Here is a 55,472-nt window from a genome sequence, read left to right on the forward strand (position 1 = left end):
CCCGTTCACCAACTGGTTCCGGTTCGACAGTTTCATAGTGTTTCGGTGGTCATAGCGTGAGGGAAACGCCCGGTTACATTCCGAACCCGGAAGCTAAGCCTCACAGCGCCGATGGTACTGCAGGGGGGACCCTGTGGGAGAGTAGGACGCCGCCGAACAATTCTTCAGAAGAAGCCCCCCGCCTTTACGGCGGGGGGCTTTTTCGCGTTCCCGGGAGAATCCGGAGACGTGGAGCTCCGACCTGCGGGGATGAAACGGGCCGGGCCGAGCGGTTGGGCCTGGGGTCGGGTGGTCTACGGAGGGGTGTGCTGCCATGTCCGGGTTGCGTCTTGGGGTGTCGCTTCAGCCGCGGTGGCCGGCGGGGGACGGTCGTGGAGCGGTTCGGGCGGCGGGGGTCGCGGAGCGGCTCGGGTTCGATCATGTGGCGGTCGGGAACCGGGTGTTGGAGAGCGGGTTCGGGCTGGATGCCGATCCGTTGGTGCTGTTGGCGGCGGTGGCGGGGGCCACGTCGCGAGTGCGGTTGCTGACGTCGGTGCTGGTGGTGCCGTACTACCGGGCGGTGGTGATGGCGAATCAGGTGGCGACGCTGGATGTGGTGTCGGGCGGCCGGCTGATTCTGGGGGTCGGGACGGGGTGGAATCCGGCGGAGTTCGCCGCTGTGGGGGTGCCGGCGGGGGAGCGGGGCGCACGGACGGACGACCACCTGGAGGCGGCTCGGGCGTTGTGGTCCTCGCGGCCGGCGGAGTTCGAGGGGCGGTTCACGCAGTTGCAGGGGGTGCGGTTGGGGGTGGCGCCGGTGTCGGCGGGTGGGCCGCCGGTGTGGGTGGGCGGGCACAGCGCGGCGGCGTTGCGGCGGGTGGTGCGACACGGGGACGGCTGGTACGGGACGGGCGTGGATGCGGCGGAGGTGGTGGGCGTTCGACGTCGGCTGGGGGAGTTGGCGGAGGACGCGGAGCGGTTCGCGGTGGCTGCGGCGGTGTTCCTGACCCCGCCGGGTGTCGAGGCAGTGGTGGAGGCACCGGGGCGGCCGTTGGGTGGGGAGAGGGTTTCGGCGGGGAGTGCGGTGCAGGAGTTGGGGGAGCTCGCGGAGGCGGGGCTGACGGACTGCACGCTGTGGTTCCCGGTCGCGGGGGAGCAGGTGGAGCGGGCGATGGAGTGGGTGGCGGCGGAGGTGCTGCCGCAGCTCGGGTGAGTGTCCTGGCGTGCCGGGGCGGTGCTGTCGGACCTGGGCCGTAGGCTCGCGTTCGGAAGAACCAGATTGCTGTGAACGGGAGTTGACATGTTTCTTGGCCTGCGAACGGTGATCTACCCCGCGCCGGATCTCGCTGCGGCGAAGGCCTGGTGGACCTCGGTGTTGGGCATCGAGCCGTACTTCGACGAGCCGTTCTACGTCGGCTTCAACGTCGGTGGCTACGAGCTGTCGCTGGATCCGAGCGGTGACCCGGCGGTGGGGCCGGTGACGTACTGGGGCGTCCGGGACGTGGAGGTGGCGTTGAAGCAGGTGGTGGCGGCCGGGGCGACGGTGCGGCAGGCGGTGGAGGAGGTCGGCGGCGGGATCCGGGTGGCGGCGGTGGTCGAGCCGGCCGGGTCGGTGCTGGGGCTGATCGAGAACCCGCACTTCGTGCTGCCCGAGACGCTGCCGGGCGAGGGCGAGGGCCCGGGTCGCTGAGTGGGAGGGTGAAGGGGCCCCGGCCGGTGACGGTCGGGGCCCCTTGGCAGCTCGGGAGGCGAGGGGCGGGCGTGGGGTTTCACGGGTACTGGGTGCTCGGGGCGGTGCCGGACGAGGTGGCGGCGGGCGTCGCCGACTGGGCGCGGCGGCCGGCGAGGGCGGTCGGGGAGTCGGCGTGGTGGCGGGATCGGCTCGCGGCGCGGACGGAGTGGCTGCGGCGGCTGCCCGGCGGCGGTGCTTGGCGCTGAGCGGACGCGGTCGTGCTGGCGGCGATGTTCGAGGGCTGGCGGGGCGACGGCGACCGGGCGGAGCAGGTGCGGTGGGAGCTGCTCGGGCGGTTGGAGGAGTGCGCAGAGGCGGAGCGTTGCACGATTGGCCCTTCGCGGGCGTACCCGTTCGATGCGTTGGCGTTCGCACTGGGGCCGGAGGCGGTGGAGCGGTTGCAGGGGTGGGGCGGGAACGCGGCGGGGGTGCGGGAGTACCGGCCGGTGGTGGAGGCGCTGTTGGGCCGGCCGGGGACGGAACGGGCGGGCGCGTGGCTGTCGTCGATGGGCGATGAGGACGGGGCGGGGACGGTCGCGGAGCTGTTCGCGGGGCCGCTGCGGGTGCTGCGGGCGGCGGAGCGGGCGGGTGCGGGGGCGGTCGGAGCGGCGCTGGAGTTCTGAGCGGCGGGGTCAGGCAGCGCTGAGGCCGCGCCCGTGAGCCACCGGCCGCGGACGGTGGCGTGCCGTCAGGGAGTGTCCGCGTGGTGGTCGTTGCGGACGAGGAGGTGGGCCAGGTGGGCGGCGGTCGTGGTGACGGGGTGCCAGGTGGCGGCCCGGAGGTGGTCGGTGGGGGTGGGGTCGGGCGGGAGGGCGGCCAGGTGGAGGCGGAGGGCGGTGCCGAGGTCGGCGGTGAGGGCGGCTTCCTCGGGGGTGCGCAGGGTGTGGCCGAGCCAGGGGACGGGGGCGGTGGCGTCGCACGCGTCGGTGAGGAGGGTGGCGAGGTGCGGGGCCGGGTCGAAGTGGGCGTCCTGGAGGCCGGGGGCGGCCAGGGTGAGGACCGCGGTCACCAGTTGGTGCCGGAGCTCGGGGAGGGTGAGGCCGCGGTCGGTCACCGGGGGAGCGTACCGGCTGGAGCGGAGGGTCAGGCGTAGGGCGCGAGTTGGGGGTCGACGGGAGCGTCGGTGAGGCGGTTGGCGAAGGTGGAGAGGGTGTAGGCGCCGATGCCGAGGACGATCTCCAGGGCGTTGCGGGGCGTGAAGCCGTGCGCGAGGAAAGCGGCGAGGTCGGGCTCGGGGACGGCGCCGGTGTGGTCGAGGACGGAGTGGACGAAGCGGCGGACGGCCTCCAACCGGGCGTCCGGGAGGGGCTGTTGGGCGCGGAGGGCGGCGATCAGGTCGGGGTCGGCGGCGAGCCGGGTGAGCTGAGCGGTGTGCATGGCGACGCAGACGTGGCAGCCGTTGCGGGTGGCGATGGTCAGGACGACGGTCTCGCGGACCACCGGGTCGAGTTCGGTGGCGTCGAAGAGCGCCGTCAATTTGAGGAAGCCGTCGAGGAGTTGGGGCGACTGGGCGAGTCGGGCGGCGGCGCTCGGGAGGTAGCCGAGGTGGTGGGCGACGCCCTCCAGGGAGCGGCGGGACGCGGCGGGGGCGGTCTCGGGGGTGAGGTCGGGGAAGTGCTGGGCGGCGATGCCGGACATGGCGGTCTCTTTCGGGTGGTGAGAGGTGTGCCGGGGCGTGCCGCGGCTGTGCGTCCTAGAATGGACAACGTGGTTGACCAAAACGTAAACCAGGTTGTCGATCCGCGCAACGGCTTCGAGCTCCCACTGCTGCTGTTCGCCGGATTCCGCACGATCATCGACGAGTTGCACGCCGAACTCGCCCGGCAGGGCCACCCCGAGGCGCGGCCCGCGCACGGCTTCGCGCTGCAGGCGATCGGGCCGGACGGAGCGACGGCGAGCGAGCTCGGCCGGCGGCTGGGGGTGTCCAAGCAGGCCGCGGGGAAGACCGTGGACCGGCTGGAGGCGCTCGGCTATGCGGAGCGGGCGGACGACCCGGGCGACGCGCGGCGCAAGGTGGTGCGGCTGACCCCGCACGGGCTGGACGTGCTGGCCCGGTCGGCGGTGGTGTTCGAGCAGATCCGCGGACGCTGGGCGGCGGCCCTGGGGGAGCAGCGGCTGCGCGAACTCGAGGACGGCCTGGCGCAGTTGACCGGACCGTCCGGCTTCCGGCTGGACGCGGCGGGCTGGTTCGGCGGCTGAGCGGCGCCGAAGCGCTGTCGGCCCCGGGGACACTTCACGCGTTCCGGCGGAGCGGCCGGCATGGCGTCGCTCGACGGCCCAACAACCGGACGTGCAGCGGCGGGCGTTGCGGCGGAGGGAGCGGGCGGTGGCGGAAGTCGCGGGAGCCGGCGTTCCTGCGGGACCGCGTGCTGGTGAACGGGGGCGGGCGCAGGTCTACGGCACCCGGATCGCGGGGGTGCGCGACGGCGCGGCGGTGCCGTGCGAGGGCCCGGCGCGAATGGACCAGGGCCGGTCTTCAAGCCGCCGTCGCAGCCCTGCGGCGTCCGGTGCGTGCTCTCGGTGTGCCGGGTGGAAGGCCTCGTGCTGGGTGTACTCGGCTTTTCGCCCGGTGCGGCGGGAGGGCAGGCCCGGGGGTACCTCCCGGCCTAAGGTCGGGGGTACCTCCCGGCCTAAGGTCGGGGGTGCGTCGTGGGGCAGCCAGCGGCGTGAAGACAGGCCCTGGCGGCGCGCCCGTCGCCCCCGCCGGGTGGCGAGGGCGACGGGCGGCGGGCTCAGCGGGCGGCGCGGCGTTCGGCCTTGGCGGCGGCTTCCGCCTCGTCCTCGGCCTCGGCCTGCTCCAGGGTGGGGGCGGTGCCGCCGAGGTGGGCGGGGACCCACCAGGAGTCGTCGGGGCCGGCCGGCTTGGCGGGGTAGTCGCGCTGGGCGCGGTCGAGCATCTCCGACATGGCGGCGCGCAGGCGGCGGGTGACCATGACGGGCCTGTCGGCCTCGGTCAGGTGGATCGGCTCGCCGATCATGATGGTGACGGGGACGTGGCGCTTGGTCAGGGTCTTCGGGCGGCCCTTGGTCCACAGCTGCTGGGTGCCCCAGAGGATGACGGGCAGCAGCGGGGTGCCGGAGTCGGCGGCCATCCGGGCGGCACCGGTCTTGAACTTCTTCAGCATGAACGAGCGGCTGATGGTGGCCTCGGGGAAGACGCCGACCACCTCGCCCTCGCGGAGCGCCTTGACGGCGGCCTCGTACGCGGGCTGGCCGTCGGCGCGGTCGACCGGGATGTGCTTCATGCCGCGCATCAGCGGGCCGGAGATCCGGTGCCGGAACACGTCGTCCTTGGCCATGAAGCGGGTCTTGCGGCGGGCCACCCGGTAGGCGCCGAAGCCGGCGAAGATGAAGTCCAGGTAGCTGATGTGGTTGCTGACCAGGACGGCGCCGCCGGTGGCGGGGACATGCTCGGCGCCGACGATGGAGATCCGCAGGTCCAGCGCCTTGAACGCGGTGAGCGCGGTGCGGATCACCGGCGGGTACACGAACTCTGCCACGGTCAGTCCTACTTCCCACGGGCCTGGTGCCCGGTGCGGTGGATCCCGGGGCGTGGTGGCAGGGCCGACGGGTCGCGGCACGCCGCGGCGGCCACGGGTGTTTCCCCCCGATGATCCCCCGAACGGGCACGGTCTGTCACGCCCGCGCACCGCACGGGCCGGACCGGCGGGTGCGGCCGGAGCCGGAATGCCGGGCCGGGGCCGGGCGTTCGGCGCGGTCACCGGCGGGCGGCGATCCGTGCCCCGCAGGCAAATCCGGGCGAACCGGGGCGGCTGTGCGGCTCCGGCCCGGCGCCCCGGGCGGCGCGGGACGGGGCGGGGGCGCCGAACGTCGGGTCGCACGGAGAGTGGTCGTGACGGCCCCACCGGCGGACTGTTCGAGCCGGGGGGCGGCGTTTGTCACACTGGACCGGTGATCGGACCGGCCGGTCCCGACGGTGGAACGGCGAGGCGGGAGGCGGCGGATGCGCGGCGAGGGCGGGGCGGTGCGGCTGACCGGGGCGGAACTCGGCGCCGAACTGGGGGAGCGGGCGACGCTGGTGCAGTTCTCCACCTCCTTCTGTCAGCCGTGCCGGGCGACCCGGCGCACGCTCGCCGAGGTGGCCGGAATGGTCGAGGGGGTGGCGCACGTGGAGGTGGACGCCGAGTCGCAGCTGGAGCTGGTGCGCCGGCTGGAGATCCGACGCACCCCGACCGTGCTGGTGCTGGACGCCGCGGGCCGGGTGGTGCGCCGGGCGGCAGGTCAGCCGCGCCGGATGGACGTGATCGCGGCACTCGGCGAGGCCGTCTAGCGTTCAATCTCACAGGCGATCTGGTGCCGGGTCAGGTGGCAGTCGGCCCGCCCTGCGGCAGGATGGGCCAAGGCGGTGGCGCAGGTGCCCGCCCGGACCTGCGGCAGCGTAAGCTACTGGCGAGTAGTGACGGCTGAGCTACTCATGAGTATGCTGCCGGGGAGTTCCGGCGGGGCACCGGCGCGCGCCGCCCGGACCGCGGGCCCCGCGCGTGTGCCGAGACCGCTCGACACGCACGGACGCAGCCGCAGCCGCCGGATCGGACCAGTAACAGGAGAGCAGGCCGTGAGCTTGAGGATCGTTGTCTGTGTGAAGTACGTGCCCGACGCGACCGGTGACCGTCGCTTCGCGGACGATGCCACCACCGACCGGGAGGGCGTGGACGGCCTCCTGTCGGAGCTGGACGAGTACGGCGTCGAGCAGGCGCTGCGCATCGCCGAGGCCAACGACGGCGCCGAGGTGACCGTCCTGACGGTCGGCCCCGACGACGCGAAGGACGCCCTGCGCAAGGCCCTGTCGATGGGCGCCGACAAGGCCGTCCACGTCAACGACGACGACATCCACGGCACCGACGTGATGGGCACCTCCGCGATCCTGGCGGCGGCGCTGGAGAAGACCGGCTACGACCTCGTCGTGTGCGGCATGGCCTCCACCGACGGCACGATGGGCGTCCTGCCCGCGCTGCTGGCCGAACGCCTGGGCGTCGCGCAGGCCACCCTCCTGTCCGAGGTCACCGTCGAGGCCGGCACCGTCAAGGGCCGCCGCGACGGCGACGCCGCGACCGAACTCGTCGAGGCGGCGCTGCCCGCCGTCGTCTCGGTCACCGACCAGTCCGGCGAGGCCCGCTACCCCTCCTTCAAGGGCATCATGGCCGCGAAGAAGAAGCCCGTGCAGTCGTTCGACCTCGACGACCTGGGCATCGACGCCGACACCGTCGGCCTCACCGGCGCCTGGACGAAGGTCGCGGAGATCACCGCGCGCCCCGCCCGCACCCAGGGCGTCGTCGTGACCGACGAGGGCGACGGCGGCAAGCGGCTCGCCGCGTACCTCGCCGAGCAGAAGTTCATCTGACGGGCCGCCGGGAACCTTCGAAGGATACGGAGTTTAGACACATGAGCGAGATCCTGGTCCTGGTCGACCACGCCGACGGCGCGGTGCGCAAGCCCGCCCTCGAACTGCTCACCCTCGCCCGCCGCCTCGGCACCCCCGCCGCCGTCGTCCTCGGCGCCGGCGACCACGCCGCGGCGATCGCCGCGAAGGCCGCCGAGTACGGCGCCGCCAAGGTCTACACCGCCGACGCCGACGAGTTCACCACCCGCCTCGTCGTCCCCAAGGTCGACGCCCTCGCCCAGATCGCCAGGACCGCGGGCGCCGCCGCCGTCCTGGTCACCTCCGGCGGCGAGGGCAAGGAGATCGCCGCCCGCACCGCCCTGCGCCTGGGCTCGGGCCTGATCACCGACGCGGTGGACCTGGAGCAGGGCACGGACGGCCCCGTCGCCACCCAGTCGGTGTTCGCCGCGTCGTTCCAGGTGAAGTCCACCGTCACCACCGGCACGCCGGTGGTCACCGTCAAGCCGAACAGCGCCGCCCCCGAGGCCGCGCCGGCCGCCGGCGCCGTCGAGAGCGTCACCGTGGAGTTCACCGGCAACGCCGCCACCGTCACCTCCCGCACCCCGCGCGTCTCCACCGGCCGCCCCGAGCTCACCGAGGCCGCCATCGTCGTCTCCGGCGGCCGCGGCGTCGGCGCGGCGGAGGGCTTCGGCGTCGTCGAGGACCTCGCGGACGCCCTCGGCGCGGCCGTCGGCGCCTCCCGCGCCGCCGTCGACGCCGGCTGGTACCCGCACAGCAACCAGGTCGGCCAGACCGGCAAGCAGGTCTCCCCGCAGCTGTACGTCGCGGCGGGCATCTCCGGCGCGATCCAGCACCGCGCCGGCATGCAGACCTCGAAGACCATCGTCGCGGTCAACAAGGACCCCGAGGCCCCGATCTTCGAACTCGTCGACTACGGCGTCGTCGGCGACCTCTTCACCGTCCTCCCCCAGCTCACCACCGAGGTCAAGGCCCGCAAGGGCTGACCTGTCGAGGCTGAACTGCGGCGCGGCCCCCGGGAGTTGTCCCGGGGGCCGCGCCGTTTTTCGGGTCCGGTCAGCGGCCGGCGAGGGAGCGCACGAAGCGGTTGGCGTCGACGGTGCCGAGGCCGGACGCCAGGTCGTAGCCCTTGACGGCCTTGTAGCCGGTCACGGCGCCCCAGGAGTTGTCGCCCTCGGTGACGTCGGTGATGCCGCTCCACTGCGGGGGCAGCTGCGCCAGTGCGTACATCCGCGGGTTGAGCTGGCCGAGGCGGTGCCCGGCGAGCTGGTCGGCGAGCGCCACGATGCCCGAGAAGATCGGGGTGGCCTCGCTGGTGCCGCCGGTCAGGTGCCAGCCGACCCGGGTCGGGTCGTAGGACTCGTACGTCCAGGCGGCGCCGTCCACGGCCGCGCTCATCGAGATGTCCGGGGTGCCGCGGTGGTCGCCGGTCACGTTCGCCACGCCCGCCTGGTACCAGGGGCGCCCGAAGACGCCGGAGACGCCGCCGCCGGCCGCGCCGTAGTCGTCGTGCCAGACCTTGTCCGGGGCGGTGCGCTTCCCGCTGTTGTCCAGGGTCAGCTCGGTGCCGCCGACCGAGGTGACCAGCGGGTCCGCGGACGGCCAGGAGTTCACCCGGTACGGGTACAGGTCGGTGCCGTTCTCCATCGCGTCGGTGGCGCCGTTGTCGCCGGAGGCGGCGAGCACCGTGACGTCCTTGGCGGCGGCGAACCTGAAGGCGTACCGCAGGCTCTCGATCGACTTGAAGTCGCCCTTGTCGAAGCCCGGGAAGGTGTTCTCGGTGGCGCCGAAGCTCTGCGAGATCACGTCCACGTCGCGGTGCTGCATGAGCGCCTTCTCGGCGTCCATCATCTCCGGCAGGCCGGTGACGCCCTCGGTCTCCGCGACGCCGGTCTCCACCAGCACGATGTGCGCGTCGGGGGCGACGGCGTGCGCGTACTCGACGTCCAGGGTGGTCTCACCGGCCCAGCCGGTGTGGTCCGGGTTGGTCGGGTCGAACACCGGGACGTCGCCCCACTTGACCACCTCGACCTGGGTGTCCGGGATGCCCCACTGCTTGTCGAACACCTCCAGGTCGTGCTGGATGGTCGGCGAGCCGAACGAGTCCACGATCACGATGGTGCGGCCCTTGCCCGTGACGCCCTGCTGGTACAGCGGGTTCAGGTTGTAGGCCTGGCGGTACTGCAGCGGCGAGTAGCAGTGGATGCCGATCTGCGACACGCAGTCCGAGGTCGATATCGGCGCGACCCGGCCGACCGCGTCGATGTGCCCGGCCGAGGCGGGACGCAGGTGGAAGGCGGCCGGCAGGTGCAGGTCGGCCGCCGTCCGGGCGGTCGCGGTGGCGCCGGTCAGGGCGGTGGCCCCGACGGCGAGCAGCGCGGCGGCCCGCAGCGCGGTGGAGCGACGGGGACCCGCGGTGGCGGGGTGCATGCTCAAAGGGGACTCCTGGAGGAGACGGTTCCCGGCACGACCGGCCGGGGCGATCCCTATCCCACCGGTGCCGGCGAGGTCCGGCCATAGTCCGAGACGGGCGGTGGGGATGGTTCCGGTCGGCCACCGGATTCGGTAAAGGAACTGGAGCGATTCCGTAACGCCCCAGCTCAGCACGGACGGTGACGATCCGCCCGGCGGACGGGTCGCTGGTGTACTCCGGTCGCCCCGGCTCGTAGAGTCGGGCGGCATGGGACTGCTGACGGCACTGGACGGCGTGTACGGGGACCGCGCGGACGCGGTGGTGGTGAACAGCCTTGCGCTGTCCTGGGAGGAGTTGTTGCGCGCCGCCGGGGCGATCGCCGAACGGGCCGCCGGGGCGCCGGCGCTGGCCGTTCTGGCCCGGCCCGAGCCGGAGACCGTGGCGGCCGTGGTCGGCGGCCTGCTGGCCGGCGTCCCCGTGGTGCCGCTGCCGCCCGACTCCGGGCCGGTGGAGCGCGCCCACATCCTGCGCGACAGCGGCGCCACCCTGCTGGCGGGCACCCGTCCGCCCGAGGACGCCGAAGGGCTGACGGTCCTTCCGGTCCGGCTCACCGACCGGGCGAGCGGCCAGTGGCGGCCCGTCGCCGAGGACCCCGACCGGACGGCGTTCGTGCTGTACACCTCCGGCACCACCGGCGCCCCCAAGGGCGCGCTGATCCCGCACCGCGCCGTCGCCGCCGGCCTCGACGGCCTCGCCGACGCCTGGCAGTGGAACGCCGACGACACCCTCGTCCACGGCCTGCCGCTGTTCCACGTCCACGGCCTGGTGCTCGGCGTGCTCGGCGCGCTGCGCACCGGCAGCCGCCTGGTGCACACCGGCCGCCCCACCCCCGCCGGGTACGCCGCCGCCCGCGGCAGCCTGTACTTCGGCGTGCCCACCGTGTGGTCCCGGATCGCCGCCGACGCGGACGCCGCCCGCGAGTTGGCCGCCGCCCGACTGCTGGTGTCCGGCAGCGCCCCGCTGCCCGTCCCGGTCTTCGAACAGCTGCGCCGGCTCACCGGGCAGGCCCCCGCCGAGCGGTACGGCATGACCGAGACGCTGATCACCGTCGCCACCCGCGCCGACGGCGAACGGCGGCCCGGCGCGGTCGGCGTACCGCTGCCCGGCGTGCGGACCCGGCTGATCGGCGAGGACGGGCAGCAGCTGCCGCACGACGGCGAGAGCGTCGGCGACCTCCAGCTCCAGGGCCCCACCCTGTTCGACGGCTACCTCGGACGGCCCGACGCCACCGCCGACTCCTTCACCGCCGACGGCTGGTTCCGCACCGGCGACGTCGCCGTCGTCGAACCCGACGGCTTCCACCGGATCGTCGGCCGCGCCTCCGTCGACCTGATCAAGAGCGGCGGCTACCGGATCGGCGCCGGCGAGGTCGAGGCCGCACTGCGCGACCACCCCGGCGTTCTCGATGCGGCGGTGGTCGGCGCCCCCGACCACGACCTCGGGCAGGTGGTGGTCGCCTACGTGGTCGCCCAGGGCGAAGATTTGACCGAACGTCAGCTGGTCGACTTCGTGGCGCAGCGGCTGTCCGTGCACAAGCGCCCCCGCCGGGTCGTCCTGGTCGACGACCTGCCGCGCAACGCCATGGGCAAGGTGCTGAAGAAGCAGCTGCTGGAGCCCGGGAGGTAGGGGGTCCGTCCGGGGCGGGCAAAGCGGTCCTTTCAGGAGCCCGGGGAGTGGGTACCACTGGGGGTGGCGTGGGGGCCCGGGCCCCGCGGCTGCCCGGCGGACCGGCCGGGCCGGCACAGAGGGGCAGGGACGCTGTGATCGTCTGGGTCAATGGGGCATTCGGGGCGGGCAAGACGAGCGCCTGCCGAGAGCTGGCCGGGCTGTTGCCCGGCAGCGTGCTGTTCGAGCCGGACGCCGTCGAGGCGCTGCTCCGCACCACCTTGCCGCCCGGCCGCCGGGCCGAGGTGACGGACCTGCGAGAGCTGCCCGCGTGGCGGCGACTGGTCACCGAGACGGCCGCCGCGCTCGCCGACGAGACCGCCGGGCCCGTCCTGGTCCCGATCACGCTGCTGCGCCAGGAGCACCGCGACGAGATCTTCGGCTCGCTGGCCGGCCGCGGCCTCGCCGTCCACCACGTCGTCCTGGACCCCGTCGAAACGATCCTGCGCGCCAGGATCGCCACCCGCGAGGGCGCCCTCGACACGGCGCTGCGGCAGCGCGACCGGGAGGCGCTGCCCGCCTACCTCGCCGCCCGCGGCTGGCTGGCCGGCGACGCGCGCATGATCGACAACGGTGTGCTGACGCCGCGCCAGACCGCCGAGAGGATCCTCGACCTGGTGCGCAGCGGTGCGGCCCGCTGTCCGATCGTGCGCACCGAGGGCGGGAACGGCGACACCGTCGCAGCCGCCGTCCTGCTCTTCGACGACCGGGACCGGGTCCTGCTGGTCGACCCCGCGTACAAGCCGCACTGGGAGTTCCCCGGCGGCGTCGTCGAACGCGGCGAATCGCCGACCGCGGCCGCCGTCCGCGAAGCCGCCGAAGAACTCGGCCTCCGGCTGCGCCCCGAGGAGCTGCGCCTGCTCGCCGTCGACTGGGAGCCGGGCAAGGGCCGCGCCCGCGGCGGCCTGCGACTCGTCTACGACGGCGGCCGACTCGGGCCCTCCGAGGTCCTGCGGCTGCGGCTGCCCACCGGGGAGCTCCGGGACTGGCACTTCGCGACGCTGCGGGAGGCCGCGGAGATGCTGCCGGCGGCGCGACTGCGACGGCTGGTGGCTGCGCTGGAGGCGCGGGCGGAAGGGGAGTTGAGGTACTTGGAGGGCGGGCGACGGGCCGCGACAGGCGCTGCGCAGGCCCGGTAGTCGGGTGAGGGGACAGGAAGAGCACAACCGGGGGCGCGGGGAGAGCTGCGCGAGCGGATGGGCGCGAGAACAGGGGCGCGGGGGAACTGCGTGACAAGCGCACGCCCGGCCGTAAGGTCGCGAGCACGTGCAGGTCATTGTCCTGCGTCGCGATCTTGCGGACGGGGCGCCTTCCGCTGCGCGCAGTTCCGCCCCCTCGGCTTTGCCTGGGGGTACCCCCAGCGCCCCCGGTTGCGCGTCCGGGTTCCAGCCCGGCGCAGCCCTATTCGCCGGGCTGCGGGAGGTACCCGTGGTCGGAGAGGTGGGCGCCGATCATGCGGTACACGTCGGGGTCGTCGGGGGTGATGGCGGCGAGGCCGTCGACGTAGCGGTTGTACATGCAGAACGCGGACGCGATCAGCACGGTGTCGTGGATGATCGTGTCGTCGGCGCCGACGGCCCTCGCGGCGGCGATGTCCTCCTCGGTGACGGACAGTCCGCTCTCGGCGACCTTGCCGGCGAGCTGGAGCAGGGCCCGCATCAGGTCGGAGACGGGGGCGGTCGCCAGGTCGGCCTGGACGGCGTCGACCAGGGCGAAGTCGCCCTCCAGGCGGTGCGCGGCGGTGGCGCCGTGCGCGGCCGCGCAGTAGCGGGTGCAGTTGAGCGAGGAGACGTAGGCGGCGATCAGCTCGCGTTCGCCGACGGACAACGGGGACTCGCCGCGCAGGAGTTGTTCGGCGAGTTCGCTCAGGCGCAGGCCGGATGCGGGGTTGAAGGCGAGCAGGCCCCGGATTCCGGGGTGGGGGGCAGGGAGCGCGATGTGCGGCATGGCCCTTACTGAACCGGTTCGAAGGGCCCTTGGCAAGGCCTTGACCTGCGGTTGTGTCGTCACAGCGGGTGTGCGGCGGGCCGGTTGGGCGCGCGCCGTCCGGCCGCGGTCCGGGAAGGGCGGGTCCTGGCCGGAGAGCGGGGCGGGCAGATTAGGATGGGCGACCGTGACTGACACCGGTAGCACCCAGGACCTGGATCCCGTCGAGCCGGTCGCGGCCCTTGCCGACGACGCCGGTGACGAGGCGTTGGACGTTGCGTCGGACGAGCCGTCGGCGGAACACGTGAGCACAGACGCGGAGGCGGACGCCGAGCGGGCCGCGCTGCTCGACGGGGTGTGGGACGTGGTGGTGGTCGGCGCCGGGCCGGCCGGCTCGTCGGCGGCGTACGCGGCCGCGACGCGGGGGCGGCGGGTGCTGCTGCTCGACAAGGCCGAGCACCCCCGGTACAAGACCTGCGGCGGCGGCATCATCGGCCCGTCCCGGGACTCGCTGCCGGCCGACTTCAAGCTCCCGCTGCAGGACCGGATCTCGGCCGTCACGTTCGCGCTGAACGGCAAGTGGACGCGCACCCGGCGCTCGAAGCGGATGCTGTTCGGCGTGGTCAACCGCGACGAGTTCGACCTCCGGCTGGTGCAGGCCGCCGAGCAGGCCGGCGCGGTGCTGGTCACCGGCGTCACCGCGACCGGCGTCGAGCAGCAGGGCGGCGACAGCCGGACCGTCTTCGTGACGCTGGCCGGCGGCGGGCGGGTGGAGGCGCGGGCCGTGATCGGCGCGGACGGCTCCGCGAGCCGGATCGGCCGTCACGTCGGCGTCAGCTTCGACCAGATCGACCTCGGCCTGGAGGCGGAGATCCCCGTCCCCGAGTCGGTCTCCCGCGAGTGGGCCGGACGCATCCACCTGGACTGGGGTCCGCTGCCCGGTTCGTACGGGTGGGTGTTCCCGAAGACCGACTCCGGGACGCTGACCGTCGGCGTGATCTCGGCGCGCGGGCAGGGCGAGCAGACCAAGCGGTACCTGGCCGACTACATCCGGCGGCTCGGCCTGTCCGGGTTCACGCCGCTGGTGGAGTCCGGGCACCTGACGCGCTGCCGGGCCGAGGACTCGCCGCTGTCCCGCGGCCGGGTGCTGGTGGCGGGCGACGCGGCCGGTCTGCTGGAGCCGTGGACCCGCGAGGGCATCTCGTACGCGCTGCGCTCGGGTCGGCTGGCCGGCGAGTGGGCGGTGCAGGTCGCCGAGGCGAACGGGGCGGCGGACGTGCGGCGCCAGGCGCTGAACTACTCGTTCGCGATCAAGGCGGGCCTGGGCGTGGAGATGCGGGCCGGCAAGATCATGCTGGCCTCGTTCGAGAAGCGCCCGCACATGTTCCACGCGGCCGTCTCGCTGATCACCCCGGCGTGGCGGGCGTTCGCCCGGACCACCCAGGGGCACACGACGTTCGCGCAGCTCATGCGGGACCACCGGGCGGCGCGGAAGCTGGCGTCGATCGCCGGTCGCTAGGCTCGGCCGGAGCCGTGGATCCGCCCGGGGAGGGGAGTTCCCTCCCCGGGCGGATCCGTTGGTGCGGCGGGGCGCGGGGGTTGGGGTTCGGGGGGCTTCCCCGCGCCCCTGACAGGGGGTTACTTCAGGCCGGTGTCCAGGCTGTTCATCAGGGTGCCGGAGGGGGTGTCGCCGGACATCTCCCAGACCATGGCGCCCAGCAGGTTCTTGGACTTGAGCCAGGCGGTCCTCTGGGCGATGGACCAGGGGTCGTCGAAGGTCCACCACTGGCCGCCGTTGCCGGTGTAGCCGTAGGTGGAGACGGACACCGGGTCGTGGTAGACGGTGAGGTTGGGCACCGAGGTGATCAGGTTGTTGTAGCCGCGGGTGCCGGCCTCCTCGGCGAACTGGCCGGGTGCGGCGCCGTTGGCGGCCTGCCAGGCGCCGTGGGCTCCGCCGTCGGTGACGTTCTGCCAGCCGCGGCCGTAGAACGGGAAGCCGATGGTGAGTTTGCGCGGGTTGACGCCGGCGTCGAGGTAGGTGTTGACGGCGTTCTCGACCGAGAAGTGGAACGGGTAGGGGTCGGTCGGGTCGGTGTGCAGGTTGGCCTGCTGGCCGGTGCGGTTGGGCTCCCAGGAGTTGTCGGAGCCGGAGCCGTGGAAGTCGTAGCCCTGGACGTTGGCGATGTCGAGGTACCGGAAGATCTGTGAGAGGTCCCAGCCCTGGGCGATCTTGGCGGGGTCGGCGGGGGTGAAGGCGGTGAGCAGCTTGTGCGGGCCGCCGAGGGCGTCGAGCTGCCGGCGGAACTCGGCGAGCAGCAGGGTCAGGTTGGCCTTGTCGGCGGTGTTCCAGTGGTTGCCGGGGTGGCCGTCCGCAGAGCCGGGCCACTCCCAGTCGAGGTCGATGCCGTCGAAGATGCCCGCGCCGGTGCCGGGGCCGCCCGCGCCGTTGTAGGCGGGCAGGTTGCCCTTGATCCAGATGTCGATGCAGGAGGAGACGAGCTTCTTGCGGGAGGCGTCGGTGGCGGCCGCGTCGGAGAAGAACTTGGAGTACGTCCAGCCGCCGAGCGAGACCACGACCTTCAGGTTCGGGTACTTCGCCTTGAGCTTCTTCAGCTGGTTGAGGTTGCCGCGCAGCGGCGACCAGCCGTCGTCGGCGACGCCGTCCACGGACTGGGCGGCGCTCATCGGCCGGGCGTAGTCGGCGTCGGCGTCACCGGCGCCGGTGCCCTGGTCGGGGTCCTCGGGGTCGGAGGTGGTGCCCTTGGTGACGCCGGCCAGGCAGGTCAGGTTGACCGGGTCGATGTTCTCGAAGGCGTAGTTGACGACGTCGAGCTTGGCGGCGCTGCCGGAGGTGTCGAGGTTCTTGACGAAGTACTGGCGGCCGTAGATGCCCCACTGGACGAAGTAGCCGACCCGGGTGTACTTCCCGGGTCCGGCGAGGTCGCCGGTGGTGACGGCGAGGGCGTTGGAGGCGGGGGAGTTGTTGTCGGCGGCGTCCCGGGCCTTGACCGTGAAGGTGTACGGGGTGGCGGGGGAGAGCTGCCCGACGGTGGCCGTGGTGGTGCCGACGGTCTGCACGAGGGCGTCGCCCTGGTAGACGTCGTACGCGGCGACCCGCTTGTTGTCGGTGGCGGCGTCCCAGGCGAGGGCGACGCTCGTGGAGGTGACGCCGGTGGAGCGCAGGTTGCCCGGGGCGGTCGGCGGCACGGTGTCGGTGGCCGGGTCGACGGTGGAGAAGAACACCGGGGTGCTGAGCGGGCCGGTGTTGCCGCGGGTGTCCTTGGCGCGGACGTTCAGGGTGTAGGTGGTCGCCGGGGTGAGGCCGGTGAGGGTGGTGGACAGGCCGGTCGCGGAGCCGAGGACCGTCGAGCCGTTGAGGATGTCGTACGAGGCGACCGGGAAGTCGCCCTTGCTCGCGGCGGTCCAGCTCAGCGAGAGGCTGTGCGCGGTGGCGTCGACCAGCGTCGGGGCGCCGGGCGCGGTCGGCGGGACGTCCGGGGTGCCGTCGCACTTGTCGCCGTTGACGCGGCAGTTGAGCGGCGCGGTGATCGGGCCGTTGCCGATGAACCAGAAGCTGTACGGCTCGGTGGAGCCGTTCGGCTGCACGGTCGCGTTGTAGTACGCGTTGGTGGCGACCACGTGGCTGCCGGTGGTGGTGGCCGTGCCGTTGTAGGTGCCGGTCATGGTGACGCCGGACGGCAGGTCGAACTCCAGCGTCCACCCGGTGACGGCGGTGGCATTGGGGTTCTTGACGACGAACGTGCCCTTCCACCAGGAACCGTAGTTGTCGCTGGTGAAGGTGGCGGTGAGCTTGGCCGCGGCGTGCGCGGGGGTGGCGGCGAGCAGGGCGATCGGCAGGGCGAGCGTGGCCAGCAGGGCCAGCAGTCTGGCCCGGAGGCGCTTCCTGGAGCGGACGTGCATCGGTACTCCCTGTCTGGTGTGGGGGATTCCGTACAGGGGTGCCGGGGAGCCAGCAACAGGAGGGTAAGTGGACTGGACCAACTCGTCAACAGGTCTATACCGGACGGAGGTTGACGGGCCGGCGGGGACATGATCCACCAGGTGTCGGCGGTGGCTGGCAGGATCTCCGGCATGGGACTCGACGTGATGGTGGGCGCGCTGATCGGCGCCGAGGAGGACGTGGCGGACTGGTTCCGCGAGGAGTGCGCGACGATCGGCGCGGTACTGGAGCGCGAGGGCCTGCCCGGCTGGCAGGAGCCGGTCGACGGACCCCGGTTCAGCGACCGGGTGTGGGGGTACTCGGGGCTGCACACGCTGCGCCGCGTCGCCGCGCACCTGGCCGCGAACGGGCGGCTGCCCGAGCCGCTGGCCGAGGGCGACCGGGCCTCCGAGGACCCGGAGTTGCGGGAGGCCTACTACGACATACCGGACGACCCGGCCGGCCCGTTCGACCACCTGATCCACCACTCGGACTGCGAGGGCTACTACGTCCCCGTGGACTTCGGGCCGGTGCTGATCGACGAGGAGCTGTCCGGCGGGATGCTCGGGTCCTCGGTGCGGCTGCTGGCCGAGCTGAGGACCGTGGCCGAGGCGCTCGGCCTGCCCGCGGACCTCGACCCGTACGCGGACGAGGTGACCGCCGTGCTCGACGGCGAGGTCGCGGACCCCGAGGGCTGGCAGCGCTACGGCGCCGAGTCGTTCATCTGCCTCCAGCTGATGCGGGCGGCCGAGCTGTCGGTGCGGACCGGCGCGGCGATCGCGTTCTGCTGACGCCCCGTCAAGGGCCGATCAGCTGCTCGGCGAGCGGGCTGCGCGCGTACAGCACCAGGCGGCCGTGCCGGGCCCGGGTGACCAGCCGGGTGGCGTGCAGGACGGCGAGGTGCTGGCTGACCGCGCCCGGGGTGACGCCCAGGCGGCGGGCCAACTCGGTGGTGGCGGTGGGCTCCTGGAGCAGCGCCAGGACGCGGGCCTTGGGGGCGCCGATCAGCTGCTCCAGGGCCTGCGGCGCGGGCGGCGGGTCGGCCGGGCCGGTCAGGTTGCCCTGGCCGCGCGCCACGTAGCTGATCGACGGGGTGAGGTCGGGGCCGATCGCGGTGATCGCGCCGCGCGCGAAGCAGGTCGGCAGCAGGGCCAGGCCGCGCCGGTCCACCACGATGTCCAGGTCGCCGCAGCCCCAGTTCCGCTCGATGGTCAGCAGCCCGTCCGTCCAGCGCAGCCGGTGGTCGAGGTCGGCGAACAGGCCGGCCGCGCCGCGCTCGGCCAGCACCCGGGCGCGGTGCACGATGTCGGCGTGCAGCACCGAGCGGGCGCGCGGCCACCAGGCGGGCTCCAGCACCCGCGTCCAGTACTCCTCCAGGGCGTCGGCGATCCGCCCGATCAGCTCCGCCGGACGGTCGTCGAAGGCGGCCAGCAGCGGCGGCACCTCGCGGTCGTGCGGCCGGAAGGTGATGTCCAACTCGCGTCGCAGCCGGGCCGGTTCGAAGGCGCGGACGGCCGCCAGCTCGGCCGCGAAGTCCGGGAACGGGACGCTGGGGCGGGGTGTCATGAAGTCCGGCACGTACTTGTTGCTCGCCACCAGGGCGCGCAGCAGCGGTGCGCCCGGCAGCGCCTCGAAGGCCGGGCGCATCGCCTCGAACGCCGCCCCGTGCGGGTACTGGCCCGGGTGCGTCCACATCCGCAGGCTGAGCACCGTCTCCTGCAGCGGCGAGCAGGCGAAGTAGGTGGCGGCCAGATCGGCCAGGCCCAGCCGGAAGCGCAGCACCACGGTGTTCCCCCTGTCCGGGCCCGAGGATTCAGGTCCGGGCTAAATCAATACCACGGGCGCTCCGTACCCGGTCTGATCGGATCATGACCGCCACTGAACTCGCGGCCGACGAGGCCGCGTTGCCCAGCCGTGCCCGGAGCCGGTTCGCCCGGCTGCTGCCCCAGGACCCGGCGCTGCGCCGGCTGTCCGTGATCACCCTGATCAACACGGCGGGCAACGGCCTGTCGATGACCCTGTCGGTGCTGTTCTTCACCCGCATCCTGGGTTTCGGGGTCGCGCAGGTCGGCGTGGTGCTGACCGTCGCCGGGGCGTTCGGGCTGGCGGCGGGCATGCCGGCGGGCTGGCTGTCCGACCGGTTCGGGCCCAAGCCGGTGCTGGTGGTGCTGCTGGTGGCCCAGGGGGTGTGCTCGGTCGGGTACGTGCTGGTGCACGACCTGGCGGTGTTCGCGGTGCTGGCCTGCCTGGTGGCCGTCACCGACCGGGGCGGCATGGCGGTGCGCGGCGCGCTGTTCGCCGAGGTGCTGCCCCAGGACGGCCGGGTGGCGGGCCGGGCGTACCTGCGCTCGGTCACCAACATCGGCATCGGGCTGGGCACCGTCGCCGCCGCGGCGGTGCTCCAACTCGACAGCCGGGGCGCGTACTTGGCGGCGCTGCTGTTCGACGGTGCGACGTACGGCGTGATCGCGGTGATGTACCTGCTGATGGTGCACGTTCCGCCGCGGACCGCCGAGCACGCCGCGGAGGCGAAGGCCGGGGGCGGGATGCGCGCGGTGCTGCGGGACGGGCGCTACCTGGCGGCGACGGGCCTGAACGCGGTGATCACCCTGCAGTTCGTGATGATCGAGGTCGGCGTGCCGCTGTGGGTGGTGCGGGAGACCGACGCGCCGCGCTGGATGGCGGCCGGCGCGCTGCTGGTGAACACCGGGCTGGTGATCGCCCTCCAGGTGCGGGCCACCCGGGGCACCGAGGAGATCGGCGCGGCCGCCCGGGTCTTCCGGCGCGGCGCGCTGCTGGTGGCCGGCTCCTGCGCGGTGCTGGCGCTGGCCGCGGGCCTGCCCGGCTGGGTCGCGGCGCTGGTGATCGCCGTCGGCGTCGGACTCCAGGCGCTCGGCGAGGTGTACAGCCAGGCCGGCGCGTGGGCGCTGGGCTACGACCTGGCGAAGGAGCACGCGCAGGGCGCCTACCAGGGCGTCTTCAACACCGGCATGTCGGGCGCGATGATGTTCGGCCCGGTGCTGATCACCTCGGTGGTGATCGCCAACGGCACGGCCGGCTGGCTGCTGCTGGCGGCGATGTTCGCCGCCGCGGGCGTCGGCATGACGATGCTGGTGCGCCGCTGACCCGGCAGCGCGCGGCGGGCGCGGGTGACGGTCCGTCACCCGCGCCCGCCGCCGTGCCGGCTAGCAGCTCAGGTTCGAGCCGGTCGGGACGCCGAGGATGGCGGAGAAGGAGGTGTAGGCGTTGATCCGGCTCTGGACCTGGGCGGGGTTGCCGCCGTTGCACTCCAGGGAGCCGTTGATGGAGCGGATGGTCTCGCCGAAGCCCTTGCCGTTGACCATGGCGTTGTGCGCGGTCATGGTGCCCGGGCCGTTCTGGGTCATCCAGTACCAGATGCCGGTCTTCCAGGCGACGGCCGCGTCGGTCTGCACCAGGTTCGGGTTGTTCAGCAGGTCGATGCCGAGCGCGTCGCCGGCCGCCTTGTAGTTGAAGTTCCAGCTCAGCTGGATCGGGCCGCGCCCGTAGTAGGCGGCCTGGCCGGCCGGGCAGCCGTAGGGCTGGGTGGCGTCGCAGTAGTGCGGGTAGTTGGCGGTGTTCTGCTCGACGACGTACACCAGCCCGCCGGTCTCGTGGTTGATGTTGGCGAGGAAGGCCGCCGCCTCCTGCTTCTTCACGGTGTCGGAGCCGGTGCCCGCGAACGCCGGGTAGGCGCTCAGCGCCGCGACCAGCCCGTTGTACGTGTAGAACGGGTTCCGGCTCGGGAACATCTGGTTGAACTGGGCCTCGGAGACCACGAATCCGCCCGGGTTGGGGCTGGTCGAGGTGCTGGTGGTGGGGCTCGGCGAGGGCTGGTCGTCGGCGCAGTTCGACGGGCTCCAGTACCAGGTGGAGATCGTCGGGTCGTAGCCCGGGTTGTCGTGGGTGGCGACGTAGAACTTGCCGTTGGGCACGTACTTGACCACCGTGCCGGTGGTGTACTGGGTGCCCGCCACCCAGACCTGGAAGGCGCAGACCGTCCCGGACGGCTTCGGGCTGGGCGAGGTGCCGGTGGAGGTCGGGCTCGGGCTCGGCGAGGTGCCGCCGCCGGTGCCGCAGGCGCCCTGGTCGGCCCAGACGCCCGAGCCGCCGGTGCTCGGCGTCTCGCCCTGGGTCCACCACTTGGCGTTCCAGTTGTGGCCGTTGTACGAGGCGGTCATGCCGCCGGTGTACACCTGCGAGGCCGCGTACGGGCTCGCGCAGGCGGTGGCGGCGGTGGAGGAGGTCGGCACCATGACGGCCAGTCCGGTGACGGCCAGTGCGCCGGTCAGCAGGGCGGCGATCCGGCCGCGGCGGGAGTGCGAACGGTGTGCGGCGAGTGTGCGGGTGGGGGACATCGGCCACTCCTTGTGGGGGGAACGAGCGGTGTGTCGAGCACTCAACCCAGGGTGACCGTTAACAGTCAATAGGTCTAGACCTTAAGAGAATTGAGGGTGTGTACGCACGGGGTACTGGTCAGTCGGGGCGCTGTCGTGCCAGGGTGCAGGCGGACACCGTCCGACCCACCCTCAGCCGGAAGGCAGACCAGCCCAGATGACCAGCGAAGCTCCCCTCCTGCGCCGCAGCACCGCCGACGCCGTCACCACCCTCGAACTCGACTCCCCGCACAACCGCAACGCGCTCTCCACCCGGCTGATGGCCGAACTCACCCGCGGCCTGGCCGACGCCGCCGCCGACCCCGAGGTCCGGGCGGTCGTCCTCGGCCACACCGGCCGGGTGTTCTGCGCCGGCGCCGACCTCTCCGAGGCGACCGGCGACGACCCCACCGTCGGACCGCGCGGCCTGGTCGCCCTGCAGCGCGCCATCGTCGACTGCCCCAAGCCGGTGATCGCCCGCCTCGACGGCCACGTCCGGGCCGGTGGGCTCGGCCTGGTCGGCGCCTGCGACCTCGCCGTCGCCGGGCCCGACTGCACCTTCGCCTTCACCGAGGCCCGCCTCGGCCTCGCCCCCGCCGTCATCTCGCTGCCGCTGCGCCCCAAGCTGGAGCCGCGCGCCGCCGCCCGCTACTACCTCACCGGCGAGACCTTCGACTCCGCCGAGGCGGCCCGGATCGGCCTGGTCACCGAGGCCGCCGACGACACCGGCGCCGCGCTGAAGACCGTGCTGGACGCGCTGCGGCTGTGCTCGCCGCAGGGCCTCGCCGAGTCCAAGCGGCTGGCCAACGCCGCCGTCCGGGAGTCCTTCGACCGGCACACCGAGGAGCTGGTCGCCCAGTCCGCGCGGCTGTTCGGCTCCGAGGAGGCGCAGGAGGGGATGCGCGCGTTCCTGGAGAAGCGGCCCGCGCGCTGGGTGCGCTGACCCGGCCGGGTGCGCTGACCTGGGCGTACGCCGGAAGTTACCGGCCGGTGTGAGTTTGGTCCCGTTGCCTGCCGCGGGCCGCTGCCGGCCGATACGGTGAGCGCATGTCGATCGTCCGCGCGCTGCTGGGATCCGTCCGTGAGAGGTCGCGCCGGGCGGCCGGGCGCGCGGTGCACCGCGGCTGGCGCTGGGTGCAGGACGCCGGCGCCGTCAGCAACCGGAGCCCCGGGCCGTACCGGTTCGGGGAGCTCGGCGACGGCACCAAGCTGGCCTTCCCGCTCGGCACCGTGTTCAACGAGCAGTGGATCACCATCGGGCCGTTCTCCATCATCGGCGAACGCGTCACCATCTCCGCCGGCTTCCTGCCCGGGCTCGACCTCGGCCCCGAGCCGATCGTCCGGATCGGCGGCGGCTGCGTGATCGGCCGCGGCAGCCACATCGTCGGCCACCAGCAGATCGTGCTCGGCGACGACGTGTGGACCGGCCCGAACGTGTACATCACCGACCAGGCCCACGAGTACCGCGACACCGAACTGCCCATCGGCAAGCAGTGGCCGCGCAACGAGCCGGTCTCGATCGGCGCCGGCTCCTGGATCGGCACCGGCGCGGTGATCCTGCCCGGCGCCCGGCTCGGCCGCAACGTGGTGGTCGCCGCCAACTCCGTGGTCTCGGGCGAGGTCCCCGACTTCGCGGTGGTGGCCGGCGCCCCCGCCCGCCAGGTCCGCACCTGGAACCCCGAGGGCGGGTGGCAGCCGCCGATCCGCCACGAGGCCCCGCGCCCCGTCCCCGACGGCGTCACCGCCGAGCAGCTCCGCGCCCTGGTCGGCTGGGACCTGCGCCTGCCCGGCGAGAACACCGCCCCCGAGGCGTAGCGCCGGACGGCACGCCGACGGCCGTGGCACGGGGTGCAACGACCGTCACAGGTGGGCAACACCCGAGACCGGGAGGGCCCGATCGGCGTGGTGGGGGCTGTCGAGTGGGGCAGGATGCTGCCTCGTGGATCTTGGAAGTGCCGGGGTCGGGCCGCGGGGGCGCCGACAGGTCGCGTCCCGGGTCCGTGTCAACAGCTACGACGACACCTGGAACCGACCGTGCGCCTCAGCCGTATCGCCGCCGCCGCCCTGAGGGCGGGCGCCGCCAAGGGCGCCACGTTCGGCTGCGGGCCCGACGTGCCCGGCGACGGCTGCTCCGAGGCGGTCGGCGAGCCCGAGGTCCACGACGTCGGCAACGACACCGGGACCCTGCTGCCGGACGAGAACCCGAAGGCCGAGGAGGGCGACGTGCTCGTCTTCGTGAAGACCCGGGAGGCCCGCCTGCCGCACAAGCAGCCGGCCGCGCCGTACCGCTGCCACGGCAGCCAGCACGCGGTGAAGCCCGACGCCAAGGGCGCGCTGCTGAGCGTCGCGCAGCCGTACCGGCCCTGACGGGGCCGCAATGACCGAACGGCGGCCTGGGCGCGTGGGGGCGTCCGGGCCGCCGTTCACCTGTGCGGGCGTCACGCCGCCCGGTGGCGGCGGACGGTGAGGGACAGCAGGCCCGCGAGGGCCGAGGTGGCGGCGACGGTGAGCAGCGCGGCGGGCAGGGAGAGCGCGTCGGCGAGGAAGCCGATCGCCGGCGGGCCGATCAGCATGCCCGCGTAGCCGAGGGTGGAGGCGGTGGCCACGCCCTGCGGGCCGGCCGCCGCGCCGGCCCGGGCGATGGCGAGCGGGAAGACGTTGGCCAGGCCGAGGCCGACCAGGACGAAGCCCGCGAGTGCGACGGCGACGGACGGGGCGAGGGCGGCGGTGGCCATGCCCGCGCAGGCGGCCAGGCCGCCGAACAGGACGACCCGGGTCTGGCCGAGGCGCTCGGAGAGCCAGGTGCCGGAGAGCCGGCCCGCCGTCATCGCGAACGCGAAGGTCGCGTAGCCCGCGGCGGCCGTGGCGGCGCTCGCGTGGACGTCGTCGGTGAGGTGCAGGGTGGCCCAGTCGGCGAGCGCGCCCTCGCCGTACGCGGTGCACAGGGCGGTCAGGCCGAGCAGCACCACGAGCAGCCGGGTGTGCCGGGAGAGCCGCGATGCGGCGGGCGCCGCAGGGCTGTCGACGGGCCGCGGGCGAACCGCGGGGGCGCGCAGCAGGGCGGTTCCGGCGGCGGCGGTGACGGCCAGTCCGAGGGCGGCGGCCGACGCCAGCGCCCAGGACGCGGAGAGCCGCCCGGCGAGCAGGCCGCCGACGGCCGCGCCGAGCAGGCCGCCGAGGCTGTAGCCCGCGTGGAAGCTGGGCATGACGGGCCGTCGGAGTTCGGCGACCAGGTCGACGGCGGCGCTGTTCATCGCCACGTTGGCCGCGCCGTAGCCGGCGCCGAACAGCAGCAGCACCGCGCCGAGGGCGAGCACCGAGTGGGTGTGCGCGGGCAGCGCGACGGCGAGCGAGAACACGCCGAGGGCGGCGACCGTGACGGGGCGGGATCCGAAGCGCAGGCAGAGCCGGCCGACCAGCGCCATGGTGGCGACCGCGCCGGCCGAGATGCACAGCAGGGCCAGGCCCAGCGCGCTGTGCGAGGCCGCGACCTGCGCGCGGACGTCGGGGATGCGGACCACCCAGGCGGCGAACAGGAAGCCGTCGACCGCGAAGAAGGCGGTGAGGGCGAGGCGTGCCGCCGACCAGGAGGAGCGTCGGCCGGACGGGGAGGTGGAGGACGAGGGGCGGGCTACTGTTTTGTTCATTAGCGGCACAAAGTCAGAATAGGGGTGTGCCGCACACACCTTCAAGCCCGAACCGGAGCCCAGCCGTGAGCACCCCGCGCCGCACCGCCCCCGACCGCGGCCGCACCCTGCTCGGACCGGCGCTGCGCCTGATCCACACCGGACAGGCCCCGACCCGCTCCGCGCTCACCGGCGCCCTCGACGTCACCCGCGCCACCGCCGGCGCGGTCACCGGCGAACTGGAGGCGCTCGGCCTGATCAGCGTCGACTCCCGCCCGGCCGGCGGCGGCCGCGGCCGCCCCTCGCACCGCCTCGCGGTCGCCGACCCGGGCCCCGCCGTGCTCGCCGCCCAGCTGCACGCCGACGGCGTCTCCGCCGCGCTGGCCGGCCTCGGCGGCCGGCTGCTGGAGACCGTCCACCTGCCGCTGCCCGCCGACACCGCGCCCGAGCGCCTGCTCGGCGCCGTCGCCGCGGCCGGCGCGGAGCTCGCCCGGGGCAGCCGCCGCCGGGTGCTCGGCTTCGCCCTCGCGCTGCCCAACCCCGTCACCGAGCCCGACGGCACCGCGCTCGCCGCGCTGCACTTCGACTGGCCGTCCGGCACCCCCGTCGCCGACCTGTTCGCCGCACAGGTGGCCGGCGCGGACCTCGGACCGCGCGCCCGTACCGCGCTCCCGACCGCCGTCGCCAACGACGCCAACCTGGCCGCGCTCGCCGAGCACCGGCACGGCGCCGGCCGCGACGCCCGGCACCTGCTGCTGGTCACCTCCGGGCACCGCGGCGTCGGCGGCGCGCTGGTCGTCGACGGCCGCCTGCACACCGGCAGTTCGGGCCTCGCGCTGGAGGTCGGCCACCTCACCGTCGACCCGCTCGGCCGGCCCTGCCCGTGCGGCAACCGCGGCTGCCTGAACGCCGAGACCGACACCGACGCGCTGTTCGCCGCCGCGAAGCGCCGCCCCGACCCCGGCCGGCCGCTGCTGGCGCAGGCCCGCGAACTGGCCCGGGACCCGGAGGCCGCCGACGCCGTCGAGCACGTGGTGGACCGCCTCGGCCTGGGCCTGGCCGGGCTGGTCAACATCCTCAACCCCGACCGGATCGTGCTCAGCGGCCTGCACCTGGACCTGCTGGCGGCCGCCCCCGACCGGCTGGCCGCCGTGGTCGCCGAACGCTGCCTGTGGGGCCGCAGCGGACGCGTCCCGATCGTCCCCGCGCAGGTCGCGCACGCCGGGCTGGTCGGGGCCGCCGAACTCGCCTGGGAGCCCTACCTGGACGACCCGCAGGCCGTGCTGGCCTCCTGAAGCGGCCCCTGAAACGGCCCCTGAAGCGGCCCCTGAAACGGCCCCTGAAACGGTGTCGGAAAACGCGAACGGCGCGGGTCGACGGACCGTCGACCCGCGCCGTTCGGCGCACTACTGGGGCGTCACTTGCCGAAGCGGAGCTTCCAGGGAGCGACAGCCGACTCCAGCTGCACGCCCAGGCTCATCTTCGACATGCCCTCGACCCGCTCCTCGAAGCGGATCGGCACCTCGGCGATGCGCATGCCGCGCTTGACCACGCGGTAGTTCATCTCCACCTGGAACGAGTAGCCGTTGGAGCGCACCGACTGCAGGTCGACCCGGCGCAGCGCCTGCGCCTCCCAGGCCTTGAAGCCGGCGGTGGCGTCCTTCACCTTCAGCCGCAGGATCGCGTTGACGTAGAAGTTCGCCCAGGCCGACAGCGCCTTGCGGTGCCACGGCCACTCCGACGCGGTCGAGCCGCCCGGCACGTAGCGCGAGCCCAGCACGACCGAGGCGTCGGTGGTGGTGAGCTTCTCCACCATGGCGGGGATCGCGGTGTGCGGGTGCGACAGGTCGGCGTCCATCTGGATCACGATGTCGGCGCCGTTCTCCAGCGCCTGCGTCATGCCCGCGATGTAGGCCCGGCCCAGGCCGTCCTTGTCGGTGCGGTGCAGCACGGTGAGGGTGCCGCCCGACTCGGCGGCCAGCTTCTCCGCCACGTCGCCCGTGCCGTCGGGGGAGTTGTCGTCCACTACCAGCACGTGCAGGTTCGGCATGCCGAGCTCGCCCAACCGACCTACCAGGACCGGGAGGTTCTCCCGCTCGTTGTACGTCGGAACAACTACAACAACCTTCGGGTGGGCCTCAGCCATGTTTCTTCTGTCCTCGATACGGTTATGAGAGCCGGATGCGGCAGTCTAGCGTTGATCCCCGCACGTACGTTCCGGGGGTCCGCCCGGGGAATCGGCGCGCCCGGCCGTCCGTTGCCCGGACATGACCGACAACACCCCGGCCGATCCCGCCGCACCGCTGCAGTACGCCGCCTTCACCGCCGACCCCGCCGGCGGCAACCCGGCCGGCGTGGTGCTGGACGCCACCGCGCTCGACGACGCGCAGCAACTGGCCCTCGCCGCCCGGCTCGGCCACTCCGAGACGGCGTTCCTCACCCCCGTGCCCGACCAGCCGCGCACCCGCACCGTCCGCTACTTCAGCCCGCTGACGGAGGTGCCGTTCTGCGGGCACGCCACCATCGCCGCCGCCGTGGCGCTGGGCGAGCGGATCGGCCCCGGCGAGCTGCTGTTCGAGACCAAGGCCGGCCCGGTGCCGGTCGCGGTGGAGCGCACCCCGACCGGAGAGTTCACGGCGACGTTGACGAGTGTTCCGCCGAGCGTCGAGGACGTCGACCCGGCGGACCTCGCGGAGGCGCTCGACGCACTCGGCTGGCAGGCCGCCGAGCTGGACGCGAAGCTGCCGCCGATGATCGCGTACGCCGGCGCCCGGCACCTGGTGATCGGCGCCGCCACCAGGGCCCGGCTGGCCGACCTCGACTACGACTTCGACGCGCTCGCCGCACTGATGCGCCGGCTGGACCTGGTGACCCTCCAACTGGTCTGGGAGCAGGACGCCACCACCTTCCACGTCCGCGACCCGTTCCCGGTCGGCGGCATCGTCGAGGACCCGGCCACCGGCGCGGCCGCCGCCGCGTTCGGCGCCTACCTGCGCCACCTGCGGCACCTGGACACCGCCCGGCTGACGCTGCACCAGGGCGAGGACCTCGGCCGGCCCGGCCTGCTGACGGTCGGCCTCACCGCCGGCGACACCCGGGTGCGGGTCACCGGCCGGGCGGTGCGGATCCCCTGACGGGCCGCGGGCGCGAACGCCTCGCCGGGCGTCGGCCCCGTCGCGTACTGCGGAGGGAGTAGGCGGGTCTGCTCCGCGCGGCCGATGGTGCAGGCCCGGGGCGCGGCTAGCCTTCCGGTATGGGAGACGTGCGGCGGCCGTGGGTGCCCGTCTGGGTACGGGCCGGCAAGGCGGGGTGGCCGGTGGCGGCCGCCGTCGTGGCGACGGTGGTCCAGGTGGTCGGGACGAGTGTGGCCGCCCGGCACCAGAGCGAGCGGGTGCCGCTGGACGCCTGGGGGTACCTGCTGCTGGTGCTCGGCCCGGCGCTGCTGGTCCTGCGGGTGCGGTACCCGGCGTTCACCGTCTCCGCCGTGACGGCGGTGACGGCCGCCTACCTGTGGGCCGGGTACCCGTACGGGCCGGCGTTCGTGGCGCTGGTGGTGGCGTTCTTCTCGGCCGTGCAGCGCGGCCACCGGCGGGCTGCGTGGATCGCCGCGGGCGGCTTCTACCTGCTGCACCTGCTGGTCGGCTACGCGGTGCCGGCGTCCTGGCTGCGGGCCCCGGGCCGGGAGGCGGTGGGCTGGCAGGAGCTGGGCGTCACCGCGTGGCTGCTGCTGATCTTCGTCGGGGCCGAGCTGGCCCGGTTCCGGCGCGAGCAGATCGCCGCCGTGCGGGCCGCCGAGGAGGAGGCCCGGGCGCGCCGCAGCGACGAGGAACGGCTGCGGATGGCACGGGAGTTGCACGACATCCTGGCGCACTCGATCTCGCTGATCCACCTGCAGGCGGGCGTCGCCCTGGAGCTGCTGGACGCCCGGCCCGAACAGGCCAGGGACGCGCTCACCACCATCAAGGCGACCAGCAAGGAGGCGCTCGGCGAGGTCCGCCAGGTGCTCGGCACGCTGCGCACCCCCGGGGCCGCCGCGCCGCGCACCCCCGCCCCCGGCCTGGAGCGGCTCGACGAACTGGTCGCGCAGGCCGGCCACGCGGGCCTGGCCGTCACCGTCCGCACCGAGGGCCGGGCCGGGCCGCTCGGCGCGGGCCTCGGACTGGCCGCGTTCCGGATCGTCCAGGAGGCGCTGACCAACGTGCTGCGGCACTCCACCGCCCGCACCGCCACCGTCGAACTCAGCTGGGAGCCGGACCGGTTGGAGCTGACCGTCACCGACCCCGGGCCGCCCGGCGGCGGGGACGCGGGCGGCAGCGGCACCGGGCTGATCGGCATGCGCGAGCGCGCCGCCGCGTTCGGCGGCACCGTGGACGCCGGCCCCGGCGGCGCGGGCGGCTGGCAGGTCCGGGCCCGGCTGCCGCTCGTCACGAAGGGAGCCGACGCATGATCAGGGTGCTGCTCGCCGACGACCAGCGGCTGGTGCGGGCCGGTTTCCGGGCCCTGCTGGACGCCCAGGCCGACCTGGAGGTGGTCGGCGAGGCCGACGACGGCGAACAGGCCGTCGCCCGGGCCGCCGAACTGCGCCCAGACGTGGTGCTGATGGACATCCGGATGCCCCGCCTGGACGGCCTCGCCGCGACCCGCCGGATCTGCGCCGACCCCGCACTGGCGGACGTGCGGGTGGTCGTGCTGACCACCTTCGAACTCGACGAGTACGTCTTCGAGGCGCTGCGGGCCGGCGCCGCGGGCTTCCTGGTCAAGGACACCGAACCCGGCGACCTGCTGCGCGCCGTCCGGGTCGCCGCCGCCGGCGACGCGCTGCTCTCCCCGGGCGTCACCCGCCGCCTGATCGGCGAGTTCGCCGCCCGCTCCAAGGAGCCGTCCACCACCCGGTTGGACGTCCTCACCGAGCGCGAACGCGAAGTCCTCGCGCTGGTCGGCCTCGGCCTCACCAACGAGGACATCGCCCGCCGCCTGGTGGTCAGCCCGCTCACCGCGAAGACCCACGTCAGCCGCACCATGGTCAAACTCGGCGTCCGCGACCGCGCCCAACTCGTCGTCGCCGCCTACGAATCGGGCCTGGTCCGGCCCGGCTGGCTGGGCTAGGGCGGGCCTGTCGGACACGCCCTAGTACGGCGGGAGTAGCGGGAGAGCCGCCCGGTGGGGGACGCGGCGGGGGCGGGGCCGGCGGGACGGTGGAGGAGTGGGCGGGAGCGGGATCGGTCCGGCCCCCTTCGAATCCCGAGGAGATGAGTTCCGATGGTCGAACTGCTGGCCGATGGACACGGGCACTGGCCCGGGCCGTGGGTGCTGGTGTTCCCGTTCTTCTGGCTGCTGGTCGTGGTGCTGGTGGTGCTGGTGCTGCGCCGGGCGGTGTGGCGGCGCCGCGGCTGGTGCGGCGGCCACGCCGAGCACGCCCCGCTGGCGGTGCTCGGACGGCGCTACGCGCAGGGCGAGATCGACGCCGACGAGTACCGGGAGCGCCGCGCCGTCCTGACCGAGGCCCAGGACACGCCCGGGGTGAAGCGATGAGCGCCGCGGCCCGGGTCGAGAAGGCCGTGAAGGAGTACGGCGTGGGGGACACCCGGGTCCGGGCCCTGGACGGGGTGAGCGTCGAGTTCGCCGCCGCGCGGTTCACCGCCGTGATGGGGCCCTCCGGCTCCGGGAAGTCCACCCTGATGCACTGCGCGGCCGGGCTCGACACCCTCAGCGACGGCCGGGCCTGGCTCGGCGACACCGAGCTGTCCGCCCTCGGCGACCGGGAGCTGACGCTGCTGCGCCGGGAGCGGATCGGCTTCGTGTTCCAGGCGTTCAACCTGGTGCCGACCCTGACGGTGCGGGAGAACATCACCCTGCCGCTCGACCTCGGCGGCGCCGCCCCCGACCCCGAATGGCTGGACACCCTGATCGAGGTGGTCGGCCTCCGGGACCGCCTGCACCACCGCCCCAGCCAGCTCTCCGGCGGCCAGCAGCAGCGCGTCGCCGTCGCCCGGGCCCTCGCCGGACGCCCCCAGGTGGTGTTCGCCGACGAGCCCACCGGCAACCTGGACTCCCGCAGCGGCGGCGAAGTCCTCGGCCTGCTGCGCTCCGCCGTCGACACCATGCACCAGTCGGTGGTGATGGTCACCCACGACCCGGCCGCCGCCGCGTACGCCGACACCGTGCTGTTCCTCGCCGACGGCCGCCTCGTCGACACCATGCAGGAACCCACCGCCGAACGGGTGCTGGACCGGATGAAGGCCTTCGACGGCCGCCGCACCCGGGCGGGCGCCCGGTGAACGCGAGCGTGCGGCTCGGGGCGCGCTCCCTGCTCGCCCACCGGCGCCGACTGGTCGGCACCGTGCTGTCGATCGTCCTCGGCGTCGCCTTCCTGGCCGGCACCATGGTGCTCGGCGACACCCTGCGCGCCAACTTCGACACCTTGTTCGCCGACGCCAACGCCGGCACCGACGCCGTGGTCCGCAGCGCCGACGCGATCGCCGACCCGGGCGTCCCCGGCGGCGTCCGCGCCCCGCTCGACGACGCGCTGACCGCGAAGCTGCGCGCCGTGCCCGGCGTCAGCGCAGCCGAAGGCTCCGTCCAGGGCGCCGGCCAGCTCATCGGCGCCGACGGCAGGCCGATCGGCGGCCAGGGCCCGCCCACCTGGGCCGGCAACTGGATCACGGACCCCAAGCTCAACCCGTACCGGCTCGCCGAAGGCCGCGCCCCCGCCGCCCCCGGCGAAGCCGTGATCAACCGCGGCGCCGCCCGGACCGGCAAGCTGCACGTCGGCGACACCACCGTGCTGCGCACCCCCGACCCGGTGCGGATCACCGTCGTCGGCATCGCCACCTTCGGCGCCGACGCCGACGGCATGGGCCCCAGCACCTTCACCGCGCTCACCCTCGCCGACGCCCAGGCCCACCTGACACCCCACGGCAGCGGCCAGGTCTCCACCGTCCGGCTGCGCTCCGACAGCCTCAGTCAGCGTCAACTGGTGGAACACGTACGACCGTTGCTGCCGAGCGGCGTCGAGGCGCTGACCGGTGCGGACGCCACCGCGCAGTCCACTGCCGACGTCTCCGGGCGCTTCCTCGGACTGTTCACCACCCTGCTGCTGGTGTTCGCCGGCATCGCGCTGCTGGTCGCCACCTTCACCATCCACAACACCTTCGCCATCGTCACCGCCCAGCGCACCCGCGAGAACGCCCTGCTGCGCGCCCTCGGCGCGAGCCGCCGCCAGGTGCTCGGCACCACCCTCGGCGAAGCCCTCGCCATCGGGCTGCTGGCCTCCGCGCTCGGCCTGCTCGGCGGCTTCGGCGTCGCCGCCGGCCTCAAGGCGCTGTTCGCGGCGATCGGCTTCACCCTGCCCACCGGCGGCACCGTGATCAAGGCCGCCACCATCGTCCTGCCGCTGCTGGTCGGCACCCTGGTCGCGGCCGGCTCCGCACTCGCCCCCGCGCTGCGCGCCGCCCGCACCGCCCCGCTCGCCGCGCTGCGCGACACCGCCGTGGACGAGGCGGCCAGTGGCCGAAGCGCCCTGCTGCGCGGCGCGCTCGGCGCGCTGCTGGTGGCCGGCGGACTGCCCGCCGTGATCGTCGGCGCGACCCGCGGGCCGTCGCTGGCGCTGACCGTCGGCGGCGCGCTCGCCCTGCTGCTGGGCACCGTGGTGCTCGGGCCGGTCGCCGCCGCCACCGCCGTCCGGGTGCTCGGCGCGCCGCTGGTCCGGCTGCGCGGCGTCACCGGTGCGCTGGCCCGCCGCAACGCCGCCCGCAACCCCGGGCGGACCGCCGCCACCGCCGGCGCGCTGATGGTCGGCGTCGCCGTGGTCACCCTGTTCACCGTGTTCGGCGCGTCCGTGCAGGCCACCCTGGACGACACCGTCTCCCGGTCCTTCGCCGGCGACCTCGCCGTCACCGCCCCCGCCGCCGGGGCCGGCGGCAGCGGCGTCTCCCCGAAGCTCGCGCCGGCGCTGGCGGCGCTGCCGGAGGTCCGCGCCGCCGTCGGGCTCGGCCGGGGCGTGGCCCAAGTGGACGGCCACGGCAAGCAGTTGGACGTCGCCGACCCCGGGCAGCTGGCGCAGGTCACCGACCTCGGGCGGGTCGACGGCTCGCTGGCCGATCTCGGCGCCGACGGCCTGGCCGTCTCCCGCACCGAGGCCGCCGCCCGCGGCTGGCAGCTCGGCACCGTCGTCCCGATGCGGTTCGCCGACGGTCCCGCCGCCTTCACCGTCCGCGCCCTGTACCGCGGCGGCGGCGTCACCGGCGACTACCTGATCAGCCGCCAGGCCTGGCAGCCGCACCGCGTCCAGGACTCCGACGGCCTGGTCGCCGTCGCGCTGAAGCCCGGCGTGAGCCCGGCCGCCGGCAAGGCCGCGATCGCCCGGGTGGCCGACGCCTACGGCAACCCGCAGGTGCAGACCCGCGCCGAGTACGCCGAGAGCTCCGCCTCCGGCGTCGACATGATGCTCTCCGTGGTCTACGCGCTGCTCGCGCTCGCCGTGCTGATCGCCCTGCTCGGCATCGCCAACACGCTCACCCTGGCCGTCCACGAACGCATCCGCGAACTGGGCCTGCTGCGCGCCGTCGGCCAGACCCGGGCGCAGCTGCGGGCCATGGTGCGCTGGGAGTCGGTGCTGGTCGCCGCGTTCGGCACGGTCGGCGGGCTGGCGCTCGGCGCGCTGCTCGGCTGGGCGCTGACCCGGGCCGCGGACAGCGCCGGCACCGGCTCGTTCGCGCTGCCCGCCGGGCGGCTGGCGATCGTCGCGCTGGTCGGCCTGGCGGCCGGGGCGCTGGCCGGGCTGCGACCGGCAGCCCGGGCGGCCCGGTTGGACATCCTGGGTGCGGTGGCCGCCGCCTGACGACGGGTCGGATCGCGCTCCGGGACCCGGGCCCCGGCTTCCCATAAGCGGAAGCTGGGGCCTTGGTAACCGTCACTTATCGTAGTCGCCTGTTACAGTGGGTGGGGATCCGGCGGATGCGAGGAGAGTGCGCGATGACCGTTGCGAGTGTGCCGACTCTGGACGTGGACCGTTCCGACCCCGAGTACCGGGCCTGGCTGAAGGAGGCCGTGCGGCGCGTCCAGGCGGACGCCAACCGCTCCGCCGACACCCACCTGCTGCGCTTCCCGCTGCCCGCCGAGTGGGGCATCGACCTGTACCTGAAGGACGAGTCCACCCACCCCACCGGCAGCCTCAAGCACCGGCTGGCCCGCTCGCTGTTCCTGTACGGCCTGTGCAACGGCTGGATCCGCCCCGGCAAGCCCGTCATCGAGGCGTCCAGCGGCTCCACCGCCGTCTCCGAGGCGTACTTCGCGCAGCTGATCGGCGTCCCGTTCATCGCCGTGATGGCCCGCTCCACCAGCCAGGCCAAGATCGAGCTGATCGAGTTCCACGGCGGCCGATGTCACCTGGTCGACAACGCCTGCGAGGTGTACGAGGCCGCGACCCGGCTGGCCGCCGAGACCGGCGGGCACTACATGGACCAATTCACCTACGCCGAGCGGGCCACCGACTGGCGCGGCAACAACAACATCGCCGAGTCGGTCTTCGCGCAGCTCCGGCTGGAGCCCCACCCCGAGCCCGCCTGGATCGTCGCCACCGCCGGCACCGGCGGCACCTCCGCGACCATCGCCCGGTACGTCCACTACATGCAGCACGACACCCGGATCTGCGTCGCCGACCCGGAGAACTCCTGCTTCTTCGACGGCTGGGTGCATCGCGACCCCGACGCCACCTGTCCGACCTCCTCCCGGATCGAGGGCATCGGCCGCCCCCGGATGGAGCCGTCCTTCGTCCCCGGGGCGATCGACCGGATGATGCGCGTCCCCGACGCCGCGTCCATCGCCGCCGTCCACCTGCTGGAGACCGTCCTCGGCAAGAAGGCCGGCGCCTCCACCGGCACCGGCCTGTACAGCGCGCTCAAGCTGGTCGCCGAGATGCGCGCCGCCGGCCGCACCGGCAGCGTCGTCACGCTGATCTGCGACCCCGGCGACCGCTACCTCGACAAGTACTACTCCGACGAGTGGCTCGCCGGCGAGCACATCGACCCGCGGCCGCACCGCGCCGCCCTGGAGGCGTTCCTCGCGGGCGGCGACTGGGCGGACGGCTGAGCGGCTTCGTCAGTTCTTCGCCTCGCGGTGCTCGGTGAGCACCAGGGCGGCGACGACGATCATGACGGCGGCCGTCGCGAAGTGGATCGTGAACGCCGTCAGGGCGCTGCCGTGGTGGGTCAGGATGGTGGTCGCGTCGCCGATCGGGACGAGCGCCGTGACCAGCATCGCCCAGCCCGAGGCCCGGCGGTGCCCGAGCAGCAGCAGCGCCAGCGGGACGAGGCCGGAGACCACGTCGCGGATGCCCTTGGTGATCAGGAACATCGCCGCGTCGCCGTGCGGCCACGCCGGGAGACCGAAGCTCGGGGCGGTGGACTCCGGGGCGAGGATGTAGCTGAGGCCGAACCAGAGCGGGAACAGGCCGAGCAGCACCGTGCCGACGGTGGCGAGACGGACCCTTGCGCTGCTGGTGGCCGCGTGTGCGGTGCCGGACATGGTGGTTCCCCCTGGCGTGTGAAGTGGGCCGCGCCGCCTGTTGGTTAGCGGCGCTAGCGACGTGAACAACGCTAGACCGACGGCTCGTCAGTTGTCTAGCGCTGCTAGGATTTCGGGCATGGCCACCAAGGAACGCCGGGCGCGCGAACGCGCCGAACGGGAACAGCTGATCGTCCGGGCCGCCCGCGAACTCGCCGAGACCGAGGGCTGGGACGCCGTCACCACCCGGAGACTCGCCGAACGCATCGAGTACAGCCAGCCCGTCCTGTACAGCCACTTCGCCGGCAAGGACGCGATCGTCGCCGCCGTCGCGGTCGAGGGCTGCGCCGAACTCGCCGTCCAACTCCGCGCCGCAGCAACCGAGGTGGACGATCCGCGGGCCGCGTTCGCCGCCGTCGCCCGCGCGTACCTGGCGTTCGCCGACGCCAACCCCGCGCTCTACGACGCCATCTTCACCATGGCCAACCCGCTGCCCTTCGGCACCCCCGACGCCCCCGCCGCCCTGCACGAGGCCTTCGCCGCCATCGCCGACCCCGCCACCGCGAGCGCCACCGCCGCCGGCCTCGACCCCGCCGGCTACACCGAACTCGCCTGGTCCGCCCTGCACGGCATGGCCACCCTCGCCCGCGGCGGCCGACTCCGCCCCGAACTCGACTCCAGCCGCATGGCGGCCTTCACCGCCGTCTTCTGACGCCCCGTCCGGTGGTGCAACCGGCCCGGCGCTCCGCCCGTCCGAGAGGGGGACGGGCGGGCGCGACGGGCGCGGCCCCGAGGAGGAGAGCCACCGTGAACCTGTTGGGACGTCCCGCCACCGCGACCTTCGGCGCAGTCCTGGCCGCCGCCGCCACCCTGGCCACCATCCGCGTCATCGCCCACAACTGGATGGGCTGCGCCACCCACCTCGAACCCGGTAGTCGCGGCGCCCTCCTGTTCTTCGTCCCCGTCTGCTTCGTCCTCCTGACCACCGGCGGCGCCGTCACCGGACTCCTCTCCCGCGGCATCCGCCGCCACCTGGAGGCCCCCGAACTCGTCCGCCTCTTCGCCGTCGTCCTCGGCATCGCCCTCACCGCCCTCGCCATCGGCGCCCTCCTCGCCGGCCCGGGCACGAACGGCTGCTTCCCCGAGGCGTAGGCATGACGAACCGTCAGCGATAGACTGTCCGGCCACTGTTACGCCAGCAGATGAGGCACACATGGGCCGCACCTGGAACGTCGACCTGTCCGCACCGTTCGCCGAGCGCCTGGGGAAGTCGGCCGCCGAGCTGGGCCTCTCCGACGGCCGCGACGAATGCCCGGCCATCCCGGATGCCTGACCTTCTCGTTCCGGCGCCGAACCCCGAGGACGGGTGCCGACTCACCCGGGAGGAGTACCGGCCCGACTTCCGGGAGCGGGATGCGCGGATTCGCGGCCGGGACTCCGGGAAGCTCGTACGCTGCCGGTTCCATCGGGTCCGCGTGGTCGAGCGGTCGCTGACCGGGTATCTGCAAGGGGAGTTGCACTCGCTGCGGATGCGAGCGGAGTGCGGGGAGCGGGTTCGTATCGTCCTCGCCGAGGATCCGGCGGAGGACTTCGGGCCGCTGCCCGGGATCGTCGTCCTCGGCGGCCGCACCCTGTACCAGGGGCGACACCCGGCCACCGGCGGGCCGGACGGCGCGATCCGGTGGACCGACCCCGAACGTGTCGGCCCATGGCAGGAGTTCATTCGGTCGCTGTACCGCCAGGGGGAAGACGTGGCGTCCCGGTTCGTCCGGGAGGTGGCGCCCTTGGTGCCGCCCTGTGCGGATAAGGAGTAGGCGATCGACGGGCACACCGGTGGCGGGGCGCGCAACGAGTTGTCCGGAACCGCGCACCAGGCCGTCCAGGTCGGGACGGTGAGCGGCGGCCTGCACCTGCACGGCCTCCCGGAGTCCGGCCGCGCCAGCACTCCGACGCCACGCCAACTCCCTTCGGACGTCCGGGGATTCGTCAACCGGACCGAGGAGCTGCGCGAGCTGGACACGGCGCTGGCCGGCCAGGACGGTGACGCGCACGCCCCGGTGTGCGTCGTCGCAGGCACTGCCGGGGCCGGAAAGACCTCGCTCGCCCTGCGCTGGGCGCACCGGGCGCGGGAGCGCTTCCCCGACGGGCAGCTGTACATCAATCTGCGTGGCTACGACCCCGGACGGCCCGTCACCGCCCGCGAGGCGCTGAACCGGTTCCTCGTCTCGCTCGGCGTCCCCGCCGTGTCCGTTCCGGCGGACGAGGACGCCGCTGCCGCGCTCTACCGGTCCCTGCTCGCCGACCGTCGCGTCCTGGTGGTGCTGGACAACGCCGCCGCCGTCGCCCAGGTCCGCCCGCTGCTGCCGGGCAGTGCGGGGTGTCCGGTCCTCGTCACCAGCCGCAGCCGCCTGTCGGGGCTCTCGGTGCGCGACGGTGCGCGCCGCCTCACCGTGGGCACCCTTCCCGAGCCGGAGGCCGTCGCGCTGCTGCGCGCCGTCACCGCCGAGCACCGGCCGCCGGACGACCCCGCCGAACTCGCCGAGCTCGCCCGGCTCTGCGCCCGACTGCCGCTGGCCCTGCGGATCGCGGCCGAGCGCGCCGCCAGCCTGCCGCACCTGGGGCTGGCCGACCTGATCGCCGACCTGCGCGACGAATCCGCGCTGTGGGACGTGCTGAGCGTCGGGGACGAGGAGGAGCGCGATGCCGTCCGCACCGTGTTCGCCTGGTCCTACCGCGCCCTGCCCGAACCGGCCGCCCGACTCTTCCGGCGGCTCGGTCTGCACCCCGGGCCCGAGTTCGGGCTGCACGTCGCCGCCGCGCTGGCCGAGCTGACCACCGGTCGCGCCCGGCAGCTCCTGGACACCCTGGTCGGCGCACACCTCGTCGAACAGACCGCCCCCGACCGCTACCAGTTCCACGACCTGCTGCGCGCCTACGCCACCGACCAGGCCCAGCACGAGGAATCGCCGCCGCAGCGCGAGGCCGCGCTCCGGCGCGCGCTCGACTGGTACCTGCACACGGCCGACGCCGCCCAGCAGTGGCTGAGCCCGGCCGAGGCCCGCCTCCCGCTCGGTCCGCCGACGGCCGGCGTCCAGCCCCTGACCTTCGCCGACCACAACGCCGCCGCCGATTGGGCCGAGCGGGACCGGACCAACCTCCTGCATTCCGTCCGCACCGCCGCTGCGGCCGGACTCGACCGCCTGACCTGGCAGTTGGCCGCCGCACTCTGGAACGCGCCCGCCCCCTCCGCACCGGGAGCGGAGTGGATTCCGGCCGGTCGCCTCGGTCTGGCGGTGGCCGACCGGTTGCCGGACCTGGCCGCGAAGGCCCTGCTGCTCACCGACCTCGGGATGACCTGTACCCGGGTCAACCGCCTCGACGACGCGGAGACGCACCACCGGGACGCCCGCGCGCTCTTTCGCGAGCTGGGCGATCGCGGCAACGAGGCCCATGCCCTCAACCTGCTCGGCCTCACCCAGCTCCGCCGGCGTCGACTCGACGAGGCGGCCGCCCACTTCGACCAGGCCATCGCCGCGTTCCGGCAGCTCGGCGAGACGCACTGGGAGACCACCGTGCTCGCCAACCTGGCCGGCACCCACCATCACGCCGGGCGGCCCGAACCGGCCCGGGCGGCCGCCGAACAGGCCCTCGCCGCACACCGCGCCTCGGGCGACCGGCGCGCGGAGGGCAACGCCCTGCGCCTGCTCGCCGAGATCCTGCGCGAACAGGGCGCCCTGGCCGAATCGTTGACGGCGGCCCAGGACGCGGTCGAGATCGCACTTGCCCTGCGAAACCACCGACTGGAGGCGTTCTGGCTGATCACCCTGGGCGACAGCCAGCAGGCCGTCGGCCAGTGCACCGAAGCGCTCCACTCCTACCACCGCTCCGCTGTCCTGTACCGCCGCCTCGGCGACCGCAGCCGCGAGGCCCTCGCCTGGCACGGCGCCGGACAGACCCACCTCCACCTCGACCGCCCCGGTGAGGCTGCCGCCTTCTTCCGCCGCGCCGCCGCCACCCACCGCGAACTCGGCGACCCCTGGCACGAAGCCCTCGGCCTCGCCGGACTGGCCCAGGCCCTGCAGGGCCACGACGCGGAGGCCGCCCGTCGGCACCGGGCCGCCGCGCTCGCCCTGCTGGCCGGGTACCACGACCCGCGTGCAGCGAGGCAGCGGGTCGAGATCGAACGCGCGCTCTCGGCCTGAGGTCCCGTCAGCCGGTGAGGCGGGTGTGGGTGGCGAGGATTTCGGTGAAGGTGGTGGTGAGGTGGTCGGGGCGGGTGCGGGTGTAGGCGGCGAGGGGGCGGTGGATCGGGGGGTGGGGGTGGAGGACGGCGGCGTCGAGGGTGGGGGGGAGGATGGTGGCGGGGACGAGGGCGGGGCCGAGGCCGGCGGCGGCGAGCATGGGGGCGGCGGCGGTCTGTTCGGTGCGGACGGCGGGGTGGGGGAGGAAGCCGGCGCGGGCGCAGGACTGGTCGAGGAGTTCGGCGAGGCCGTGGCCGGGGGCGTAGTGGACCCAGGCGCGGTCGGCGAGGGCGGACAGCGGGAGGGCGCCGTCCGGGGGGTTGGCGAGGGGGTCGTCGGAGGGGAGGACGAGGGCGAACTCCTCGACGCCCAACTCCCGTACGGGGCCGTCCCAGTCGGTGGGGACCGGGCCGATGGCGAGGTCCGCGCCGCCGGCGGCCATCGCGGCGCGCAGCAGGTCCGCGTGCGGGTACTCGCGCAGGCGGATGCGGACGGCGGGGTACCGGCGGCGCCAGGCGCGCAGGACCGGCGGGAGGATGCCGAGGGCGACGGAGTGGACGGTGGCGACCTCGAGTTCGCCGTCCTCCAGGCCGGCGGTGCGGCGGGCCGCGGCGTGCAGGCGCTGGGCGTCGGCGAGGACGGCGCGGGCGTGCGGGAGGACGGCCCGGCCGAGCGGGGTGGGGCGGACGGCGCGGGGGAGGCGTTCGAGGAGGGGGCCGCCGAGGGCGGACTCCAGGGCCCGGACCTGGTGGGAGAGGGCGGGCTGGGTGACGTGCAGCTGTTCGGCGGCCCGGGTGAAGGAGCCGGTGTCGACGACGGTGACCAGGTACTCGAGCTGCCGGAGCGTTGCTGCCATGCACACAGTTTATGGCTGGAGTGAAGAACAAGCCTTGGACCTATCACCGCAGGCCGAGCAGGGTGGAGGGAGTACCGCTCGAACTGACAGGAGCTCTCGAATGTCCGAATCTCTCGCAGGCCGCCGCGTCGTCGTGGTCGGCGCCGGATCGCGCACCGGCCGACTGCTCGCGCACGCCGCCTCCGCCGCCGGGGCCGAGCTGGTGCTCGCCGGGCCCGATCCGCGGAAGCTGGAGTGGACGGCGGGCGAGCTGACCGGCCCGTCTGCCGTGGTGCCCGTCGACCTGACCGAGGAGGCGTCGATCGAGGCGCTGGCGGCCCGGGCCGGGCGGGTCGACCACCTGGTGTCGACGGCCGGGATGCCCGCCAACGGGCCGTTGAAGGATCTGCAACTCGCCGACGTCCGGCGGGCGTTCGACGCGAAGGTGATCGGTCCGCTGCTGCTCGCCAAGCACCTCGCGGAGCAGTTCGCCGACGGCGGCTCGATGACCTTCTTCTCCGGCGTCGCCGCCTGGCGACCCGCACCCGCCCGCACCGTGATGGCCACCACCAACGGGGCGCTGGCGTTCCTGGTGCAGGCCCTCGCCGTGGAACTCGCCCCGCTGCGGGTCAACGCCGTCTCCCCGGGCATCGTCGACACCGGCTCCTGGGACGGCCTCGGCGCGGGCAAGGAGGAGTTCCTGCGGCAGGTCGCCGTTCGAAACCCCGCCCGCCGGGTCGGCAGCCCCGAGGACCTGGTCAAGGCCGTCCTGTACGCGATCGACAACCCGTACGTCACCGGCACCGTCCTGCACGTCGACGGCGGCGGCCGACTCGCCTGAACGCCCGTGCTTGACCCTGCCGTTGGCGGCAGGGTCGGACGATCTGCGGCATGACACCTGAGGAGCGGATCGTCCTGGTCACCGGGGCGGGCAGCGGTATCGGACGGGCGACGGCGCAGGCCTTCGCGGGGCACGGGGCGCGGGTGGTCGCGGTCGGGCGGGGAAGGGCGGCGCTAGAAGCAACGGCGGCAGGGCACAAGGCAATTGACGTGCTGGTCGGGGACGTCGCCGCGCCCGGCGGGCCGGAGCGGATCGCCGCGGCGGTGGGTGAGCGGTACGGCCGGCTGGACGTGCTGGTCAACAACGCGGGGGTGGTGCGCAGCGCGCCGCTCGGGGAGCTGCGGCGGGACGCGGTCGAGGAGCAGTTGGCGACCAATCTGGTCGGGCCCGCGCTGCTCACCGGAAGCGCCCTGCCGTTGCTGGTCGCCGCGCGGGGCGTAGTGGTGAACGTCAGCACGGCGATCGGGCAGCGCGGCTGGCCGGGCAGTTCGGTGTACGCGGCGACGAAGGCCGGGCTGGAGTCGCTCACCCGCAGTTGGGCGGTCGAACTCGCGCCGCAGGGCGTGCGGGTGGTGGCCGTCGCGCCGGGGGCGGTCGAGACGCCGATCGTGCGCGGGCTGACGCCGGATCGGCTGGCCGCGCTGCGGGCCTGGCAGGTGGCGCACACCCCGGCGGGGCGGATCGGGCGGCCGGCGGAGGTGGCCTGGGCGATCACCCGACTCGCCGAGCCGGGGGCGTCGTTCGTCACCGGGGTGGTGCTGCCGGTGGACGGCGGGGCCGTGGTGGCATGATCGGGCGGGTGCGGATCGGTGAACTGGCCGCCGCGACCGGCGCCACGGCCCGGGCGCTGCGGCACTACGAGCAGGCGGGGCTGATCAGTTCGGGGCGCGCCGCCAACGGCTACCGGGTGTACGCCGCGGGCGCGGCCGTCCGGGTCCGCAACATCCGCGCCCTGCTGGCCGCCGGGCTCACCCTCGACGACGTGCAGGTGTTCCTGCCGTGCCTGGACGGCGACCTGACCAGCGGGCCGCCGTCCGGGCAGGCGCTGGCCGTCGCCCGGGAACGCCTCGCCGTGCTGGACCGCCGGATCGCCGCCCAGACCGCGCTGCGCGACCGCCTGGCGGCCACACTCGCGCCGTACCGCAACTGACGCACCGTCAGCGCAGCGCGAGGCCCGAGGTCGCCCGGTCGGGGGCGGGGACTCAGGCCGGCAGGTCGGCGGGGACCAGGAGTTGCAGGTCCTCGGTGGTCGGGTCGGCGAGCTGGGCGACCCGGGACGCGTGGCGTTCGATCATGCTCTCGAAGACCTGGCGGGCGGTGCGGCCGTTGCCGAAGCCCACGCCCCGGTCGAGGGTGGTGAAGTGGGCGTGCAGGGCGGTCTCGGTGGCCGGGTCGAGGTGGTACTCGTGCTCGGTGGCCTGCGAGCGGGCGATGTCGAGCAGCTCGTCGGCGGTGTAGTCGGGGAAGGTGACGGTCCGGGAGAACCGGGAGGACAGGCCCGGGTTGGCGGCGAGGAAGCGCTCCATCTCCGCGGTGTAGCCCGCCACGATGATCACCACCTCGTCGCGGTGGTCCTCCATCAGCTTCACCAGGGTGTCGATCGCCTCCCGGCCGAAGTCCCGCCCGCCGTCCTCCGGGGCCAGCGCGTACGCCTCGTCGATGAACAGCACCCCGCCGCGCGCCTTGTCGAACGCCGCGGCGGTGCGGATCGCGGTGGAGCCGATGTGCTCCCCGACCAGGTCCAGCCGGGCGACCTCCACCAGGTGGCCGCGCTGCAGGACGCCGAGGGAGGCCAGGATCTCGCCGTACAGGCGGGCCACGGTGGTCTTGCCGGTGCCGGGGGAGCCCGTGAAGACCAGGTGCCGGCGCGGCGACGGCGCCTTCAGACCGGCCCGCTGGCGGGCCCGGCCGACCGAGATCAGGTCGATCAGCGTCCGCACCTCCTGCTTGACCGTCGCCAGGCCCACCAGGGAGTCCAGCTCGGCCAGCGCCACCTCCGGCGGGCGGCAGTCCGGGATGGGGGCGATCACCGCGGTCGCGGGAAGAGCGGCGGAGGCGGAGGTCAGGACGGCGGGAGCGAGGGAGGCCAACGGGGGAGCGGCCGGTTCGGCCGGACGCGGGGCGGGCAGCGGCGCGGCGTCGTCCGAGGTGCAGCCCTCGGCGACCGGGCCCGGCTCGGAGAACTCGAACCCGGCCCGGGCATTGCGCTCCGCCCGGCAGCGCACCAGCTTCGTCCGGCAGCCGTCGATCACGTGGAAGCCGAACCCGCCGCCCTGCGACACCCGCACCGTGTCGAACTCGCCGCGGCCCTGCGCCGACACGTACACCCCGGCCTCGCTCGCGCCGCGCACCGTGCACTCGCGCAGCACCGGGTCCGCGCCCTTGGTGACGATCACCCCGGTGGCGACGTCCGCGATCTCGCAGTCCGTCAGCAGGCCGCCCGAGCCGTGGTCGCGGAACCACAGGCCGGTGCCCGCGCCCTGGATCCGGCAGCCCGACAGGTCCGCGCTCGCCCCGCCCGAAACCGAGACCGCGGAGGAGCGGATCGCGGTGAACGAGCAGTCGCGGGCCGCGGCCGACGAGCCCTGGTCGAGGACGAACAGCGCGTCGGGCAGGTCGTCGAGCGAGCAGTCGGCGAGCTCCAGGGCCGCGCCGTCGCTCACCCACAGCGCCGGGTAGTCGCCCTGCGCGGAGTGGAACCGGCAGCTCTCCGCCAGCACCTTCGTCCCGCCGTCCCACACCGACAGCGCGCCCCGGCCGAAGCCGTGCATCGTCACCTGCCGCAACGTCAGCTTCGCGCCGCCGCGCAGATCGGCCGCGTTCTCCGGCACCTCGTGCACCCGGCAGGAGGACAGCTCCAGCTCCGCCCCGGTGTCCAGGCTCAGCCCGTTGCCGGACACCCGGTGCACCGTGCAGTCCGTCAACCGGCCCACCGCCTGCGCCTCGGCCTGCACGCCCGAGCCGCGCACCTCGTACAGCTCGCAGCCCGTCAGCTCCGCCAGCGACCCGGGATCGGCCAGCAGCAGACCCGCGCCGCCCGCGTGGTGCACCTTCAGCCGCTCCGCGCGCAGCCGCGAACCCGACAGCACCGCCACGCCGCTCTGCCCCGCCGCCGAGACCTCGCAGTCCGCCAACTCGGCCTGCGCCTGCGCCCGCAGACGGATGCCCAGACCGGACGGGTTCTCCACCGTGCAGTTGACCAGCTGCGCCCGGACGCCGTCCGCGAGCTCCACCCCCACCGCGGAGGAGGTCTCGATCCGGCAGTCCACCAGCGCCGCGCCGTCCGCGCCCGCCAGCAGCACCGCCGGGGCGGAGCGGTCGGAGCCCGCGACCGTCAGGCCGCGGATCGTCGCGCCCGCCGTCACCGTCAGCGCCGTGCCCCCGCGCACCGCGCTCTCCGGCGGCGAGATCCGCACACTGCCCGGACCCTTCTCCGCGACCAGCGTCACCGGCTTGTCGACCAGCACCGCCTCGTGGAACGTCCCCGCCCGGACCGTCAGGGTGTCACCCGGCTCGGCCACCTCCAGGGCCTCGCGGAGCGTCGCGTACTCCCCGCTGCGCCGCCGCCACCGGGAGGCGCTGTCCTGCGTGACCCGGACCCTGAGCTCACCCATGACGATCTGTCATCCCCGCCTTCGTCGAGTGCGTGCGAGACGCTGCGCGATGACCCCCACCGTAGCGCGAGAGGCCGACCGGACCGTCGCCCGGTTCAACGAACGAGCCGGGGGGTGGTTCCGGGTGCCCGTCAGCGGCGGTCCGGCTGCGGGGCCTCCACCGTCTCCAGGACCTCCACCTCGTCGCCGACCGTCAGCGTTCCCAGCACCTCGGCGGCGGAAGCGGGACGGACCGGGACCAGGTTCTGGCCGAACACCAGCTTCTGGCCGAACCGGTGGTGCCGGCCCAGCGCGCGCAGCGGCTCCGGGCCGCGGCGCTCGCCGGTCTCCTGGTCGGTGGTGGTCACCACGCAGCGGGCGCACGGCTTCACCACCCGGAACTCCAGCCCGCCGACCCGGACCCGCCGCCAGCCGTCCTCCGCCCACGGCTCGGTGCCGGCCACCACCAGGTTCGGGCGGAACCGCTCCATCGGCAGCGCCGCGCCCTTCCGCTCGTCGCCCGGGTGGTCCTCGGCGATCCGGGCGTTCAGCTCGACCAGCGAGGCGGTGGTGGTGAGCAGCAGCGGGTAGCCGTCCGCCATCGACACCGTCTCGTCCGGGCCCGCGTACTTCGGATTGATCGGCCGGCTGACCTCCGGGCGGTCCAGGTGCACCAGCCGCACCTCGCCGAGCTTCGCGGGCAGGTGCTCGGCCAGCCAGCCGGAGGTGTCCTTCGGGGCGGTGGCGGCGGAGAAGTGCGTGCCGAAGACCGAGACCGTCGCCTCGGGCGCGCCGCCGGCGAGCGTCGGCACCGCGAGCGTGTGGGTGGAACCGTCCGGGGCGGTCAGCGAGAGTGACGTGCCGTCAGCGGACGGGACGGGGCGGAACCGGCCGATCGAAGGCTCGTCCCGCTGAGTGACGGCGACGCCCTCCGCGTCCACCAGCATCCAACGACGGTCGCCGGCCAGACCCCAGGGGTGCACGTCGGCGGACGGCGGGCTGAGGCGGTACATGGACTTGACGGGGTACAGGTGGAGGGAGTGCAGGCTCGGCATGCGGCCCATCCTGCCAGAGGCCGTCGCGGGCGGACTTCACCGGCGTTCCCGTGCCCCCACGTGCAGTTCCGCGGGGGAAAGACAGTTCCCCGCGGCCCTGTGGCGGGCCGCGGGGAACCGGGGTGGAGATGTGAGACCTTGCCCCCGTGGGGAGGGGAGTTGCGATCGATCCGGTCAGCCCGCCTGGGGGTACTGGCGGTACTGGGGGTACTGCTGCGGCGGGTTCGGCTGGGCCGGGCGCAGGGTGTTGCCGCCGAAGGACTGGTCGGCGAAGGACTGCTGCTGGCCGACCGGCTGGGCGCCGAACTGCTGACCGCCGAACTGCTGCGGGGCGAAGCCCTGCGGCGCGGCGGCGAAGGAGTTCGCCGGGGCGGCCGGGTACGCCTGGGCGGGCTGCGGGTAGGCCGGGGCAACCGGGCGCTGGCCGGGCATGAACGGCTGCGGCGGCACGGGCGCGGCGGCGTAGCCGGGCTGCACCGGGATGTGCGGCGCGGGCACCGGGCTGCTGCTCGGGCCGGGGCCGAGGGCGAGGCGGGCCGGCGGCAGGGCGGGCAGGTTCGACGCCGGGGAGTCGAAGCCGGTGCCGAGGCCGCCGGTGCCGAACCCGTCGGTGAGGCCACTGCCGTAGGCGGCGGACCAGGTGGGGGCCGAGTGGGCCGGGGGCACGTTGATGGGCGCGATCTGCGGGATGCCCCGCTCTGCGACCAGGCTGTCGTAGATGGGCGTGCCGGAGGAGAAGGACGGAGAGGGGTAGCCGACTCCGTCGTAGGAGCGGGGCGAGGTCATGGGGCATACCGTAAGCCCACAGCATGCCTGCTGAGGAGAGCGGGAGGGCCCGGACTTCAACAGTTTACAGAGTCTTCGCGGGCTCAAATCGGACAATCCCGGAGCTAGTTGGGCGAACGGTCGGATCATTTCGGCCATCCCCGACGTATGGTCCGTGGGCGATCCGCCGGTCGGAAAGGTGCAAAAGGTTCACCTGGGGGCGGGGAAAGGGCCAGTAAAGGTTCTGTTAATGCCGTCGGCCGGATCTCACCGGATCTCACCGGGCGGAGCAGGGCCGGAGGGGCCGGACGCCGGTGGGCGGGGCGTCGGCGGGGCGCCGGGTCCCGGACAGGCGCCGGCCCGGGCGGCGGGCGCCGTCCGGGCCGGGTGGTGCGGGTGGTGCGAGTGGTGCGGATGGTCGCTCAGCGGGTGCCGGCCGGGGCGGTGGCCTGGGCCGGGAAGCCCGGGCGGCCGGCCAGTTCGCTGGTGCAGTGCGCGCAGCGGGTGGCGGCGGCCGGGACGGTGCTGAGGCACTCGGGGCAGTCGACCTTGGCCACCGGGGCGTCCTTGACCGGATTGAAGCGGTTCTGCAGCCGGGCGACCGGCAGCACGACGGCGAAGTAGATGACGGCGGCGACCAGCACGAAGCTGATCAGCGCCTGGAGGAAGGCGCCGTACGGGAAGGTGACGTCGGCGACGGTGAACGTCTCCTTGCTGAAGTCGCCGACGGCGCCGGAGGCGACGCCGACCAGCGGGGTCAGGAAGGCTGCGACGAAACCGGTGACGACGGCGGTGAACGCGGCGCCGATGACGATGCCGACCGCGAGGTCGATCACGTTGCCGCGCAGCAGGAAGCTGCGGAATCCCTTGAACATGTCCGCCATCCTGACGGGCCAACCTCCGGGCGGTCCAACCGAGTTCACCTGATCCGACTAATCCCCGAACCGTCTTGCGAGGCTCGCTCAGACGTCGCGCAGGACGGCCCGTGCCTCGGGCGCGAAGGACTGGACACGCACCACCGCGTCGGCGACCCGGCGGACGGTGGCGGTGTTCATGTGCGACCACAGCGGGACGGTCAGCACGGAGTCGGCGAGCCGGTCGGTGCGCGGCAGCTGCGCCGCCTGCCCGAGGTGGGCGTAGGCGCGCTGCCGGTGCACGGGCGGGTGGAAGTAGCGGCGGGTGTCGATGCCCTCGGCCTTGAGCGCGGCGGCCAGCTGACGGCTGCTCAGACCGAAGTCGTCGGCGTCGAGGATCAGGGTGAGGTCCTTGAAGGTGGAGGTGTCGCCGTCCTCCGGCAGGGCCAGCCGCAGGCCGGGCAGGCCGGCGGTGGCCCGGGCGAACTCGGCGACCAGGGCGCCGCGGTGGGCGACCCGCTCGGGCAGGCCGGCCAGCCAGGTCAGGCCGACGGCGGCGTGCAGTTCGCTCATCCGGGCGTTCAGGCCGGGGAAGAGCGTGTCGTAGTCGCCGGGGTTGCCGTAGTCGCGGGCGGTGCGCAGGGTGGCGGCGAGCGCCGCGTCGCGGGTGGCGACCAGGCCGCCCTCGCCGGCCACCGCGACCTTGGTCGGGCTCATCGAGAACACCTCGGCCAGGCCGAAGTTGCCGATCGGCACACCGCGGCGGGCCGAGCCGAGGCCGTGCGCGGCGTCGTACACCAGCGGCAGGCCGGCCGCGTCGGCGATCCGCTGGAGCTCCTCGGTCTGGCAGGGCGTCCCGTACACGTGGGTGGCCATCAGCGCGGCGGGCGCGTCGGCGGCCTTCAGCCGGGCCTCGGCGTCCGCCGGGTCCAGGGTGATGTCCTGTTCGCGGGCCTCGGCGAACAGCGGGGCGCCGCCGGCCCAGTGCGCGGCGTGCGCGGTGGCGGAGAAGGTGAAGCCGGGCATCAGCACCGGGCGGCGGCCGTCCACCCCGGCGGCCTGCAGCACCAGCATCAGGCCGGCCGTGCAGTTCGACACCGCCACCACGTGCGGGACGCCGAGCAACTCGGCGGCCTCGTCCTCCAGTTGGCGGACGGTGGGTCCGTTGGTGAGCATCCCCGAGTCGAGCACCTCGGCGAGCCGGCCGAGCAGCCGTTCGCGGTCGGGCACCCGGACGCGGGTCAGCGGCAGGCCGTCGGGGAAGGCGGGCGCGCCGTCGAGGACGGCGGGGCGCAGCTGGTCGGTCGTCATGTGGTCGATCCCCCCTGGGTTCGGTACGGGTCCGGTGAGCCGACGGCGACCGGAGGTTCGGGCCCCGGGCCGCCGCCCCACTGGCCGGGCTGCACCCGCCACACGGGCGGGCGGCGGCGGCGCGTCACCGGGCCGACGGCGGCCGGCCGGGGGATCGCCAGCAGCACCAGGACCAGCGGCAGCACCTGCACCCGCTCGCGGGACAGGATGCCCATGTTGTTGATGGTGGAGAACGCCCAGCAGAACAGCAGGGTGTACACCACCGTGAAGGCGACGTACGAGCGCTGGACGAACAGCTTGGGAATGCGGGCCAGTTGCGGCCAGGCCCGGACGAACATCACCAGCAGCGCGAAGCACTCCACCGACTGGATCAGGTTCTGGATGTTCGACGCCTCGAACGGGAACGGCCGGAACAGCACGCTGATCACCGACACCGGCAGCCGGGCCGGGTTCAGGCTGAACGCCGGCGCCGGGTCCTCCGCGGTCGAGGCGTTGATCACCGAGGAGCCCTGCGAGGTGCGCCGCGAGGTCTCCGACAGCACCTGGTTGACGGCGTCCCCGCCGGTGCCGCTGGTGCCGAAGAAGGTCGACACCTGCTGCAGCATCAGCATCACGCCGACGCCCAGCACCGCCACCGTCAGCACGGTGCGCAGCGGCCCCAGCGCGGACACCTGCTGCGGCCGCTTGCGCAGCACGTAGGCGACGGTCAGCCCGGCGCCCGCGAGCACCGTGACGTGCGGGCGGACCATCGCGGTGCCCAGCGAGCCCAGCGCGATGCACACGAACGCGCCGAAGCGGCGGTCCAGCAGCCGGGCCACGCCGTACGTGGTCAGGCCCAGGCAGAACATCATCCAGGCGTCCTTGCCGATGCTGGACGGCCAGAACAGCAGCGAGGGCAGGAAGAACACCAGTTTCGCGTAGCGCCGCGAATCGGCCTCCGGGAAGGCGATCTGCAGGGCCCGCCAGAAGAACAGCAGCCCCCAGAAGCCCAGCCAGGAGAACACCAGGAACCCGCCGACCAGGGTCGGCCCGGTGATCGCGTAGACCACCCCGGTGACGATGATGACGAACCCGGTGCCGGCGACCTTCATGCCCAGGTCGTAGTGCAGCCCGCCGAGCAGGTCGGCGGTGGTCAGGTACTGGGCGAGGTCGGAGCCCTTCTGGTCGTACATCTTGGCGTCCGCCGCGCCGCCGTACAGCACGAACGCCATCAGGTAGCGCGGGAACGCGCAGGCCAGCTTGGCGCCCATCGCCACGATCAGCAGCTTGAACACGCCCCGCTCGGGGTTGTTCGCCGCCACCCGGGCCAGGATCGGCGTGCCGATCGCCATCAGCGCCGGCGCGACCAGCAGCGCCCCCCAGGTGTCGTACGAGGTGTGCACCATCGCCAGCACGAACACCGAGACGTAGGCCATCACCAGCGCCCAGGCCAGCGCGGTCGGCCGGCCGCGCCGGGCCGCCTCCCGCAGCCGGGGCGGCCACGGGCGTGCGGCGGGCTGCACCGCGGGCATCAGAAGACCTCCAGGTCGCCGAGGCTGAACCGCCAGTCGGCGAGGGTGCGTTCGGCGGGCAGCGGCCCGGTCGGGGTGCGGGCGGCCAGCACCATGCCGGTGCGCGGCGCCGTCAGGCAGCCCGCCCGCAGGCCGGCCGACGCCGCCTCGGTGCCCGGCGCCAGGTGGGTCGCCGCGTGGTCGCAGCCGGCGGCGGCCGCGTCCCGCAGCAGCCGGCCGGCCGCGGCCCGGTCGCCGGGGCGGACGATCAGCTCGGCCAGGGTGAACTCGGCCAGCGGGCCGCGCCGCCGCGGCCGGCCGAACGCCAGCCCGACCAGCTCGCCGCCGCGCTCCACCGTCACCACCCGGTAGTCCAGGCCCGGCGCGGCCCCGTACCGCCAGGCCAGGTACTCGGCGGTGCGCACCGTGTGCAGCCGCGTCTCGGCCGCGTCCGCCAGCGCCCGCTCCGCCAGCAGCTCCCGCAGCCGAGGGTCCGGGAAGGCGAACCAGTCGGCGGCGGTGGGCAGTTCGCAGCGCGGCGGCCCCGACGGGCCCGGCCGGCGGGCCAGCGCGGCCCGGGCGCCCCGGGCGAACGACATCGGCCGGGCCACCCGCAGTGCCACCGGCACCCGGCCCAACTCCCGCCAGCCCATCCTCAGATACCCCGGCAGGCTGTTGCCGTTCGGCGTGTTGAACACCAACTCGGCCTCGCCGGCCACCTGTTCGAGCAGCTCCAGGGTGAGCCGGCGGAAGATCCCGCGGCCCTGGAAGTCCGGGTGCGTCGCGGTGTCCACCGGCCGCACCGCCGCCACCTCCCGGCCGCCCGCGCCCCGCCACGACCAGCGCAGGAACAGCCGCACCCCCACCGGTCGCCCGTCCGCCGCCAGCGCCACCAGGCCCGGGCTGGCGCCGAACGGGTTCGCCCGGTGCTTCCAGTCGAAGAACTCGGCGCTGCGCCGCCCCGTCGGGCCGCCCGCCAGCGAAGCCGTCAGCAGCTCCAGGACCGCCGGCACGTCCGCCGACTCCAGTCGGCGGTACGTCAGTTCACCGCTCACGTCGTGCTCGTCCCCTCCGGACTCAGCGTGCCAGCACCCGCGCGTAGACCCGCTCGATCGCCCGCTGCGCGCCCGCCACGTCGAAGGCCTTCGACCGCTCCCGGGCGGCCGCGCCCATCCGCTCCCGCAGCCCCGGATCGGCCGCCAACCCGTCGAGCGCGGCGGCCAGTTCGGCCGGGTCGCCGGGCGGCACCAGCCGGCCCTCGACGCCGTCGTCCAGCACCTCGGGCATGCCGCCGACCCCGGTCACCACCGACGGCAGGCCGGTGGTCATCGCCTCCATCAGCGCCACCGGCAGGCCCTCCTGGCGTGAGCTCAGGCAGAACACGTCCCAGCCCGGCAGCAGCGCCGGCACGTCCCCCCGGGAACCCGCGAACAGCACGCCGTCGCCCGCCAGTTCGCGCAGCCGTGCCTCCAGCGGGCCCGCGCCGACCAGCACCAGCCGGGCGTCCGGACGGGTGCGGCGCAGCAGCGCGAACGCGGTCAGCAGCGACGCCTGGTCCTTCTTCGCCGTCAGGTTGCCGACCGTGCCGATCACCAACGCGTCCTCGGGCAGGCCGAGTTCGGCGCGGGCCGCGCGGCGGGCGGCCGGGCCCGCCGGGGCGTCGCCCAGGTCGGGGCCGTGGTGCACCACCGTCAGCCACCCGTCGTCCGGCCGGCGGCGGCCGATGCCCGCCGCCACCGCGTGCGAGACGGCGATCACCGCGTCGTTGCGCCGGTAGGTGAGGGCGTTGGCCCAGCGGGTCGGCAGGCGGTAGCGCTCCCACAGGTTGTGCTCGGTGTGCACGAGCCTCCGACGGCCCGCCAGCAGCCGGGCGGCGACCGCCGGCACCGGCATGTGGGTGTGCACCAGGTCGAAGCGGCGCTCGGCGAGCAGCGCCCGCAGCCGCAGCGGCCAGCGCCTCCCCGGCGCGGCGCCCAGGCAGTGGACCGGGACGTCGGCCGCGCGCAGCGCCGGGACCAGCGCGTCCTTGTGCGGCAGCACGTACGCCACCTCGACCGCGAACCGCGAACGGTCCACGTGGCGCGCGCAGTTGACCAGCAGCTGCTCCGCGCCGCCCCGACCCAGGCCCTTGGCCAGCCAGAGCACCCGGGCCGGTCCGCCCGTCACCGGTCCTCGCCCAGGCGCAGCTGAAGCGTGGTCTCCACCGGCTCCTCCGGCGGCAGTTCGGCCGGCCGGCGGCCCCAACTCGTCGCCCCGTCCCGGCGGTCCGGCGCCTCGCCGTACCCGGGTGCGGCCGGACGCGGATCGGCCGGCCGCTGGTGCTCGCCCGGTCGGCGCTGCGGCTCCACCCGGGGCGCCGGCTCGGCGCGGCGCTGCGGCTCGGGGCCGGGCGGAGTGCTCTTCGCCGCGGGTGCGGCCTTCGCGGGGGAGCCCTTCGCCGGCGGGCGGCCCGGCCGCAGGGTCCGCTTGCGCCGCCCCGTGGCGCCCTCCGCGCCCAGCAGCGCCACGCCCGCCACCGGCACCCCGGTGCGGGCCAGCAGCTCGGAGACCCGGTCCGCCTCCTCCGGGCGGACGTTGCCCGCCATCACCGTCACCAGCACCGCGTCCGCGTGCTGCACCAGGTCGTAGGCGTCGTTGGCGTGCAGCAGCGGCGAGGAGTCGATCAGCACCACGTCCGCGTGCCGGCGGGCCAGCTTCAGCACCTCCCCGGCGCGCAGGACCAGCGCCGCCGGGTACGCGGTGGTGTTGCCGCCGGTGATCAGGGCCACGCCCGGCACGTTGGTGCGGCGGATCAGGTCCACCGGGTCCGGCAGCTGCTCGCCCGACAGCAGCTCCGCCATGCCCGGGCCGTCGCCCACCCCGAGGTGGCCGCGCAGGCCCGGTTGACGGAAGTCGCAGTCCAGCACCAGTACCTGACGGCCCGTCTCGGCGAGCGTCGCCGCCAGGTTCGCCACCGTGGTGGTCCGCCCGTCGCCCGAGCGCCCCGACATCACCAGCACCACCGGCGCCGGCTCGGCGGCCCGCCGGGCCCGCCGGTCGTCCGGGTCCAGGCCGCCCTGGCCGAGCTGCGCCGACAGCGCGCGCGGGCCGGTCAGCAGCAGCGTGGAGCGCAGCGAGCGGTACGCCTCGGTCGCCGGGTCCTCCGGGCGGGCCGTCACCAGCGGTTCGCGCAGTCGGCGCAGCCGCCGCGACAGCAGCGGGATCTCGCCGATCACCGGCAGGTTGAACGCCTCCTCGGCGCCGTCGCGGGTGCGCAGCCGGGTGTCCATCCGGGACAGCATCAGCGCCGCCACCACGCCCAGCGCCAGGCCCAGCACCACCGCCAGCGCGAGCCGGACGCTGCGGGTCGGCGAGGTCAGCAGGTTGCCGCCGAGCTCCTTCGCGTCGATCGACCCCCACTGCTGGATCGCGTCGGTCTGGCTGTAGTTCTGCAGGTCGGCGATGGCGCCGAGGGTCTTGGTCAGCGCCGCCGTCGCGGTGGACAGCTGGGGCTGGAGCTTGGCCTGATCGGTCGTGTTGGCCCGGCTGAACTGCTTCTGGAGGTCGTCGAGTTGCTGCTGCTGGGTGTCGGCCTGGGCGCGCAGCCGCTTGATCGACTCGTCGGCGCTCTTCTTCGACTCCTGGCTGTAGCCGGTGATGGTGGCCTCCGACAGCGCCGCCGCCAGGTCCGCACAGGACTGCTGGGTCGGGCCGGTGGTGGTGAACACCAGCATCTGGGTGGAGGCGGCCGCGACCGTGCGGCGCGCCGACAGACCCGCGACGTCCGTGATGTGCAGCTTCTGCGCGGCGGCCGTGGTCACCGCCGAGCCCTGCGCGTACGACAGCACCTGGTCGGCCCGGACGGTGTCCGCCGCGCCCGCGACGGGAGTGATCGCCACCTTGCACTGCCACTTGCCGTTGTCCACCGCGTCACCGGCCGGCGTCAGCACGAACCCGACGATCAGCGCGGCGACGGTGCACCCGGCCAGCAGCCGCCAGTACCGCCGCAGAACGGTGAACAGATTTGCCGGTTCCACCGGTTGGTTCCCCTCGCCTCGTCCCGACGCCCGCGCCGACCCGCCCCACGGACGGTGTTCCACGGCTGCGGCCACGCGCAGTTGGACGGTCCCCCCAGACCACATCCCCGGTGAACGATGCTTCCCGGCCCGGACCTGCGACGCAAGCGCTTTGGCGATTCCGGTACCAAGCTGTGGACGTATTCCGGACGCCTGCACACAATCTGACGAAACGTCATCAAGCGGTCCGGTTCGCTCCGTCGGCGAACCGCCCTTGGACCGTCAGGTCAGTGCGCGCTCGTAGAACTCGACCATCCGGGCGGACACCTGCTGGAGGGTGAACCTGGTCAGGAAACGCGCCCGGGCCGCTTTCGCCCGCACCAGCGCCTCACCGGGCCCGTCCAGCGCCCGCAGCAGGGCGGCGGCCAACTCCCGGGGCCGCTGCGGCGGCACCAGCAGCGCGTAGTCCTCCGAGCCGACCGTCTCGCGCAGCGCCGGCACGTCCGCGCACACCAGCGGCACGCCGACGCCCATCGCCTCCATCGCGGCGCTGCCCAGCCCCTCCCAGCGCGAGGGCACCGCGCACACGTCCGCCGCCGCCATCAGGTCGAACACGTCGTCCCGCGGCCCGAGGAACCGCACCCCCTCGGTCCGGGCCGCCAACTGCTCCAGCCGGGCCGTCTCCGCGCCACGGCTGCCGGCCAGCAGCAGCACCGCGTCCGGCCGGGCCGCGTGCACCTCCGGCCAGGCGGACAGCAGCACGTCCAGGCCCTTCTGGTACTGCTGCCGGGCCGCGGCCAGCACCACCGGCACCTCGTCCTCCAGCCCGAGCGCCGCCCGCACCGCGGCCCGCCGCTGCGGGGTCGCGGTGCCG

General features: G+C 74.3%; 53 protein-coding genes and 1 rRNA gene (1 of these 54 running past the window's edge). 31 read left to right on the plus strand and 23 right to left on the minus strand.

Annotated elements, in window-relative coordinates:
- Positions 1-41: 41 nt before the first annotated feature.
- The 3 genes from rrf (at position 42) to CG736_RS29825 (ending at position 1,669) form a co-directional block, all read left to right on the plus strand.
- Positions 42-158 (plus strand): 5S ribosomal RNA (gene rrf, locus CG736_RS29815).
- A gap of 155 nt (positions 159-313) precedes the next feature.
- Positions 314-1,192: a TIGR03619 family F420-dependent LLM class oxidoreductase gene (locus tag CG736_RS29820; protein WP_100589252.1), complete on the plus strand. Its 879-nt coding sequence runs from the start codon at positions 314-316 to the stop codon at positions 1,190-1,192.
- Between the two features lie 87 nt (positions 1,193-1,279).
- On the plus strand, positions 1,280-1,669 hold the full coding sequence (locus CG736_RS29825) for a VOC family protein (RefSeq protein ID WP_100589253.1): 390 nt from the start codon (positions 1,280-1,282) through the stop codon (positions 1,667-1,669).
- 79 nt (positions 1,670-1,748) lie between these two features.
- On the opposite strand, the gene CG736_RS36645 is transcribed toward CG736_RS29825, so the two are convergent.
- A complete protein-coding gene (locus tag CG736_RS36645) occupies positions 1,749-2,039 on the minus strand; it encodes a hypothetical protein (RefSeq protein ID WP_157815796.1) in 291 nt (96 codons plus the stop codon).
- A gap of 34 nt (positions 2,040-2,073) precedes the next feature.
- Between CG736_RS36645 and CG736_RS36650 the strand changes: the two genes are divergently transcribed.
- A complete protein-coding gene (locus tag CG736_RS36650; protein ID WP_157815797.1) occupies positions 2,074-2,334 on the plus strand; it encodes a hypothetical protein in 261 nt (86 codons plus the stop codon).
- 65 nt (positions 2,335-2,399) lie between these two features.
- Here CG736_RS36650 and CG736_RS29835 read toward each other — a convergent pair whose 3' ends face one another.
- Positions 2,400-2,765, minus strand: a complete 366-nt coding sequence (locus CG736_RS29835) for a hypothetical protein (protein ID WP_100589255.1) — start codon at positions 2,763-2,765, stop codon at positions 2,400-2,402.
- Positions 2,766-2,794: 29 nt separating this feature from the next.
- Positions 2,795-3,349 (minus strand): carboxymuconolactone decarboxylase family protein, encoded by a 555-nt coding sequence (locus CG736_RS29840; protein ID WP_100589256.1) that lies wholly within the window; start codon positions 3,347-3,349, stop codon positions 2,795-2,797.
- Between the two features lie 60 nt (positions 3,350-3,409).
- Here CG736_RS29840 and CG736_RS29845 point away from each other — a divergent pair, with 60 nt between their 5' ends.
- Positions 3,410-3,910 carry a MarR family winged helix-turn-helix transcriptional regulator gene (locus CG736_RS29845; protein ID WP_100589257.1) on the plus strand — a complete coding sequence of 167 codons (501 nt, stop codon included), beginning with the start codon at positions 3,410-3,412 and terminating at the stop codon, positions 3,908-3,910.
- Between the two features lie 533 nt (positions 3,911-4,443).
- On the opposite strand, the gene CG736_RS29850 is transcribed toward CG736_RS29845, so the two are convergent.
- Entirely contained in the window at positions 4,444-5,211 is a 768-nt protein-coding gene (locus CG736_RS29850; protein ID WP_100589258.1) for a 1-acyl-sn-glycerol-3-phosphate acyltransferase, read from the minus strand.
- Positions 5,212-5,675: 464 nt separating this feature from the next.
- On the opposite strand from CG736_RS29850, the gene CG736_RS29855 reads away from it, so the two are divergent.
- From CG736_RS29855 to CG736_RS29865, 3 genes are all read left to right on the plus strand, one after another.
- The gene (locus tag CG736_RS29855) at positions 5,676-6,002 is read left to right on the plus strand and encodes a thioredoxin family protein (protein WP_198520653.1); all 327 of its coding nucleotides are present in this window, start codon (positions 5,676-5,678) and stop codon (positions 6,000-6,002) included.
- Between the two features lie 285 nt (positions 6,003-6,287).
- Positions 6,288-7,073 (plus strand): electron transfer flavoprotein subunit beta/FixA family protein, encoded by a 786-nt coding sequence (locus tag CG736_RS29860; RefSeq protein ID WP_100589260.1) that lies wholly within the window; start codon positions 6,288-6,290, stop codon positions 7,071-7,073.
- A 41-nt stretch (positions 7,074-7,114) separates the two neighbouring features.
- Positions 7,115-8,077, plus strand: coding sequence for an electron transfer flavoprotein subunit alpha/FixB family protein (locus CG736_RS29865; protein WP_100589261.1), 963 nt, complete (start codon positions 7,115-7,117; stop codon positions 8,075-8,077).
- Positions 8,078-8,147: 70 nt separating this feature from the next.
- Here the strand turns inward: CG736_RS29865 and CG736_RS29870 are convergent, their stop codons facing one another.
- Complete coding sequence (locus tag CG736_RS29870) at positions 8,148-9,521, minus strand: S8 family serine peptidase (protein WP_369880756.1); 1,374 nt, start codon at positions 9,519-9,521, stop codon at positions 8,148-8,150.
- A gap of 250 nt (positions 9,522-9,771) precedes the next feature.
- Between CG736_RS29870 and CG736_RS29875 the strand changes: the two genes are divergently transcribed.
- Both CG736_RS29875 and CG736_RS29880 read left to right on the plus strand, forming a co-directional pair.
- Positions 9,772-11,190, plus strand: a complete 1,419-nt coding sequence (locus CG736_RS29875) for an acyl-CoA synthetase (RefSeq protein ID WP_100589263.1) — start codon at positions 9,772-9,774, stop codon at positions 11,188-11,190.
- A gap of 134 nt (positions 11,191-11,324) precedes the next feature.
- Positions 11,325-12,368, plus strand: coding sequence for an NUDIX hydrolase (locus CG736_RS29880; RefSeq protein ID WP_100589264.1), 1,044 nt, complete (start codon positions 11,325-11,327; stop codon positions 12,366-12,368).
- 262 nt (positions 12,369-12,630) lie between these two features.
- Here the strand turns inward: CG736_RS29880 and CG736_RS29885 are convergent, their stop codons facing one another.
- On the minus strand, positions 12,631-13,176 hold the full coding sequence (locus CG736_RS29885) for a carboxymuconolactone decarboxylase family protein (protein WP_043909060.1): 546 nt from the start codon (positions 13,174-13,176) through the stop codon (positions 12,631-12,633).
- Positions 13,177-13,342: 166 nt separating this feature from the next.
- Here CG736_RS29885 and CG736_RS29890 point away from each other — a divergent pair, with 166 nt between their 5' ends.
- Positions 13,343-14,674 (plus strand): geranylgeranyl reductase family protein, encoded by a 1,332-nt coding sequence (locus tag CG736_RS29890; protein ID WP_369880718.1) that lies wholly within the window; start codon positions 13,343-13,345, stop codon positions 14,672-14,674.
- Between the two features lie 119 nt (positions 14,675-14,793).
- Here CG736_RS29890 and CG736_RS29895 read toward each other — a convergent pair whose 3' ends face one another.
- Complete coding sequence (locus CG736_RS29895) at positions 14,794-17,076, minus strand: glycosyl hydrolase family 18 protein (protein WP_100589265.1); 2,283 nt, start codon at positions 17,074-17,076, stop codon at positions 14,794-14,796.
- Between the two features lie 171 nt (positions 17,077-17,247).
- Here CG736_RS29895 and CG736_RS29900 point away from each other — a divergent pair, with 171 nt between their 5' ends.
- A complete protein-coding gene (locus CG736_RS29900) occupies positions 17,248-17,886 on the plus strand; it encodes a hypothetical protein (RefSeq protein WP_157815798.1) in 639 nt (212 codons plus the stop codon).
- A 7-nt stretch (positions 17,887-17,893) separates the two neighbouring features.
- Here CG736_RS29900 and CG736_RS29905 read toward each other — a convergent pair whose 3' ends face one another.
- Positions 17,894-18,880, minus strand: a complete 987-nt coding sequence (locus CG736_RS29905) for a helix-turn-helix transcriptional regulator (protein WP_198520654.1) — start codon at positions 18,878-18,880, stop codon at positions 17,894-17,896.
- An 83-nt stretch (positions 18,881-18,963) separates the two neighbouring features.
- Between CG736_RS29905 and CG736_RS29910 the strand changes: the two genes are divergently transcribed.
- Complete coding sequence (locus CG736_RS29910) at positions 18,964-20,220, plus strand: MFS transporter (RefSeq protein WP_100589267.1); 1,257 nt, start codon at positions 18,964-18,966, stop codon at positions 20,218-20,220.
- Positions 20,221-20,280: 60 nt separating this feature from the next.
- On the opposite strand, the gene CG736_RS29915 is transcribed toward CG736_RS29910, so the two are convergent.
- Positions 20,281-21,471 (minus strand): glycoside hydrolase family 19 protein, encoded by a 1,191-nt coding sequence (locus CG736_RS29915; RefSeq protein WP_100589268.1) that lies wholly within the window; start codon positions 21,469-21,471, stop codon positions 20,281-20,283.
- Positions 21,472-21,667: 196 nt separating this feature from the next.
- Between CG736_RS29915 and CG736_RS29920 the strand changes: the two genes are divergently transcribed.
- From CG736_RS29920 to CG736_RS29930, 3 genes are all read left to right on the plus strand, one after another.
- Positions 21,668-22,432, plus strand: a complete 765-nt coding sequence (locus CG736_RS29920; RefSeq protein ID WP_043909053.1) for an enoyl-CoA hydratase family protein — start codon at positions 21,668-21,670, stop codon at positions 22,430-22,432.
- Positions 22,433-22,536: 104 nt separating this feature from the next.
- Complete coding sequence (locus tag CG736_RS29925) at positions 22,537-23,304, plus strand: DapH/DapD/GlmU-related protein (RefSeq protein ID WP_100589269.1); 768 nt, start codon at positions 22,537-22,539, stop codon at positions 23,302-23,304.
- Between the two features lie 219 nt (positions 23,305-23,523).
- Positions 23,524-23,856, plus strand: coding sequence for a hypothetical protein (locus CG736_RS29930; RefSeq protein ID WP_100589270.1), 333 nt, complete (start codon positions 23,524-23,526; stop codon positions 23,854-23,856).
- 71 nt (positions 23,857-23,927) lie between these two features.
- On the opposite strand, the gene CG736_RS29935 is transcribed toward CG736_RS29930, so the two are convergent.
- On the minus strand, positions 23,928-25,145 hold the full coding sequence (locus CG736_RS29935; protein ID WP_232734272.1) for an MFS transporter: 1,218 nt from the start codon (positions 25,143-25,145) through the stop codon (positions 23,928-23,930).
- Between the two features lie 56 nt (positions 25,146-25,201).
- Between CG736_RS29935 and CG736_RS29940 the strand changes: the two genes are divergently transcribed.
- Complete coding sequence (locus CG736_RS29940) at positions 25,202-26,410, plus strand: ROK family protein (protein WP_100589272.1); 1,209 nt, start codon at positions 25,202-25,204, stop codon at positions 26,408-26,410.
- 122 nt (positions 26,411-26,532) lie between these two features.
- On the opposite strand, the gene CG736_RS29945 is transcribed toward CG736_RS29940, so the two are convergent.
- Positions 26,533-27,261: a polyprenol monophosphomannose synthase gene (locus CG736_RS29945; protein ID WP_043909047.1), complete on the minus strand. Its 729-nt coding sequence runs from the start codon at positions 27,259-27,261 to the stop codon at positions 26,533-26,535.
- 121 nt (positions 27,262-27,382) lie between these two features.
- Here CG736_RS29945 and CG736_RS29950 point away from each other — a divergent pair, with 121 nt between their 5' ends.
- The 7 genes from CG736_RS29950 to CG736_RS29980 all read left to right on the plus strand — a co-directional run bounded on the left by CG736_RS29950 (position 27,383) and on the right by CG736_RS29980 (position 35,204).
- Complete coding sequence (locus CG736_RS29950) at positions 27,383-28,249, plus strand: PhzF family phenazine biosynthesis protein (protein WP_100589273.1); 867 nt, start codon at positions 27,383-27,385, stop codon at positions 28,247-28,249.
- A gap of 119 nt (positions 28,250-28,368) precedes the next feature.
- Entirely contained in the window at positions 28,369-29,562 is a 1,194-nt protein-coding gene (locus tag CG736_RS29955; RefSeq protein WP_100589274.1) for a sensor histidine kinase, read from the plus strand.
- Complete coding sequence (locus tag CG736_RS29960; RefSeq protein ID WP_043909044.1) at positions 29,559-30,221, plus strand: response regulator transcription factor; 663 nt, start codon at positions 29,559-29,561, stop codon at positions 30,219-30,221. Before CG736_RS29955 ends, CG736_RS29960 begins: the two co-directional genes overlap by 4 nt.
- Positions 30,222-30,374: 153 nt before the next feature.
- Entirely contained in the window at positions 30,375-30,647 is a 273-nt protein-coding gene (locus CG736_RS29965; RefSeq protein ID WP_100589275.1) for an SHOCT domain-containing protein, read from the plus strand.
- Positions 30,644-31,393, plus strand: a complete 750-nt coding sequence (locus CG736_RS29970) for an ABC transporter ATP-binding protein (protein WP_100589276.1) — start codon at positions 30,644-30,646, stop codon at positions 31,391-31,393. Before CG736_RS29965 ends, CG736_RS29970 begins: the two co-directional genes overlap by 4 nt.
- Complete coding sequence (locus CG736_RS29975; protein WP_100589277.1) at positions 31,390-33,954, plus strand: FtsX-like permease family protein; 2,565 nt, start codon at positions 31,390-31,392, stop codon at positions 33,952-33,954. The genes CG736_RS29970 and CG736_RS29975 overlap by 4 nt, the downstream gene beginning before the upstream one ends.
- Positions 33,955-34,088: 134 nt before the next feature.
- The gene (locus tag CG736_RS29980; RefSeq protein WP_100589278.1) at positions 34,089-35,204 is read left to right on the plus strand and encodes a PLP-dependent cysteine synthase family protein; all 1,116 of its coding nucleotides are present in this window, start codon (positions 34,089-34,091) and stop codon (positions 35,202-35,204) included.
- A gap of 9 nt (positions 35,205-35,213) precedes the next feature.
- Here the strand turns inward: CG736_RS29980 and CG736_RS29985 are convergent, their stop codons facing one another.
- Positions 35,214-35,639: a DUF4267 domain-containing protein gene (locus tag CG736_RS29985; RefSeq protein ID WP_100589279.1), complete on the minus strand. Its 426-nt coding sequence runs from the start codon at positions 35,637-35,639 to the stop codon at positions 35,214-35,216.
- Between the two features lie 118 nt (positions 35,640-35,757).
- Here CG736_RS29985 and CG736_RS29990 point away from each other — a divergent pair, with 118 nt between their 5' ends.
- The 4 genes from CG736_RS29990 to CG736_RS30005 all read left to right on the plus strand — a co-directional run bounded on the left by CG736_RS29990 (position 35,758) and on the right by CG736_RS30005 (position 39,820).
- Positions 35,758-36,330, plus strand: a complete 573-nt coding sequence (locus CG736_RS29990) for a TetR/AcrR family transcriptional regulator (protein ID WP_100589280.1) — start codon at positions 35,758-35,760, stop codon at positions 36,328-36,330.
- A gap of 95 nt (positions 36,331-36,425) precedes the next feature.
- Positions 36,426-36,770: a hypothetical protein gene (locus tag CG736_RS29995; RefSeq protein ID WP_100589281.1), complete on the plus strand. Its 345-nt coding sequence runs from the start codon at positions 36,426-36,428 to the stop codon at positions 36,768-36,770.
- 173 nt (positions 36,771-36,943) lie between these two features.
- The gene (locus CG736_RS30000) at positions 36,944-37,432 is read left to right on the plus strand and encodes a DUF6879 family protein (protein WP_100589282.1); all 489 of its coding nucleotides are present in this window, start codon (positions 36,944-36,946) and stop codon (positions 37,430-37,432) included.
- 39 nt (positions 37,433-37,471) lie between these two features.
- The gene (locus tag CG736_RS30005; protein ID WP_232734273.1) at positions 37,472-39,820 is read left to right on the plus strand and encodes a tetratricopeptide repeat protein; all 2,349 of its coding nucleotides are present in this window, start codon (positions 37,472-37,474) and stop codon (positions 39,818-39,820) included.
- A gap of 7 nt (positions 39,821-39,827) precedes the next feature.
- On the opposite strand, the gene CG736_RS30010 is transcribed toward CG736_RS30005, so the two are convergent.
- Entirely contained in the window at positions 39,828-40,715 is an 888-nt protein-coding gene (locus CG736_RS30010) for a LysR family transcriptional regulator (protein ID WP_100589283.1), read from the minus strand.
- A gap of 100 nt (positions 40,716-40,815) precedes the next feature.
- Here CG736_RS30010 and CG736_RS30015 point away from each other — a divergent pair, with 100 nt between their 5' ends.
- From CG736_RS30015 to CG736_RS30025, 3 genes are read left to right on the plus strand one after another with little or no spacing between them, the layout of a single operon-like run.
- The gene (locus CG736_RS30015) at positions 40,816-41,535 is read left to right on the plus strand and encodes an SDR family oxidoreductase (RefSeq protein ID WP_100589284.1); all 720 of its coding nucleotides are present in this window, start codon (positions 40,816-40,818) and stop codon (positions 41,533-41,535) included.
- Between the two features lie 50 nt (positions 41,536-41,585).
- Complete coding sequence (locus CG736_RS30020; protein WP_100589285.1) at positions 41,586-42,326, plus strand: SDR family NAD(P)-dependent oxidoreductase; 741 nt, start codon at positions 41,586-41,588, stop codon at positions 42,324-42,326.
- 8 nt (positions 42,327-42,334) lie between these two features.
- Positions 42,335-42,685 (plus strand): MerR family transcriptional regulator, encoded by a 351-nt coding sequence (locus CG736_RS30025; RefSeq protein ID WP_100589371.1) that lies wholly within the window; start codon positions 42,335-42,337, stop codon positions 42,683-42,685.
- 52 nt (positions 42,686-42,737) lie between these two features.
- On the opposite strand, the gene CG736_RS30030 is transcribed toward CG736_RS30025, so the two are convergent.
- From CG736_RS30030 to CG736_RS30075, 10 genes are all read right to left on the minus strand, one after another.
- Positions 42,738-45,149 carry a right-handed parallel beta-helix repeat-containing protein gene (locus tag CG736_RS30030; RefSeq protein WP_100589286.1) on the minus strand — a complete coding sequence of 804 codons (2,412 nt, stop codon included), beginning with the start codon at positions 45,147-45,149 and terminating at the stop codon, positions 42,738-42,740.
- Between the two features lie 131 nt (positions 45,150-45,280).
- Complete coding sequence (locus tag CG736_RS30035; RefSeq protein ID WP_198520655.1) at positions 45,281-46,183, minus strand: MOSC domain-containing protein; 903 nt, start codon at positions 46,181-46,183, stop codon at positions 45,281-45,283.
- 174 nt (positions 46,184-46,357) lie between these two features.
- Positions 46,358-46,969 carry a DUF6643 family protein gene (locus CG736_RS30040; protein ID WP_232734274.1) on the minus strand — a complete coding sequence of 204 codons (612 nt, stop codon included), beginning with the start codon at positions 46,967-46,969 and terminating at the stop codon, positions 46,358-46,360.
- Between the two features lie 401 nt (positions 46,970-47,370).
- Entirely contained in the window at positions 47,371-47,823 is a 453-nt protein-coding gene (mscL, locus tag CG736_RS30045; RefSeq protein WP_100589372.1) for a large conductance mechanosensitive channel protein MscL, read from the minus strand.
- Positions 47,824-47,910: 87 nt separating this feature from the next.
- The gene (locus CG736_RS30050; RefSeq protein WP_100589288.1) at positions 47,911-49,113 is read right to left on the minus strand and encodes a DegT/DnrJ/EryC1/StrS aminotransferase family protein; all 1,203 of its coding nucleotides are present in this window, start codon (positions 49,111-49,113) and stop codon (positions 47,911-47,913) included.
- Entirely contained in the window at positions 49,110-50,624 is a 1,515-nt protein-coding gene (locus CG736_RS30055) for a hypothetical protein (protein WP_100589289.1), read from the minus strand. The genes CG736_RS30050 and CG736_RS30055 overlap by 4 nt, the downstream gene beginning before the upstream one ends.
- Positions 50,624-51,658, minus strand: coding sequence for a GNAT family N-acetyltransferase (locus tag CG736_RS30060; protein WP_100589290.1), 1,035 nt, complete (start codon positions 51,656-51,658; stop codon positions 50,624-50,626). Before CG736_RS30060 ends, CG736_RS30055 begins: the two co-directional genes overlap by 1 nt.
- A 22-nt stretch (positions 51,659-51,680) precedes the next feature.
- A complete protein-coding gene (locus CG736_RS30065; protein WP_100589291.1) occupies positions 51,681-52,769 on the minus strand; it encodes a glycosyltransferase in 1,089 nt (362 codons plus the stop codon).
- The gene (locus CG736_RS38730; protein ID WP_198520656.1) at positions 52,766-54,619 is read right to left on the minus strand and encodes a CpsD/CapB family tyrosine-protein kinase; all 1,854 of its coding nucleotides are present in this window, start codon (positions 54,617-54,619) and stop codon (positions 52,766-52,768) included. The genes CG736_RS30065 and CG736_RS38730 overlap by 4 nt, the downstream gene beginning before the upstream one ends.
- A 261-nt stretch (positions 54,620-54,880) precedes the next feature.
- Positions 54,881-55,472: the 3' portion of a glycosyltransferase family 4 protein gene (locus CG736_RS30075; protein ID WP_232734275.1), read on the minus strand. The gene runs 551 nt beyond the window's last position; only the last 592 of its 1,143 coding nucleotides appear in the window; its start codon lies beyond the right edge, outside the window — the gene reads right to left on this strand; its stop codon occupies positions 54,881-54,883.

The sequence above is a fragment of the Kitasatospora sp. CB02891 genome, from assembly GCF_002803145.1.
GTDB lineage: Bacteria > Actinomycetota > Actinomycetes > Streptomycetales > Streptomycetaceae > Kitasatospora > Kitasatospora griseola.

What these genes read in the sequence shown, in the direction of transcription:
- CG736_RS29870 (WP_369880756.1), bottom strand. Translation starts at nt 9,521, where the DNA reads ATGCACCCCGCCACCGCGGGTCCCCGTCGCTCCACCGCGCTGCGGGCC.
- CG736_RS29855 (WP_198520653.1), top strand. Translation starts at nt 5,676, where the DNA reads ATGCGCGGCGAGGGCGGGGCGGTGCGGCTGACCGGGGCGGAACTCGGC.
- CG736_RS30000 (WP_100589282.1), top strand. Translation starts at nt 36,944, where the DNA reads ATGCCTGACCTTCTCGTTCCGGCGCCGAACCCCGAGGACGGGTGCCGA.
- CG736_RS29960 (WP_043909044.1), top strand. Translation starts at nt 29,559, where the DNA reads ATGATCAGGGTGCTGCTCGCCGACGACCAGCGGCTGGTGCGGGCCGGT.
- CG736_RS30040 (WP_232734274.1), bottom strand. Translation starts at nt 46,969, where the DNA reads ATGACCTCGCCCCGCTCCTACGACGGAGTCGGCTACCCCTCTCCGTCC.
- CG736_RS29915 (WP_100589268.1), bottom strand. Translation starts at nt 21,471, where the DNA reads ATGTCCCCCACCCGCACACTCGCCGCACACCGTTCGCACTCCCGCCGC.
- CG736_RS29910 (WP_100589267.1), top strand. Translation starts at nt 18,964, where the DNA reads ATGACCGCCACTGAACTCGCGGCCGACGAGGCCGCGTTGCCCAGCCGT.
- CG736_RS30010 (WP_100589283.1), bottom strand. Translation starts at nt 40,715, where the DNA reads ATGGCAGCAACGCTCCGGCAGCTCGAGTACCTGGTCACCGTCGTCGAC.
- CG736_RS29825 (WP_100589253.1), top strand. Translation starts at nt 1,280, where the DNA reads ATGTTTCTTGGCCTGCGAACGGTGATCTACCCCGCGCCGGATCTCGCT.
- CG736_RS29925 (WP_100589269.1), top strand. Translation starts at nt 22,537, where the DNA reads ATGTCGATCGTCCGCGCGCTGCTGGGATCCGTCCGTGAGAGGTCGCGC.
- CG736_RS30015 (WP_100589284.1), top strand. Translation starts at nt 40,816, where the DNA reads ATGTCCGAATCTCTCGCAGGCCGCCGCGTCGTCGTGGTCGGCGCCGGA.
- CG736_RS30050 (WP_100589288.1), bottom strand. Translation starts at nt 49,113, where the DNA reads ATGACGACCGACCAGCTGCGCCCCGCCGTCCTCGACGGCGCGCCCGCC.
- CG736_RS29845 (WP_100589257.1), top strand. Translation starts at nt 3,410, where the DNA reads ATGGACAACGTGGTTGACCAAAACGTAAACCAGGTTGTCGATCCGCGC.
- CG736_RS29955 (WP_100589274.1), top strand. Translation starts at nt 28,369, where the DNA reads ATGGGAGACGTGCGGCGGCCGTGGGTGCCCGTCTGGGTACGGGCCGGC.
- CG736_RS29920 (WP_043909053.1), top strand. Translation starts at nt 21,668, where the DNA reads ATGACCAGCGAAGCTCCCCTCCTGCGCCGCAGCACCGCCGACGCCGTC.
- CG736_RS29980 (WP_100589278.1), top strand. Translation starts at nt 34,089, where the DNA reads ATGACCGTTGCGAGTGTGCCGACTCTGGACGTGGACCGTTCCGACCCC.
- CG736_RS29900 (WP_157815798.1), top strand. Translation starts at nt 17,248, where the DNA reads ATGGGACTCGACGTGATGGTGGGCGCGCTGATCGGCGCCGAGGAGGAC.
- CG736_RS29965 (WP_100589275.1), top strand. Translation starts at nt 30,375, where the DNA reads ATGGTCGAACTGCTGGCCGATGGACACGGGCACTGGCCCGGGCCGTGG.
- CG736_RS30020 (WP_100589285.1), top strand. Translation starts at nt 41,586, where the DNA reads ATGACACCTGAGGAGCGGATCGTCCTGGTCACCGGGGCGGGCAGCGGT.
- CG736_RS29865 (WP_100589261.1), top strand. Translation starts at nt 7,115, where the DNA reads ATGAGCGAGATCCTGGTCCTGGTCGACCACGCCGACGGCGCGGTGCGC.
- CG736_RS29970 (WP_100589276.1), top strand. Translation starts at nt 30,644, where the DNA reads ATGAGCGCCGCGGCCCGGGTCGAGAAGGCCGTGAAGGAGTACGGCGTG.
- CG736_RS29820 (WP_100589252.1), top strand. Translation starts at nt 314, where the DNA reads ATGTCCGGGTTGCGTCTTGGGGTGTCGCTTCAGCCGCGGTGGCCGGCG.
- mscL (WP_100589372.1), bottom strand. Translation starts at nt 47,823, where the DNA reads ATGTTCAAGGGATTCCGCAGCTTCCTGCTGCGCGGCAACGTGATCGAC.
- CG736_RS30030 (WP_100589286.1), bottom strand. Translation starts at nt 45,149, where the DNA reads ATGGGTGAGCTCAGGGTCCGGGTCACGCAGGACAGCGCCTCCCGGTGG.
- CG736_RS30055 (WP_100589289.1), bottom strand. Translation starts at nt 50,624, where the DNA reads ATGCCCGCGGTGCAGCCCGCCGCACGCCCGTGGCCGCCCCGGCTGCGG.
- CG736_RS29945 (WP_043909047.1), bottom strand. Translation starts at nt 27,261, where the DNA reads ATGGCTGAGGCCCACCCGAAGGTTGTTGTAGTTGTTCCGACGTACAAC.
- CG736_RS29990 (WP_100589280.1), top strand. Translation starts at nt 35,758, where the DNA reads ATGGCCACCAAGGAACGCCGGGCGCGCGAACGCGCCGAACGGGAACAG.
- CG736_RS29985 (WP_100589279.1), bottom strand. Translation starts at nt 35,639, where the DNA reads ATGTCCGGCACCGCACACGCGGCCACCAGCAGCGCAAGGGTCCGTCTC.
- CG736_RS29950 (WP_100589273.1), top strand. Translation starts at nt 27,383, where the DNA reads ATGACCGACAACACCCCGGCCGATCCCGCCGCACCGCTGCAGTACGCC.
- CG736_RS29885 (WP_043909060.1), bottom strand. Translation starts at nt 13,176, where the DNA reads ATGCCGCACATCGCGCTCCCTGCCCCCCACCCCGGAATCCGGGGCCTG.
- CG736_RS29895 (WP_100589265.1), bottom strand. Translation starts at nt 17,076, where the DNA reads ATGCACGTCCGCTCCAGGAAGCGCCTCCGGGCCAGACTGCTGGCCCTG.
- CG736_RS29875 (WP_100589263.1), top strand. Translation starts at nt 9,772, where the DNA reads ATGGGACTGCTGACGGCACTGGACGGCGTGTACGGGGACCGCGCGGAC.
- CG736_RS29840 (WP_100589256.1), bottom strand. Translation starts at nt 3,349, where the DNA reads ATGTCCGGCATCGCCGCCCAGCACTTCCCCGACCTCACCCCCGAGACC.
- CG736_RS30035 (WP_198520655.1), bottom strand. Translation starts at nt 46,183, where the DNA reads ATGCCGAGCCTGCACTCCCTCCACCTGTACCCCGTCAAGTCCATGTAC.